The organism is Paenibacillus sp. Marseille-Q7038 (assembly GCF_965111595.1).
In genome coordinates, this window is sequence record NZ_CBCOOM010000001.1 from 1 (window position 1) to 57671 (window position 57671).

Sequence of the window (57671 nt, forward strand, 5' to 3'; positions counted from 1 at the left end):
AAGAAAGTGAAATTTTGCATCTGTTACTTCCAAATAAGATCTCTTATTTGGTCTGCATCTTTCACTTCAATACTGTATCCTTGCTCAGTGTCTGATAACGCAACAAGTAATCCAGAATACCCTTTACTTTTAGATAATGAAAGATGATATCCTTGGACCGTTTGATCTTTGTAATAAATATTCAATTCAAACTCTGCCCCATAATCCAACGAGCCCTCCATTGGTATTGAGTCTCTAATGGCAGTTCTATAAATATCTACTGATGTTTTATCTGTATAATCTCGATCTAGGAAAGGCTTATCCTCCCAATCTTCGCATAACTGAATACACTTAAGTTTGATGAATTCGATTTGTTCATTTTTAAGCACTTTATTCTGATTAATACTTCGACATGCAGTATAAGCAAGGGTTATGCCTATAAATACAATGATAATAGTAATCAATCTTTTGCTAAAGAACATGCTTGTCACACCTTCTTTTCAAAATTATCTTATCCTTTGTAAATTTCCGCACATTTAATTAGACGTTGACTGCGAATTATTGTTGCGCAAAACTACTCTTTAGCTGTCTAGTGCTTTATTTCCTCAGTCTAATACTTTATTTATACAGAAATGGTTCCGTTAAATGATGCACAGTACGAAGATATTGTGAAATAAAAGAAAGCGCGCTTGTTCAACTAACGAAAAAACGTTAGTTGAAAACAAAAGGGATCAGCTTGCCAGTTGGTAACTGCCCCTTTTTGCTAATCGGCAGGTTAACTTTCTGCTCCTTCCTCCCTTACTTTCGCAACTTATAGCAATCTTTCAGGTATAACTTATATAGATTCTAAAAAAAGGAGTCAACGACAACGTGAAAACGAAAAAGAATATATTATTTCTTCTAATCGCATTAATACTGGCTGTAATTGTCTTACTAAGTTTTTGGCTTTACTCTAGTAAAGCTTATTATCCAACGCTTCCTTTTGAAGGTGTATCAAAGAAAGAAGTTGTTGAGAAATTGGATAAGAGTAACAATGAACTAGTTGAGTTAGCAAATGTTAATGGGTTTTATTGGCTTGGTTATAGTGGAAATCAACAAGAAGGAAGAGACAAAGTCATAAGGGAAATGGAGAATCAAGGGTTAAAGTATGACTCTTATGAGGGTTCTGGGATATTTTTTGAAGGTGAAGGAAGGATTATTATAACAGGGCAGATGTGGACTAGCGACTATGTATTATACAAAGTGCCAGTAGAAAGTTATTTAGGTGCAGGGGATCATTAACTTCACAACAGGTTGATTACACTAACTGGAAAACGTTAGATGAACACAGCAGGGAGCAGCTTACCACTTGGCAACTGCTCTCTTTTATTTACAAACCAGCAGAGTAGGATAGCGGTGACGAAATGTACGAAACTTTATCTCGATGAATAATAAGTCTTGCTCAGGTAACCTTAATAAAAACATGGGTCTTTTATTAAGGAGGAACAAGAGTGTTTAACTACATAGTACTCGTATTAATGGTGATGATAAACGTATCAGGACATAACGAATGGGTGAACATTGATCAAACTGAAGAGAAAGTTATCAAGTCATATGAAAATCGGAGTGGGCTAAAAATAACTCTTCCTACGTTTCTTCCGTACAATATAAAAAAAACTGAAACAAAAGATATCAGTAAAGAACAAATAGAAGTCCGATATTATGGATTTGAGGCAGGAGATCAAATATTATTAAGCATTAGTAAAGAAAATAAAAAAATTGATCGTATTAAGCATTATGATGGAGCTTCCTATGCAAAGAAATTATTCTTAAAAGGAGAAGTTCCAGCTGTTTTGTTAACTAGAGATTATAAAAGCTTAACTTTTGTTGACTCAGGAATACAGTATATAATTACTGATTTTACAGGAAGGCCACTTGATGATCAGGAAATCCAGAAGATAGCGGACTCAATGCTATAATCTAAAAATATTGTTACGCTAACTGTAAAGAAAAAACGTTAGTTGAACACAGCAGGGAGAAGCTTACCAGTTGGCAGCTGCTCCCTTTTTGTTATGCAAACTGGGCAGGATAGCTTCAGAAGGCCCTTCTGTTTGTAACGTAACCTTTCCCTATAATAAACGTTATAATAAGAACTAAGGTGATTGGGAAGGGTCAGTGTGAACGGAGGAAGTATGAAGAAAACAGAGTGGATTAAAGTGATTTTAGCAGTATCGCTTATTGGGAATGTTGCCTTATATAAAGATCAAGAACGTGATAACAGAAAACTAGAATTAAGATATGAGTTATTGAATGCAGCCATTTACCGAGATTTAAGTCAACTTGAAGCAACTATACAGCATCAATTAGATAATAATTGGAATAATGAAACACTTGTTACCCAAAAACTAGATGAAGCCATCGATTCAGTTATCTTACACATGGGAATGGAAAGAGATGATGATAAGCAAGATATCCTTTGGGAATTACACGATTACTTGAATGAATTCAAGGTTGGTGACGGAACTTTAGATGTTAGTTTAAACGATAAGCAACGTGCCGATTACATCCACTTAGGAGAGAAGCTGCGTTCTAACGGGTGGTCGTTTAATGTAGGGTATGATACAAACTGGGATATATTTGCGTCAAAAGTAAAGGAGCTCGTAACGGAGTCATAGAAGTCATAAGTCTGCAAGTGGATGCGGATTACTAGTACGGAAAGACCAACATTGACTAATGTTTTTAAACGTAACTTATTTAAAGTAAAGAAAAAACGATAGCTGAACACAGCAGGGAGCAGCTTGCCAGTTGGCAACTGCTACCTTCAAAGTAAGCAACGATCAATAGACTGGTGCTTTTTCTCTTAGCTACTTTTGGCAGATTAATTCAACTTTTTAATCACTAAAAGCGTTATATCTAAGGGACATAGCTATTGTGTAGGAAGAACAAGCGAAAAATTAGTTTCACAAGTATTATCTGTTTATGAGAAGAAAATACCGGGATTGGTTAAAGCTAGACAAGATAATAATTAAATCATCAATTCGTATCTTCCCTAATAAAACAGTATCTATATTGGTTTATAAAGGTGAGGGGAATTCATACCAAATTTACAGACTCGGTTCTTATCTTAATCGGACGGAAATAGATGTGACTATCTATTAGCTCAGGGATCTTTCACTATAATAAAAGTGAATTTTGATTGGTAAGGAGGATTTGTATGAAAAAGAAGATTTTATTTATTTTTAGTTTAAGTGTTGTTAGTGCTTTAACTTTAGGTGCCATTTACTCTTCAGCATTAGATCCTTTTACAAATTCAATACGAAAAGTCGAATCTCAACTTGAGTCAAACAAGCAACTACAAGATAAAGTATTAGTTGAGATTGGAGATATCAAGGTGACAAATGTAGAGTTGGCAAATTTAAAAGCTAACAAATTAGTTGAAACAAATCCTGTAATAGATGAATCTACACTACTTAAAGAAATTGTAGTTGATAAGTTATTCTTAGAATTAGCTGATGATGAAGGAGTTACTGCAACATATGAGGAAGGAAAAAAAGAAGCAGAAAGAATGCGTGCTCTGTTGGCAAAACAAAGTAAAGAAGTGCAGGATACTCAGAAAAATTTCATAGAATTAAGAGGTCTAACAGAAGAAGAGTATTGGACTGAATATGCTCCTTCAGAATACCAAGAACAACTAACATTACAGAACCTTGGTCAGTTGTTAATCAAACAAGGGAAAATCGGTGTTGATAAAGATAGTAATACTAATTTAGGACAAGATTTAATTAAATTTAAGGAGCAGCTCCTTACAGATGCATTATCTAAGGGTGATGTGAAAATTGTAGATAATAGTATCAACTTCTAATGTCGAAGGGCAAGAACATATATACAACAGAAGTTTCATATTGTACCGCTTTTTTATTTATTAAAAGGTTGATGGAATCAACCTGAAGACCATTGAACTAACGAGAAAACGTTAGCTAAAGAAGAACCAGTAAGCAACCGATCTACAGAGCGGTTGCTTTTTCTTTAATATTGGGCAGATTAATGGTATTATTTGTATAATTTGATATTCGACAAATCGCATATATTTGAGATTATATTACATTTTGACGGAGATAGAGGTGGACTATTATTTTAAAAGATACTACTCATTTAGATGCTCAGCGAATAAATTCGACTGTGCGTGATATCGTTTTAAAGCATGTTAGATCCTTTTTTATTGGACTTATTGTACAAGGTTCTGCTGTAAAAGGTGGAGTTATTTCTGGCAGTAGTGACATTGATTACGTACTTTATGTAGATGACTTGGGTCTGAACGAACAGGGGGCCCTTCCTTTTGAAATTTGTATCAATATACATAAAGAACTTAGCAAAATTGATGTAAAACCCTTTCGATATATCCAATTCAGTGTGTTATCTCATAAAACGAATAAGTATCTGCCGCCGATTTCAGGTAGTTTTCAACTTTTAGCTGGACTATTACTAGAGCCTGTAGCATCCGACGAACAAATATATCGCGATGCTATAGAATCATTGGAAAGACTGAAGCCAGAGGTAGCGTTTCATTCGCACCAACTTTTGGACCATGGAGAAGATAGGATTGAACGTTGTGCAAGGTTAATGTGTACAATTGTTTGGCCCGTCGTCTTTCAGTTACTTACTGTCATACACCATGATGGCACACGTATATGGAATTTGAAGAAGCAGGAGGCAGTTTCTCTACTTTCCAACGAACCAATAATTGGAGGTAAGGCGGAGTATTTCCTTTGTTCTGTGCAGTCTTATTATCCACAAGAACAATCTCCAGAAAAGGCTTTAAAGTTAATTGAGGATGGGATTAGCTTTCTAAAGGTGGCTAAGAGAGTGTGGATGGAACATCGTTCAGAATTATGGCCTTCTGCCGAAAACAAATCCATTAGATTGAACTAACTGAAAAAACGATAGTTCAATTAGAGAAAAGTAAGCAACCGATTCAATAGACCGGTTGCTTTTTCTTTAATTTACTGGGCAGAATAGTGCAACAAATGTATCTGACATGTGTTTGTAATATTGAATGATAAACATTGAAGGTCTTACCTAGAAGGAGGGACTCAGCATATGGATATATCAAAGAAGAACAAAATGATATATGTTTTAATTTTATTTATTTTAATAACAATGGTGGGGATTTATTTTTCAAAAAGTACAAATAAACTTTATGGAAATGATAAAGAATCCATACAAGAAGTGATTGAATCTATTGAGGGTTATGAAGATGAATCAGTTGAGATTTTGGAGCTTAAAGATATTAATGATATAAGGATAGTTGCTTTCTTATCAAATAATAGTCCAGCATATATTGAATTTTCTAAAAACCAAAAAGGCAATTATGAATGGAGACATATTGAAAAACATGCAGGTAAATCATTTGCTACATTCTTAATTCGCACATCCGATCATGTATTACAAAATTCAAAATTTATGATAGTGACTAATCAGGAAAATAATATTGCGAAAATGGAATTAGAGGTAAATGAACAAGTAATTGAACAAAAGTTAAGTATAAATCAGAAATCTGTTACTTGGATTGATCTACCTAGGGATGGTCATGCATTTAAATATAAATATTATGATAAGGACGGTAATCTTCTTACTGATAATTGATTACAAAGCTGACCGATCGCATTGATCGATTGCCTTTATAATCAAGCTAAGAGAACAGGAGAGTACTAATATTGTTCAACTAACGAAAAAACTGTTAGTTGAACAAAGCAGGAGCGACTTGCCAGTTGGCAACTGCTTTAAATATTCCTCACAAGGGGTTTTATGGTACTTGGTGAATATAAACATATGCTATTTTAAAAAGCGTCTTAGGAGGATACTATGAATGAAAACTACACGAAGATAATATTAACTGGAATACTGTTAAGTTTGTTGATCATTGCCTTTAAACCTAACCAAAAGGTTGAACCTACAATTATTCCACCATCTAATGTAACTGTAAGCAGTAATAACGAATTCATCCAAATTTCCTCAAACATTATTGGTGTGAAAGATGACGGAACGCATTCTGGCATTCGTGGACAACTACTGGTGTTTGAATACAACAATACATCTAAGTTATTTGAGTTAAAGGATCACTTAATTATGAAGAGTACATCAATCATCCAGAAAAATACGGGATAGCTGTTAGAAAGTAAATAGTAATTTAGTATCTTTACTCCGAGTTCTTCATTGAACTAACTGTAAAACGATAGCTCAATAAGAACAAGTAAGCAGCCGCTCAAAAGACCGGTTGCTTTTTCTTTTAGCTAACGAACAGATTAGTTTAATTAATGCTGAGACTTCGGAATAACTTTTTAAAACTTGTAGCCAAGAAAAATGAAGATATAAATAATCTTGAACAAAAACTAAATGAAATTGAAGCTATTTAAGTTTTGTATCTGATTTTTTTCATTTCTAAAATTTATAGTTATCGCAATCTATTTCTGTTGGAAGAGGGTTATATTCCTCTATTTGAGAATTCAATATATGTATCTGGGAACTCTGTATATTTTAATGCTAGCATCATTAACCTCTCTAAAATGTATGTAGAAAGTATTACAGTGTGATACTTTCTACACTTAAAGTGCCTCTTATATTATCGACTATTAAGATGATAACTTTCTTAGTTCTATCTAGCATAGAGAATATTAATTGTTATATTTTTCCTGTATTTTCTGATAATATTAGTATATAGTTTCCAATTGAAAATAAACAATACAACTCAGGAGGACGTATGAAAAACAAAAAAAATAAACTGATTATAGGAGGTCTATTTTTTACTACTCTAATGGCAATTGGAATCGTATTTAATACACCAACTTTAAAGGCAGAGAATCCAGCTCTTAATTCAGATGAATTCACAATTAGTGATAGAATTAATACTTCAGAGAAAGAGCTGAAAATACTAGAAGAGAACACGAATCAAGAAATAGAGGCATTAATCTCCTTAGATGGACAGCATGAAGTTGAAATTGCTAAAGCGATTTCAACTGAAACGGGAATAGAAATCGAAGCAATGTATCATGCATACACGTATGAAGACGAAGTAATCAGCGGTGGATTTATTTTAGAAGAGGACCAAACAATTGAAGATGCAGTGGTTAAATATGAAGATGATCTCAAAACTATGCTTGTAAATCAAATTGAAAATTATGAGGAAGAAGTTTCTCTAAAAGAAAGATCACTTATATTAGAACAAAATCCCAATGCAGAAAAAGCACAAGAGGAACAACGTTCTGTGGAAGCAAAAAAAGAACTTATTCATGTATTTAAAGAGAGATTGAATGAACTTAACAATGACGGACTAAAAATATATGGCTTAAAAGTAAAGGGAACTGGTGAAAATCTTTTAAAATTAAAGTCACAGGAAGAAGTTAGATTAGTAGAAAAAGTAACTGGAGATAATGAAAATTGGAAACCAATTAACACGGTTACGTCGGAGGTACAAAATTAATGTTTAAAAAATTCATATCGATAGTTCTTGCGACAATGATGATTTTTATAGGTGTTTCTAATGTAAATGCTGCTCCAGCTGAAGATTGGGTTCCTTGGAAAGGAGACTCTAGTATATATGTTACTTCAAGTTATGAAAGATTTAGTCATCAACAAATTTATTTTAGGAGTGCTACAGTAGGTTTCTATGATTCTACATTTGATACTTATGAGCATTCAGCAGTTTTTTATGATTACGAAAATAAAGCCTTTGCTAGGGATGCAGCGGGATCAGCTTTTGAATCTAATTTTCCGGATCCATATTTAGATACACAAATTTTAAACAGCTGGGGTGTTGCAGGTAGTAAAAGTGAACCAGATGTTTCTGTAGGATCATACGATCCTAATGAATTTGTATCAGGTAAGTGGTATTATTCGACAGTTAAATTGGATAATACTGATAGTACAAAGAGTATGTATAAAATAACTGCACAAGAAGGAACTAACTACGGGTGTGGGAAATATTGTGTGAATGGTAATTCTAGTGCAATTCTTGTTCCTTTTGACCCGGAATTTACGGCTCCAGATAATCAAAGGTACAGATATGAATGGGAAGACAATAACTCAATGGCTGTTTCTCCAGATGACATATTAGTTAATGAATGGGGAGGAGGAACAATTACCTCAACTCAAGATCCTGACTACTGGAAATTTCAAGCTACAACAGGTGGCTATCATAAGGTAATATTAAATAATCCTAAAGGTAGTTATAACTATAATGTTACTATATTTAACAGTTCTGGAACACAAGTCGCGAGACTTGCAGATAGTGCTGATGGTTATGATGAACGGAACGATGTATATCTAAGTCCAGGAACCTATTATTTTAAAGTATCATCTGCATTAGGTTCATCTGCAGATTTACAATATCATTTACACATTAAAAAATAAGAGAAATAAGGAGTAACTAATGAAAAAGTTATGGTCTTTAGCAATATGTTTCTGTTTAACTTTGTTATTAACTGCTTGTGGAGACAAGATATCTCCTAAAAAAGTTGGAGACATGTTAAGTAATGAAGGAATCGAAGTAACATTCGGGGATAATATGGAGGAAAATTATTATCATTATTTTTTAAATAAAGATGCGAATTTTGCTATATATTTTCTTAAAGATACAGAAGAAGCAGAGGAACAAGAAAAATCTTTCAAAGATCCTAAGTATAAAACTTTTCTTGTGAATAATGGTAATTTGATAGTCTATTATTATATGAACGGTGAAGCAGATCAAGAATTAGATTCTAAGATATCAAATTTCGTTGAAAAATTTGATGAGCTAATAGAGGATAAATAAAGATCTCGATTCAGAAATTTGATCGTAACCTTCTCTTTAGATGACGTGTTGTGATTTATGAGAGACTATTAGATTCAATATTGTTAGCGAAAATATGGTTCAAGAAGAAAAAGTAAGCAACTGATCAATAAACCGGTTGCTTTTCTTTAAGCTTATAGGAATATCATCCCCAATGTATGGAGGAGCAGCTTGCCAGTTGGCAGTTGCTCCTTTTAGTTATGTAAACCGGCAGGAAAGTTGATTAAACAGACACATAAATATTCCTCACAAAGGGTTTTATGGTACTTGGTGAATATAAACATATGCTATTTAAAAAAGCGTCTTAGGAGGATATTATGAATGAAAACTACACGAAGATAATATTAACTGGAATACTGTTAAGCTTGTTGATCATTGCCTTTAAACCTAACCAAAAGGTTGAACCAACAATTATTCCACCATCCAATGTAACTGTAAGCAGTAATAACGAATTCATCCAAATTTCCTCAAACATTATTGGTGTGAAAGATGACGGAACGCATTCTGGCATTCGTGGACAACTACTGGTGTTTGAATACAACAATACATCTAAGTTATTTGAGTTTAAAGGATCACTTAATTATGAAGAGTACATCAATCATCCAGAAAAATACGGGATAGCTGTTAGAAAGTAAATAGTAATTTAGTATTTATATTCCGAGTTCTTCATTGAGCTAACAGAATAAACGTTAGATGAACACAGCAGGGCTTGACTTACCACTTGGCAACTGCTCTCTTTTATTTACAAACCAGCAGAGTAGGATAGCGTGACGAAATGTACGAAACTTTATCTCGATGAATAATAAGTTTTGCTCAGGTAACCTTAATAAAAACATGGATCTTTTATTAAGGAGGAACAAGATTGTTTAACTACATAGTACTCGTATTAATGGTGATGATAAACGTATCAGGACATAACGAATGGGTGAACATTGATCAAACTGAAGAGAAAGTTATCAAGTCATATGAAAATCGGAGTGGGTTAAAAATAACTCTTCCTACGTTTCTTCCTTACAATATAAAAAAAACTGAAACAAAAGATATCAGTAAAGAACAAATAGAAGTCCGATATTATGGATTTGAGGCAGGAGATCAAATATTATTAAGCATTAGTAAAGAGAATAAAAAATTTGATCGTATTAAGCATTATGATGGAGCTTCCTATGCAAAGAAATTATTCTTAAAAGGAGAAGTTCCAGCTATTTTGTTAACTAGAGATTATAAAAGCTTAACTTTTGTTCACTCAGGAATACAGTATATAATTACTGATTTTACAGGAAGGCCACTTGATGATCAGGAAATCCAAAAAATAGCGGATTCAATGCTATAATCTAAATTTATTGTTACGCTAACGATAAAACGTTAGGTCAATAACAGCATGGAGCAGTTTGCCGGTGGCATTTGCTCCATTTTCCGTTAAGTTAACCGGCAGGTTATTTTAAAATGAGAATAGAGTTTTAAAATGCTGAGCAAAATAAACGAAAAATCCAAAGGTGATCCGTTTGAAAATAAAACAAAGCTTATGCATTTTAGTCTTAATCGGTATAGTGTTAGCAAACTCAACTTTAACTTCAGCATCAAATGCAGGGATTAGTGAAAGAGAAAAACAGCTCGAGGAAGCTCTATTACAACAGTTGCATTCTTCTATAGTGTCAGCACTCAAGAGTATTTACAAAACAGAATATATTATGATTGGATGCAAACAAATTTCTTCAATAAATTCACTTGTCACACTTAAAAATAAAGATAAAGAAAGCAAAAGCATAAGTGCAGATGCAATGCACGGAGGAAAATACTTTGAACTGACCATTAGCTTATGTGATGTAGGACCAGAAGAGGACTATGTTGAACTGTACTTCAAGAATGATACTGCAGGGGCTAATTACTATCTGGTACACTATAAAATCACACCTAAAGACTGAACTAACGAAGAAACGTTAGTTCAATTAGAACAAGTAAGTAGCCGCTCAAAAGACCGGCTACTTTGTCTTTAGGCTAACGGGCAGATATTTGGATTACAAGACTTGTTTTCTAAAGTAAATGAAGAAACTCTTTGTATAGAAAGTTACATAAACAAATAATTTTTGTTCAACATTGTGATAAGGAATTAGTATCTGGGGAAAAACAAAGATATTTAGAGTTCATAGAAGATGATGTATTAAAATGAACGTATAATAATCATTTTATAGTGTGTTATTTAACGATCGGGAAGGCTAGTTGAACAAAAATGAAAAAGGCAACCAATCCATCGGTTGCCTTTTTGAAGTTCCTATTTTAACGCTTATTGACTATTGTTCGTCTTTATCTATAGACGCGCGTCCATTTCTCTACTGCATCAGTGTTAGGACCCGGCGGTGAGGGTGCTATTTAATAACTTTCTGAATACATGGTCTACTCAAGTGATCATCTTATTTATTTGCTTACTTGAAGTTTTCTTTTTGTTAGAACTTCATTTTCATAAACTTTTCCCCAATCCCTCATAAGGAAAATAATAGGTTTCAATGTTTCTCCAAAGTCTGTAAGAGAATATTCTACTTTTGGGGGGATCTCACGATATATTTCACGATGCACAATGCCATCTTGCTCTAATTCACGAAGTTGCAACGTTAACATACGTTGTGTAATATCAGGCATTATTCTCCGTAACTCGTTAAAACGCTTAGGACCAGAAACTAAGTGATATATGATGAGCCCTTTCCACTTTCCTCCGATCACATCTACTGTAAAAGCAACAGGACAAGCAGAAGCGTCTGGACAGATTCCTTTATTTAATTTATCCATAATATCACTCCAATAATTTAGGTATTAAAAAGTATACTACACAACAAAAAGTATTCTATACAACAAAAATGTGCGTACTTACTATTTTACAATACATAAAGTAACATGGGTTTTGCAAGTTAAGAGAAATCATTTGTAATAAAGGAGTGTTACTATGACAGCTACACTATTTTCACCATATACAATAAAAGGTGTTACATTAAAAAATCGAATTGTCATGTCACCAATGTGTATGCACAGTTCAGATGAATCAGGGGAAGTAAAGAATTTTCATTTAACACATTATACAGCCCGTGCTTTGGGTCAAGCAGGATTAATTATGCCTGAAACGCTTGTTATTAGCTCCGATGGATTAATCGGACCTGGAGACTTAGGCATTTGGGATGATCATCATATTAAGGGGTTGAGAAACCTAGTTGATCGAATACATGAATTCGGAGCAAAAGCTGGTGCTCAAATTGGACATGCAGGCAGACTTACAAATAAAGAGGGAGTTACTCCAATTGGACCTTCTCCCATTCCGTTTAGCGAGAATACTCAAACACCCATTGAAATGACAAAAGAAGATATTCAGCAAATGGTTCTTAATTTCAAACAAGCTGCACGTAGAGTACGAGAAGCAGGATTTGATATTCTCGAAGTTCACTGTGCACATGGTTATTTATTAAATGAGTTTCTTTCTCCACTTTCCAATCAGCGTACTGATGAATACGGTGGGAGCTTAGAAAATCGCTATCGTATAGTAAGAGAAGTCATTGAGGCTGTGAAAACAGAATGGGATGGTCCATTGTTCGTTCGTATTTCTAGTACTGACTATAAAGAAGGCGGGAATACAGTTACTAGTTTTGTGGAATATGCCAAGAAAATGAAAGAACAAGGTGTTGACTTAGTTGATTGTAGTTCAGGCGGAATTGCTCCTGTAAAAGTCGATTCCTATCCGAATTACCAGGTTCCTGCTGCAGATCGAATTAGAAACGAGGTAGGAATAGCAACCGGTGCAGTTGGATTAATTAAAACAGGAAGACAAGCAGAAGAAATTTTAAGAAACAAACGTGCAGATTTAGTATTCATTGGACGAGAATTTCTTAAAAATCCATTTTGGCCGCGTGCAGCTGCTGAGGAATTAGGGGCCGATATTGAAGCGCCTGTGCAATACACACGTTATGGATCTCACTGGTTAAAAAGTTAATAGATGAATTGAAAAAGGAAGATGAATAATGCAAAAAATGAAAGCTGTAGGTTTATATGCATATCTCCCGATTGATCATCTAGATAGTTTATTAGATGTTGAAGTTCCAAAACCAAAAGCAACTGGACGGGATATATTGGTAAAAGTAAAAGCGATTGCTGTTAATCCTGTTGATGCTATTGTTCGTTCTCCAAAACCTGACGTAGAAGAAGAACCGAAAATTTTAGGTTGGGATGTCGCGGGTGTTGTGGAAGAAGTTGGTCATGATTGTACATTATTTAAACCGGGTGATGAAGTATATTATGCAGGTAGTATTACTCGTCAAGGTGGAAATAGTGAATACCATTTAGTAGATGAAAGAATTGTCGGTAGAAAACCGGTAACTCTTGATTATGCGCAAGCCGCAGCTCTTCCGTTAACGACAATCACTGCATATGAAAGTTTATTCGATCGACTTCAAATAAGCCATGATATGAACGAAAATAAAAGCATTCTGATCATTGGTGCAGCGGGTGGGGTAGGGTCGATCGCTATTCAATTAGCAAAATTAGCAGGTTTAACGACTATTGGTACAGCATCACGTCTAGAAACTACAAAATGGATCAAAGACCTCGGAGCAGATCATGTTATTAACCACTATGAGGAATTCATTCCACAATTAAGAGAGCTTGGTATTGATACAGTAGATTATATTTTGTGCCTAAGCAAAACAGAAGAGTATTGGGAAGCGATGGAGAAAGTTATTGCCCCACAAGGAAAAATATGCTCGATTGTTGAAACAGACGAAAAGCTTGATCTTACCCTTATGAAAAATAAAAGTGTGACATTTGTTTGGGAGATGGTATTCACACGTTCTATGTATGGAACAAACGATATGATCGAACAACATCACATTTTAAATAAAGTAGCTCGTTTAATTGATGCAGGCAAGATTAGAACTACCTTGTCAGAACGCCTCTCCCCTATTAATGCAGAAAAACTAAAAGAGGCGCACAAGAAAGTAGAATCAAGAACTGTGATCGGTAAAATTGTATTGGAAAATTTTTAAGAAGAGAGGATTCGAATTCATGAAAGCATGGCAAAAACAAGGGCTAGGATTAGAGAACATTAAATTAGTTGAACTAGATAGACCAAAACCAGGTCCTAATCAAATTCTAATGAAAGTTAAAGCTGTATCTCTAAATTTCCGAGATAAAGCTATCGTAGATGGTGTATATTTACCTGAACTGATGAATGATAAAACATTTGTACCAGTATCGGATGCTTCTGGAGAGGTTGTAAGCATTGGTTCGGATGTTACACGTTTTAAAGTAGGAGATCGTGTGACTTCCCATTTGTTCACTAAATGGATTCAAGGTGCACCCAAGGAAAATGAAGGAGCATTCGCTGTTGGGGGTCCGAATGATGGTGGACTCGCAGAATATATGTTGTTAGATGAAGATTCAGCAGTATTTACTCCAGGTAATCTAACTGATGAAGAAGCTTCAACTCTTCCAATTGCTGCTTTAACAGTGTGGTTCTCTTTAGTAGAGTATGGAAAAATTAAGGCTGGCGATACAGTTCTTATTCTGGGAACTGGAGGAGTATCGGTTTATGCGGTTCAAATTGCTTCTGCACTCGGAGCTCGTGTAATTGTTACTACCAGCAGTGATGAAAAAGCAGAGAAAGTAAAATTACTTGGTGCGAATGAGGTTATTAATTATGTTAAAACTCCAAATTGGGAAAAAGAAGTGCTGAGACTTACGAACGGAAAAGGAGCAGAACATATTCTTGAAGTTGTTGGTGGAGAGAGTATCAATCGTTCGATTGAAGCTGTGGCTATTCAAGGCAACATATATGTCATTGGCTTCTTAGGTGGAATGATGGCGGAAGTTAATTTGTTTGCTCTACTTGCTAAACAAGTGAAGATTCAAGGGATCAATGTTGGCCACAAAAATGCATTCGATGATATGCAAAGAGCTTTTGATCAATTGAATATCAATCCAGTTATTGATACTGTGTATCCGTTCGATCAAGCTATCGAAGCATATAAGCACCTCCAACGTGGAGCATTTGGTAAAATTGTTATTCGTGTATCAGAGTAATTGAACTAACGAGAAAACGATAGTTGAACACAGCAGGGAGCAACTTGCCAGTGGGTAGTTGCAAGCGGCAGGATAGTTTAGTTGGACAAAAGGTATACCTTATCATGGCGAATAAAGACAATAAACCCCTCAGCATAATGCCAAGGGGTTTATTGTCTTTATTTTACTTTGATATTTGATCAAATAATCAAAGAGTTCAGAGGAATATAATACGGTTACATCACACAGAATGTTACTACTCTATGATTTGCTTTGCTACCTCTTTTAGATAATCAGCACTCACATCAAGGTCTACTGAAAAAATAACATAGAGATGATCGTTAGATACTAAATTTACGACTTTTCTTGGTTCGCCATCTACAATTACTGCTTTATGGCCGTTGATTTCCTCTACATAGATTTCTGAAGAAGCATAAAGGTCAGAGTTTTTGAACATTTCTACTGTAGATTCTGGAGTTCCCTGTATATCGTTTTGGAAAATTTGAATCTCAGAACCACTTTTCAATTTATAATCAACTCTTGTTTGGACTTCATTACCATAATCAGTTGCCAGAGCGTTCAAATCAACAATTGGATTTTCACTAATTTCTGAAACTACCGCCTTAGAAATAGTATTACTAGAAAGAGGTTTATTCACCAAGTCCAAAGGTATATGATTTCCAGCATGATCCGCCTCTAGTAAAGGAGTAGTTGTGTAAGAGTAGTCAGCAGAAACATCAGAAGTTTGTTTAACTTCAGATGTAGTTGTTTTAGTTATTGTTTCATCACTGGCGTATGCATTAAAAGTGTAAACTCCTCCAAGAAGTAAGGCGTGACAAGACTAGTGGAAAGTATTTTTTTCTTCATTTTCATTTTTCTCCTTTATACTTTGAATTTTTAATATGAGTATACAATGCCCGTTTTCACTACGTATTGGTTGCTCTTATAACGCAAATCATATCTCCAATCATACCCGTCTCCGTTAGGTGTTGATCTGTAAAAAGTTTCAAAAGTAGTGCTACCAGAATGTCTATAATAAAATTGATCATACCCAACATTAACAACATATTTGTTCATACTTTTCCAAGTAGCTGGACCAGCAATATCATCAGCAGTAAGTCCTGCATTTGATTGATAGGATTTCACAGCTGTACCAGTACCACTACCATATTTCCCGTCAATATCACCTACTGTTGACTTTAATCCTGAAGACCATAGATTTGCTTGTAAAGACTCTACATATCCACCAGAAGAACCTGAACTCAGCGTCGGATAGATAGTAAAGATTTCAGCGCTAGCATTTCCTGCAATCAACAAACTTCCGACCAACATTACTGAAGATAATAGTGCTGTGTACCTCGTTTTTTTTGCAATAACCATTAAATAATTCTCTCCAATTCTTGATGTCATAACACTTATTTTGTTGTGATGGAATAGATATACACTTTATTAAAATATTAATAATATGTCAAGAATATTTTGGAAAATAAAATTAATATTTATGGAAATAACGTAAGTGCTTGATCAAAGCCAATATGACAGCGCAATACTTTCATTTGCTACGATCTATTTCTATTGTTTCTTATTAGACAAATAGCTAATTATATTCTAACGTCTTTTCTTTAAGCTACTCGGCAGAATAGTGCAATAAGTTATTGCGATAATCGCCATTGTATGATACCAAATGGTATTGTTAGTCAATTAGTTTTATAATTAATTTCAAGCGAGGTGACAACAAATGTGGAAGAGCAGTTTTATATCTGGTCTGGGACTGATTGCATTAAGTGGCATATTGTTCACATTAGAAAGATTTATTGCAGTTTTTAAATGGATTGGTGAATCGGCTCCAGTAAAAATAAACGGGTCTGGATCTTATACAACTGAACCAGCTATGCCTGGTGTGTTTGATAATCTATTTGTAGGGATTTTCTTGATACTTGGACTAGTTTTATTAATTATTGGGCTAAGTAAAGGAATAAAGAAGTCTGTTTGAAGTTATCCCTTTAACAAAAGCTGTCGATATGTAATACTGTGTTTTTAGGGAAAAATCCATTCTTCTTGAACTAACGAGAAAACTTTAGTTTAACAATGGAGGTAGTCATGCGGCACCTCCTTTTCTTATTGAACAAACGGTAGAATAGTTAAATAAGGATTGAAAAGAGGTGAGTGGAGATGAGTTTAGCTAGTTATATTGGATGTAATATAGAATTACCAATTACCGATAATGAATATTCAGATGATTCTTTGTATATTGGAGGATGTTTTGCGGATGAGGAACACTTGCAAAATGTAAAGAAATATCAGTTTACTACTCCCTATGTTTACGGTATCAAGTCATTGGGGAATTAAAATTTCTGAATATACAACTCCAGAAATCTGTGCTGAATCAAAAGCAAAGTTATTAGAACTTTGTAAAAGAATGGACAGTTATCTTAAAGAGGGCGATTATTTTGAGTTGTATAGCTGTTGGGTGGGAGAAGAAACTGAAAAGCGAGAGGGTGAAATAACCTTACAAATCAATAACTTCGATATTGACCAGATTGAAACACCTGAAAAAACGTTAGTGAAAATTGAAAAGTAAAATTTTCTTCTTCAAGTAACGGGGTGCTTTTGTTTATATCTCGGCTGTCATTTCAGCAGCCTTTTCTTATTAAGCTAACGGATTATCTGAGCAAAACGAGTCTGCAGAGAATACAGCAAAGAGAGAAGTGTTTGAAGAAACTGGTCTTGAAGTTAATGTAGGGCGCTTAACTGGCGTGTATTATGAACCCAATTACATCACTTTGTTTTCACTTGTAAAGTGGTCGACAATCAACAACCACAGCCAGATGCGGAGGAAGTAACTGAATGTAATTTTTGCAATGTAGAGAATTTGCCTAGGCCGATTAGTGATTTTACTATTTCACGTATAAAGGATTCTTTGAATACAAGTAGTGATCATTTATTCCACATCATCGGACCTAGGCGGTGGGTTGAATAATGTTGTTTTACATAAATCATTCAACTAACGAGAAAACGTTAGTTGAACACAGCAGGGAGCAGCTTGCCAGTTGGCAGCTGCTCCCTTAGGGTATGTGTGAGCTGCTAATGGAAGGATAGTGAATTATCCTTCGAGAATATATGATGCTATGTAGTTAAGTAGAGATTCCCTGGAGGTAATATAATGTTGAACAAAGAAACTGTAGTAAAACAACTTGAGCAAGTAGGATTAGGCCAATATGGACATGCCATTGCAAACTGGGCTTTTCCTACAGCTCAACTTTTTCTTGAACCTGTATCTGACATTATGATTCCTATTGGAGGAAGCAAGGTAGGAGGTAATCCTGATCTTCCTGATGATATAGAATGGCCATTATGGAAAGACTATGATATGACTTTTATTGCTCAAATTAACTTGGCAGATTGTCCAGTAAATATTTCTCTTCCTAAGAGTGGGTTGCTGTCTTTTTTCTATGCTGTAAAACCTATGTATGAGGACGATGATTTTTATAATGATCCTCACACATGTCGAGTGATCTACATCGATTCAGAGCGCCTCTCGAAAATTTCACGAAGAAATATTCCTAATAATTTAAATGATTCAGAAATAATGAAGCCGAACAAGATTTTATATGAAACGGGTCTATCTGTACCAACTGCTGAGTCAGCTTATTTGGAAAGTTTGGGGTTAGGCTGGAATGGTAACAGAGATCATTTTGATAAGTATTGGAAATCATTTTTACCGCATTGGTCAAAAGAAGGGTACGTAAACAGACTTATGGGTCATCCTGATCAAATTCAAGGTGATATGCAAGTCGGTTGTGAAATAGCCGTTGGTCCGTACGGCTGGGATGATCTGAATAATTTAGATATTCATGAGAAGGTTGTTAATTCTGCATTAAAGTGGCGTTTACTACTACAAATTGATTCTGAAGAAGAAAAAACCGGAATTATGTGGGGAGATGTTGGAAGGATTTATTTTTGGGTTCATGAGGATGATCTTACTGATTTATGCTTTGAAAGAGTAGTTTGTGAAATGCAGTGTGGGTAAACTAACGAAAAAACATTAGTTGAAGAAATAGTAGGGAGCAGTTTGCCAGTTGGCAGTGCTCCCTTTTCGTTACGAAAACTTGTGATACACTCAGGAAATTGTTTGTTAATGATATGTCAGGTTAAGTAAGGCGTGGGGTGGAGTTATTAGCTTTTATAATTGGTCTGCTTATTTTGTTATTCTTGATAGATAAAATATCAAATAAAATACGTGGGATTGAAGAGAAAAAATATCGGAAACATATGGTAGAAATGTAGATAGTTGGTAATAGTGCAGGGTTATGTTTGTTTTTTTAATAGAAAATCGGAAAACAGTAGTTAAGACGTTAAACTAGATAACATTAATAACTGTGAAGAGCGGTCCAAATCGTTGAGTAATGAAGAGCGGGAGATCGAAGCGGAGGGAGTAGCATTTGTAGTTCTAACCTACTTCGGGTTTGATACAAGTGATTACAGTCTCCCTTATGTAGCAACTTGGTCGATGTCAGCGGAGCCAGAAGCCATTAAAAATGCAGGTGTGGCCATCCAGAGAACAGCGGAGAACAGCGCAAGCCCTCATAGAACAGATTAATGAACAAGTGAGCGAATCAAAAGAAGCTGTTGCATGAAATAAAATCCCTGTCTGATAAGGCCGGGTAAAAAGTCAAAATAGTAGCTACCGCTTTCAGCCGTGCCTTTGATTGAAATAATAAGCAGGCTGCATCCGCCATTAGCGACAGCTGCAGCCTAAGACCAAAGCTTCCGTTTTGGCTCATGAGGAAACATATGAGTATCAATTCAACCGAACCGAAATATCATGCCTGGTCTTATGGATCAAATACAAGGACTGGATTGCACCAACCTTTTCTACTGTCTACCATGAGGAGGGTAATACCAGTTCTTTCATTAGTTTAAATTCTTGGATTTAAAACCAAGGAATTAATTATTTATTAAGCTCTTTAATACAAGATGATTTGGTTAATGAGAAAAAATACAAGCAAGTTCTATTCGTTAATCATTGTTTCTTCAATTCTTATATCAGTAAGCTTGGCTTTCTTTTTATCACTACCCATAATGTAATCAAAATTTAAATAGTAAACAGTTTCCTGGTTCAACAAGGGTATAACAATTTCCGGAACTTCAATTTCTAACAGATAATCGCCTTTATTAACAACAATACTATTATCCATAATTTCTTCAATAGGTACGCTTAGAAAACCACTTTCTTTTGGACTTGCACAACCTGTTAGTACGACCATTATTAGCAATGCTGAAGCTAAAATTAATAATATTTTCTTCATTCTTCCTCCCTCAAGTCTTATAAAGTAATAACAGGCACTATACACCATAATCACTAAATAATAAAGGTTATAAAGGAATTTTTAAAATTACATTATTTAACTGTAAAATTGGATAATATTACACTATAATTCCTTCTGTTATTAATAGTTAATAGTGGGGGAAGAGAAATTAATGAAAAAAACCGTAATGTACTTATCTGTATCATCCTTACTTGCAGCTAGCCTATTGTTCCCGATTACAACAAGTGCTGCAGAAATTAATTCTAATACTGTAGATGTTGAAGGGTATCAGTTAACACAATATGCTGATGGCAGGGTAGAGGGGGTAAATGAACCTCGAGACTTGTCTGAAGAACAAAAGAATGAAATTCTAAAAGTTATTGGTTACTCAGATGCAGAGATTGCTAGTCTGTCACCTTCGTTAAAAAATGAGTTAGTGATTCAAGGTGGGGTTAGAGTTGATTCTAACATAACAGAAGTTAATGTTAGTTACACAGACCTTGAGGGTACTAAATATTCAGTAAACGAAAATACTGTCGATACTGTAACTGACGCGATCTCGGAGGATTTAAAAAAGTTCAATCTACCTGTAGGTGAAGAAGCAAAGGCTGCTCTTGAGGAATTCGTTGTAGATTCTATTCAGGATCCTATGATCACCCCTAGGAATATCAATTCTGATGGAACAGATGATAACAACTTTAAGATATGGGGAACTGTAACTTACCTCGGTAAAACACAAAGCGGTGTTGAATTCAAACATTCTATTCGTAATAATTTCCGTTGGAGTAAAACACCTAACTTTACATTCACAGATACAATCGGGATCAGTCATATTTCTAAAACTATACCGGTTGGGACAAACGGTATTTATGACGCATACGATAGGAACTGGGACAAATGGTTTAACTATGGATTTAAAAAGATAAATAATGGGTTGTATGGTGGATCTGGGGAAATAGATCTTAGAGCATTACATCAAGATAGTTCCCATGTCGGTTACATTGGGAATGAGACTAGGACCGCTGTGAGTCAAAAAGGCACCACTTCTAAATTTTATGGTGCGTACAGCCATGCGGTGGTACCAGAAATCGCAGTAATGGCGCTAAGCATTTATGGTATTGATGTTTCTGGGTATGGGTTCGAATATGATTATTCCCAAACATACACTCTACCAAGCTCTTAGAAACACTATTAGTATGATCAAATCATTCCATTTCTTGGGGTGATTTGTGCTTATCAAGAGAAAGACCGGTATACTCATTAGTTGAGTTGCTGGTCTTTTTTACGCTTATATATTCCCTTAACTCAGTGGCAGAGTACCCATGTAGCGTGCGTTGGTTCAACTCCAAGAGGGGAAGATAAAGTTTTGAGCGAGATACATATATTTTAAAGATGGACTGTACGCATTTTTTGGTCTATCAACCTTCTTTTTATATTAGGACAGTCTATGTGTTTCTTGTATTTTAACTGAGTTTTAGATGTAAATTTCTGTATTGTGATTGGAGGTTATTTTCTTATATAGTTAATGCTTCAAACCTGCCTAGCGAAACCAAAAATCACAACATTCAGGATTGTCGGACACATACGATCGTTTAAGTTTCTCAAAATCCATCGTATATTTCTTATGCCTGATTAGCTATATGAGGAGGTGAAATTTATGAGAGAAAAATTAAATTTATGGTCTTTCTTCCTTTCAATAATTTGTTTAGTTTCATATTTGACAGTCTATAGTTGGGCAGAACTCTATAGACTTATTGGTGAAATATCTGACCCGGACGCCGTGAATATTGTTTACGTTCTTTCGTTGATAACTTTAATCCTTGGAATAATAGGACTAACAGGTAAGAAAAATTTAAAGTCTGTTTCAAGAGGAATAGTAACTATCTTAATCACATTCAGCATAACAGGATTTCTGAGCTTCTTGATGTGGATACTACAATCTTTCTTATTTTAATGAAGTAATTGCTTCTTAAAGGTTTATAATGAAAAATCGCATAAAATCGGAGGCAACTGTTTGAAGATTAACCTTAGCGTAATTAGCTATGTAGCTTATCTATTAGTTACATCGACCACATCATTCTTTTTTTACTGGGTATTCAAGATATGGATAGCAATGGGGCGATTCACAGCAGCAGATGCCCCACCAGGTGACATTGGTGCAACAGAAAAAGTGTTTTATAGTTTCGTTATACCGATTGGGTATTTTGTTATCATGACCTTACTTTCATTTGTTTTTCGTCGTTATTTAATAAAATATTCAGTTAATCTGAAAACAATATTTATACTCGCAATAAATGTACTCATTACTGTCTACTTAATAACACAATTCACAATCTTTTCTTTTAGTTAATTTCTATAGGAGCCGAATGATTGTTTTATTAGGATAAATCATTAAGCTAACGGAAAAACGTTAGTTCAATAACAGCATGGAGCAGCTTGCCAGTTGGCAACTGCTCCCTTTTAGTTATGCAAACGGGCAGGATAGCCCCAATATATGGTATTGTTATGGATGTTGTCCAATGAGGAGGATATCCATGGAGAAGTTATATGAAAGCTTAAATCAATTTAGTGAAAAGGACCTGCGAATGTACTTTTACAATTTATTGAATACAGTTGATCGCTATTGTAAGGACGGTAACTTCGAAGAAAAAAATTTAGCAGAAGGACTTGTTAACATGCTTCAAAACAATTTAAATGAAGTTCGCAACCATCAATTACAAAAGGATGAACTCCAACAATACGTTCATCTAGTTTTCAGTCTCTCTGATGCAGGTTCGCTAAAAGTCACACTCAATAAAATCGGAAAACAAACTCAATGTAAAGTCCTAGCATTCAATGATTGGTTCTCAATCGGACCAATATCTAATTTAGATACAACAACTGGACAACAGAATAGGTGCTTTTGGTTAATGGAATACGATGAGGCTTTCAGATATGGTCAACATTTCAACCAAGAGCATCAGCTTGACAATATGGTAAAAGTAGTTAAAGACATTCCCGAAAATAAAGCCATCGTTATTTGGTGTGCTGATAATGCACATGATCAAACAGGATTACGTTTTGTGTTGCATTTGTTGAGAGAACGTAAACAGCCAGTTAATGTTGTAAATGTAACGGAGATCGTTAATGCTACTAAGCTACAAAATAAAGAAGGAGTTCCCTATGCTAGAAGTTTAATTGATCACGAGCATTTTCAGGAAATAGTGAGAAACTACTTTAAAGGTGTTCCACTTGATCCTAGTCAAAGAAGAAGGTATGAATCAGAATGGTTAATGCTGACGAAAGGAAGTCATGTACTTCGTTTGTGGGAAGATGGGACTGTTAAAAGCAACGATGAGAATTCACTAGACGAAGTGATAATAAGGTCAGTTATGGAACTAGAGCAAGAACATGATGAGGATGGATTTATCAAGGCAGGGAGAGTTGTCGAGAAGGTGTTTGATATATCGCGACAACTTGTAGGATATTCATTTATTTCTTATAGGATTTGGATTTTAGTTAATCAAGGAATTTTTATGTTTAGAGGGGTACCGGGAGCTTTACATCAGTTCTCTATTAAACTTGGAACCGTAGATTAAGCTAACGTAGAAACGATAGTTGAATAAGTAATAATATAAAAGACGGCAGCCAATCGTGGTTGCCGTCTTTTCGATTACGAGCAGAATAGCTTAATGAAGATTCAGAGCGGAGAATCATCTGAGTATGTTCGTACCAACCAACGCTCTACCCACTCTAGATGTAAATTTCTGTATTGTGATTGGAGGTTATTATCCTATATAGTTAATGCTTTAGACCTGCCTAACGAAACCAAAAATCACAACATTTGGGATTGTCGGACACATACGATCGTTTAAGTTTCTCAAAATCCATCTTGATGTGGATACAACAATCGTTCTTATTTTAATGAAGTGTTGGCTTCTTAAGGGCATTACAATGAAAAACGCATAAAATTGGAGGCAACTGTTTGAAGATTAAACTTGGTCTAATTAGTTATGTAGCTTATCTATTAGTTATATCAACCACATCATTCTTATTTTACTGGGTATTCAAGATATGGATAGCAATGGGACGATTCACAGCAGCAGATGCCCCACCAGGTGACATTAGTACAACAGAAAAAGTGTTTTATAGTTTCGTTATACCGATTGGGTACTTTGTTAGCATGACTTTACTTTCATTTGTTTTTCGTCGTTATTTGATAAAATATTCAGTAAATCTGAATACAATAACATTTATACTCGCAATAAATGTACTCATTACTGTCTACTTAATAACACAATTCAAAATCTTTTCTTTTAGTTAATTTCTATAGGAGCCGAATGATTGATTTTATTAGGATAACTCATTAAGCTAACTAGTAGAAACGATAGTTCAAGAAGGACAAGTAAGCAACCGATTAACAATACCCGGTTGCTTTTTCGCTAGGAGAAGAAAGCACCAGGATCAACATAATATCCTATTTGTTGCTCGTATAACAGTTATGCATACCTTGTGGCCACATTCATTGTGTCTATGATTACGTTTTACTCGCTTGTATCAAGCATTATCTGTTTTGTATAAGTAAACTAATACTATGCACGTATTTGACGTTGCCTTAACTAGTAGCATCTTTTATAAGATTATTATTTATTCTTTATGCTTATAAGCACCTCCAGTAATCCCCAGTTGTTCGACTTCACCATCTTCCCCTAATCTATAAGAATACATCTTATTAAGTTCATTTGAGAATTCAACATAGGTTAGATATCCAGAAGCTGTCTCATCAGTTGTTTTTTTTATCTTGACAACTTCAAAACTAGCTATATCGCTCTCCAAATACCCTTTTTCCTCAATTAAATACTCTTTAACTCTTTCCTCATTATAAGCGGCAAGCTCTGGATCACTTTTCGCTGGGGTGTTAAGAGAGTACACCGTAAAAAAAATGAAACCAATTACAAGAATTATAAGCCCTAGAACAACTCCGCCACCAATCATCATTATTTTCTTCAAGAAAAATCCTCCTTTATCTAAAATCAATTAATATATATTAACAAATCACTTCTAATAAAAGTATAATAAAACTAGCAATAAATAGAATATTATTACATAAAAAAGATAGAAAGTTATTTATATCAGAGGGATAGCCTGTTAACTGTGTTTTTTATGAATTATTGCAATACAAGTAGAAAAATGTGATTTTCCGGAAGCTGACTTTAATGGACTAAACAATAATCTTATCTTCGTTCAACTAACGGAAAAACGTTACTGTAGTGGTAAAATTAGATATAAACAGGGGGAGGGGTATGAAAAGAGATGAGAGGGAGGGAATTTTATGAAGCTAAAGCTAATTCCATATATCTTGGTCTTAATAATTATAATGACAGGATGTTCTAAGGAGTCTGGTTTGATTTACTTTGCACCAACCAACGAACAGATTGTAGAATATGTCTCAGATAATGAATTAGCTGTTCTTGATAGCATATGGATAAAGGACAGTGCTATTATATTGCTGAAAAATTCATTAATTACACTGTATTCCGATCAACATGGAAAGCTACATGATCATAAATTATCGTGGGCATCAAATAGTAAAGATGTAATAACTGTTGGCGATGGAGTGCCATATATTGCAGTTATTATACCTAATGATCTATTGGATAAAGGATCGAAGAATATTAACTTAAAGTATTCGGATGGCACAATTGAGTCAAGGGGAATCAATGACAAAAAGGGCTTGTTAGTATCAAGCATTGGTCAGGAAAGGGTACAAGATATTTCAATTAGTAATTCCTTAGGTGAAGAAATATACAATAAATCTAGATGAGAAAAATAGCAGATTTGACACAAACAAGATTTAAACTAACGAGAAAACGTTAGTTAAAAACAAAAGGGAGCAGCTTGCCAGTTGGCAACTGTTCCCTTTTTGCTAACCGGCAGGATAGTTCCATCATTTGGTGAATTACTGTGTTATTATCTTTCCGACGGAGTTGGTGATACCAATGAGAGCAAAGTTATTGGGATTTGTTTGTGCAGTAATTGTAATATTTATCTTCTGGCTCTATATTTCCCATGGTTCAGATGAGACGTGGTGGTCAATATATAGGTTTAGGTACATAGGTAATGATGTTGTTATTGCAAATATATCTTGGTTTAAGGTTTCAATATTTGCGATTTTAAGCAATATTATCGGATATACTGGTTCCAAAATTTCAGTGAAACGTATCAATAATTAGTTAACTAATCGTTAGTTAGTTGAAAACAAAAGGGAGCAGCTTGCCAGTTGGCAACTGCTCCCTTTTTGCTAATCAGCAGGATAGCTTAAGAGGCAATTCACTTCTTCGATTACAACTTTTTCCTATAATAACCGTTATATTAAAAACTAAGGTGATTGGGAAGGAAGATTAATTATGAATTTTTTTATCTATTTAGGGATAATTCTTATTCTTGTTTCTGGTCTTTGTATTAGATCATGGACGACTGGTTACCAACAAAGAGGTGATTTTTATTCAAAGCCTACGGAAGATCTTGACATGATGAAGAAAGTTGCTACATGGTCTACTTTAGCAGGAATCGTTTCGTTTGCAGTTGCTGGATTGATGTATTTATTAAGCTAACGGAAAAACGATAGTTCAAGAAAAACCAGTAAGCAACCGATCTACAGACCGGTTGCTTTTTCTTTAATATTGGGCAGAATGTATTATTTAATATATTTACAAATCGGCAAAACTTGTGATGATAATCCAATTTTACGGGGATAGAGGTGGGCTATTATTTTAAAAGATACTACTTATTTAGATGCTCAGCGAATAAATTTGACTGCGCGTCATATCGTTTTAAATCATGTTAGATCCTTTTTTATTGGACTTATTGTACAAGGTTCTGCTGTATACCAGTAGTGACATTGGTTACGTACTTTATGTAAATGACTTGGGTCTGAACGAACCAGGGAGCCCTTCCTTTTGGAATTTGTATCAATATACATAAAGAACTTAGCGAAATTGGTGTAAAACCATTTCGATATATCCAATTCAGTGTGTTATCTCAAATAACGAATAAGTATCTGCCACCGATTTTTGGTAGTTTTCAACTTTTAGCTGGACAATTACTAGAGCCTGTAGCATCTGACGAACAAAATCATAAAAATTAAGGATTGATGTAAAGAAACCAGAAGCGAAGGAATAGGCAGTTGCATAGGATAAAGTGAAGCAAAGATAAGATACCATGTGAGGAGAATGGATAAATGTATCATAAGCCATGTTGTTATTATCACTGCTGTCATCCTATGCATAACTACTGGAATCAATATGCAATTCATAATTGGAATGGTTATTATTACAATAGAAATTACGATAGTGCAAACCTGTTATTGAGGGATTATGGGAAACAACCATATGTCGTAAATATTGAACAAGCGACTAAACAAAACAGCACTTACCGAACAGCTATCTGGACAGGAGAACACTTTCAAGTGACCTTAATGAGTATTGACGTTGGAGATGATATTGGTTTAGAAATTCATCCGACAACAGATCAATTCTTACGTATAGAAGAAGGCCAGGGATTTGTGCAAATGGGTGATAGCAAAGATCAATTAGATTTTCAACAAATGGTTAGTGCTGATTATGCCATTATGGTACCTGCAGGGAATTGGCACAATATTACGAATACAGGCAATACACCACTTAAATTATATGTGATCTATGCTCCTCCTGAACATCCGTTTGGTACTGTCCATCAAACAAAAGAAGCGGCTATGTCTGCCGATTAATTGAGGACTGAAACTATACTTAACCGAACTGTAAGATATGTTGAAGTATTAATAGTAACTAGGACAATTATTTTTGCTTGTTTAATGGAACTGCTAAATTTAAAAGTTACCCGCAAGCAAATGAGAAAAGATAAATCATTTCACTGGATGTTTTGATTTCCTATAATTGAGAATTCTAGTGTAACTGACGAAAGGAGATAACTAGAAAAAGGCCTGGCTGTTCAACAGCTGACCTTTATATCACAATTTTTTGTATCGTTTTATTGTCCATAATGGAATAGATATTACCTTGTTTTCGGTTTCAAAAATCAATGTGTTTGAATCATCTAATGTCCTGCAATTACCTGTAATAAATTCCCCGCTGACGAGATGGATGTTGATTAGTGATTGAGTTTTAACTAATTGACTAATTGTATCGTGGATAATATTCAATGTTTGGTCCTTTCTTAAGGATAATTATTTATAAAAGGTATATCCAATGATCTAAACTTTGAAACAGTATACATGTTTTTAAACCATATTTTGATAAGGTTAATTATTTGATGTTTTGATAAACGTTAGGTCAATAGGTAAACATGACCTGCTATTTTAAGGAATCCTTAGTAAAATAATCAAATCGTTTTCAGTCAGTTGTTTGTAAAGGTTAGGTAACATCTTTAAGCTGCTGTCTGTATTTAACAGGCAGCAGCTTCTTTAATTGGCTGTTTTTTTGTATTATCCTTTTATAAAAATATTCCAACAATGGTAGCGGATAGAATGGAGGCCATAGTTGCTACAAGCAACATTTTTAACCCAAATGCACTCACTTCTTTTCCCTTTGCACCATCGATGGCTTGTACCGCGCCTCCTACAATACCAACAGAACCAATGGAAGCAAAAGAAATGAGGAACGTTGAGAGGATAGATACTGTTTTTTCTGAAAGTTCTCCCAACAACGGTTGGAACTGCATAATCGCAGCAAATTCATTAGCAATTAACTTTGTCCCCATTATGGAACCAGCCGTAATCATCTCATTACTCGGAATACCCATTAAGTAAGCGATTGGTGAGAAAAGATACCCGACCATAGTTGTTAGATCCATTCCGAAAATACTATCAAATATTCCATTGATCAGTGCAAGTATCCCTAGGTAAGCTATTAACATGACACTTACAATAAGAGCTACTTTTCCACCGTCCATCGCTCCGCTTCCAATAGCCTCAAAGACATTTTTTGTATGGATCATCTGATTTATATCAATTTCCTCTTCTTCTTTTGAAACCTTTACAGGTGCTACAATAGAAGCTACGATTAACGCGCTGAATACATTTAATACAACCGCAATCAAAACAAACTGTGATGGTAGCATGGTCATATAAGAAGCAATGAGAGCGGCTGAAACACTTGCCATTGCAGAAGTGGAAACAATAAACAAGCGGTTTTTATTTAAATTTTTTATATGAGTCTTAATTGCAAGAATTGCATCTGCTTGTCCAAAAAATATAGAATTAATCGCATTAAAGCTCTCAATATGAGGTAATCCTGTCACCTTCGATAATAATCCGCCAACAAATTTAATAATATGTGGGAGGATTTTCAAATGCGTTAATAATGAAAGGAATGCTGAAGTGAAAACGAGAATAAGCAAGACATTAACAAAGAAAGGCGATTGTCCCTCTGGAATCCAGCCACCTACGACGAAGTCAACACCTTCCATTCCATACTCTAACAATTTATTAAAACCTGTTGCAATAGTATCAACTACCTTCAGACCCGTCGTTGTTTTGAGAAGTAACCAACTAAGAATAAATTGAATGCTCAGCATAATAATAATGGCTCTAATGTTGATGTTTTTTTTGTCGTTAGAAAGTAAGAAAGAAATACCAAATAGTAAAACGATTGTAATGATACCAAGTAAAATCCCGAACAAAACTATCCCTCTTTCTGATAATATTCATGGGAGAAGTTTAAGAAAACGTTGCCGTCTCTTCCCGCCGTATGTAGAATACTTATTTTTTATATCGAACTCAAGGACATATGTCCTACATAAAAATAAAATATTTTCTCGCAGTTTTTAACTTTGAACCTCAGGACAGAATGATAACTAACACAAATATAAAAATGAGGAAGAAGAAAAATGCGTATAACTGATAATCATCCATTAATTTATTCATATCTCAAAAAAAACAACTTACATGAATTTTTTTCTTCAGATGATCTAAATAAAATACAATTATGTAGTTTTGCAAAAGGAGAAAATATGATCTCCGCAGGTGAACCTCTTAAGGAAATGTTATTTTTAGTTGAGGGGAAAGTTAAAATATATACAATGACTTCCGAAGACAAAAGATTAATAATACGATTTCAAAAAACTCCTGCAATCCTAGGGGATATTGAATTTGCGAATGAAGAAGCCGCAATGAATTCAGTGGCAGCCAGCACAGAATGTACCGCTTTACGCATTTCATACAAAAATTTGAAAGAAATAATCGGTGACAACCCAAGTTTTCTGCTACTATTACTCAAATCTATTGCCCAGAAATTTAGGACTAAAACGAACTTCACTACATTTCTTGTTCTTTATCCGGTAGAAGTACGGTTTGCTAGTTATTTATTGTCTATTTCTACGGATAGCTATGGAAATTTATTTCAAGAGGAAATGAAGAATTCCAGCCTTATCGAAATTGCGGATACTATTGGTACTAGTTACAGACATTTAAACCGAGTGATTCAGAAATTATGTGATCAACAGATTATTGAAAGAATTCATGGTAACCTGCATATAAAAAATATTAATAAGCTTCGAAAATTAGCGAAAGACAACATCTATGAATAAATAATTTTTTTCTTCCTCTAAAAAAGAAAATCCCCTCCAAAATGAAGGGGACCATTGCGCCGAGGAAGCCAGCCTTAAGCATTTTAGTAACCGCGATACCTTTTAATAAACTGAACGGCTTTCCGGATATCTTCTTCCGGTGAAGCGCCCACTTCACGCTCAATCGTAAGATAGCCTTTGTATCCGATCTCTTGCAGCGCAGCAAAGTACGCATCAAAATCAACTTGGCCTTCGCCTAGTGGAACCTCCAGGAAAGCGGCGCCGGAAGAAGCCATTTCTGCAATTTTCTCATGCGTCATGCCTTCATATCCAAGGTGACCATAGACCTCTTTTGGATGGGTGGGTCTTATTTGTCTGCCGTCTTTCACATGAGTGTGGACGATATAATCTTTCAGAATCTTGACACCTTCGACCGGATCATCGCCTGTTACCATGACCATGTTCGCCGGGTCAAAGTTAACGGATACGCCATTCGTACTAAGTGTATCAAGGAAGCCTTTGAGATGAGCAGAACGCTCAGGTCCCGTCTCAATTGCAAAATAGGCATTCATACTCTTTGCATAGACGCCAAGTTCCTCACAGGCAGACTGCATCGCAGCATAGATCGGACCGTTCACATCATCAGGAACAATACCAATATGTGTTGTGACGACATTCGTTCCCAGTTCTACAGCGAGGTCAAGAATGCGTTTGGACTGCTCTATTTTTTGAGCATTGGCTGCTGTATCTTGAAATCCATGTCCGCCAAGATCGCCGCAGAGGGCCGATATTTCAAGTCCGAGATCTGCAATGTAGCTTTTCAGTTCTTTACGTGCAGCAGTAGAGAGGTTCTCGGGTGACATTTCGCCAGATACAGCATAGATTTGTACTCCTTCTGCACCGACTTCTTTAGATTTCTGTAGTCCTTCTCGCAGTCCGAGTTGAAAGCTGTCGGAAATGACTCCTATTTTATTGGTAAAAGACATGCTGATGCCTCCTTATTGATTGTACATATTCTTCCGTACTTAAAAAGCTTATGCCTCGTCCCAGAATCTCTTCACATTCGCAAGACCCGCACGTGCTCCAAATTCACAGTCTTCTAATCCTTCGAACTCGAGACTAAGATATCCGTCATAACCCGAGGACTTCACCAATTGGATGACATCGCGCATGGGAATGTCACCTTGACCGGCTACCGCTCCGCGCAGGAAGTTACCTGCTGTGGATTTGAAGAATCCATCGCCTGGATGCTGCCCAGCAGGGCGAACATAGAAATCTTTAAAATGCACAATCGATGCATAAGGAAGGTTATTCTTCACACCAGCAAGCGGCGGCTCATCTGCGCATAGGAAATTGCCTATATCGAGAGTGGTTTTGAAATTGGGCAGATTCACTGCATGAATCAGGGCTTGGACCCGGTCGCTATGCTGAATGAAATAGCCGTGATTCTCTACGCTTGTTGTGATGCCGTACTTACCAGCGTATTCCGCAATCTCACGGCAAGCGGCTGCAAGACGTTCCAGATTCGCATTGAAATTGGCAATAGATACATCAGGAGAAGAAGCGACATCATGACGCATTAGCTTCACGCCGAGCCTGTTTGCAATATCGACTTCTTTTTTTACGCGTGCAATTTCTTGCTCGTATGCTTCTTCATGATCTACAAGGAAATTGGCCCCGATCGCATAGTTGGAAATTTCAAGACCGCGCTCTGCGGCTTTCGCTACGATCAGATCAATCAGTTCAGGCTGTTCTATCAGGTTAAAACCAAGCGGTACGATCTCTATATGTTCTCCGCCATGATCGGCAGTAAAATCAATGACATCTGCAATCGTCATCGTTCCTTTTTTGAGTGCTTGATACAAGCTGTAGGAACTGAGTCCAAGTTTCATAGGTATACTTCCTTTCCTGTACTTGCGGATTCATAAATACCGCGAAGAATTTTCATGACTTCTACGCCGTCTTCCACAGGGCTGATGGGCTGTTTACCCGTCTGAACACATTCTACAAAATGATCGATCTCTGCTTGGAATGCTTTTTCAAATTGGAACCCTTTGCTGTCGGTTTGCGGGCTGATGTTGATGATTGTGTCATGCTTCTCGGTAACAATGACAACTTCGGGATCAATTTCAAATCCGCCTTTTTCTCCGTACAATTTTACTGAACCTTCATTTTCCTTTGCGTGAAGAGTGAAGCTCACATCGACCATTAACGTAGCACCGTTCTCAAAACGAATGAGTGCATTTGCTAAATCTTCTACATCATTATCTTGGTTTTCCGGGTTATAATCGGCTGCTTTATAAGAAGAAAGATTTTTGATATGGGAACGATCTCCAAGTTTGCGGTAGGTATTACCTGTAACCGATTTCACTTTTGGTCTGCCCATCATGTACCAGCAGAGGTCAATCACGTGAACACCGATATCAATCAGCGGTCCGCCGCCGGAACGTCTTGAATCAGAGAACCAGCCACCTGGGTTGCCGAGTCTGCGGATGTATGAAGCTTTGGCATAATAGATTTCACCAAATTCTCCATTATCGATAAAAGAGCGAAGCATTTGTGCATTGGGATCATAGCGGCGAACAAAGCCGACTTGCAGAATCTTACCTGAATCTTGAACTGCTTGTTGAATCTTATACGCTTCTTCCACTGTACGGCAAAGCGGTTTCTCCACCAGAACATGTTTGCCAGCTTTCAGAGCCGCAATGGCGATCTCCGCATGGGTATCATTCCACGTACAGATACTGACGGCATCAATTTCTTCATTAGCAAGAAGTTCATTGTAATCACTATAGGCATGTGGTGCTTCGTATTTGTCAGCGGTTTGTTTGGCCCTATCGGCATTCATATCGCAAACGGCATGAAGAACTGTATTAGGATTGTTTTTGTAAGGTGTTAGATGATATTGCGAGATGCTCCCAGCACCGATTACACCAATTTTGAGTGTTGTCATATGTAAATTTGTGCTCCCTTCAATTTCTAGAATAGGATATACTAGACAAAAGAAATGTGAGGATTAACTCGGTGTTTTCTATCATCTAGAATTACCTTTATTGTAGTGAGACCCTGCGGGGAAAGCCATGTAGAGCGTTGCTGATTATTTGAACAAATGTGCGGTAAGTGGAGGGATGACCCATGATTAGAGACGCTGCTTTACGGGAACCGATGGATATGCCTGATCCGCAATTTCCACTGAAGCTTCATTATTGTGAGTCGACTGAAAAGGGGCAAATCTTATTTCATCCTCATTTTCATGAACATATGGAAATTTTATATTTTGCACAAGGCGAAGCCATAATCGAATGCAATTCGGAGCAAAAAAGGGTCAAAGAAGGGGATCTTATCGTCCTTAATAGTAACGACCTGCACCACGGAATTAATGTATCGGGTCACGTCCTGTATAATGCGCTGATCACGGATCTGTCTCTATTGCAGAGCCCATCACCTGATGCAGTGGGGACGAAGTTCATTACCCCGATGACCCAGAATAACGTCATATTCAAAAATCACATTCCAGATGATTCTGAACTACGCACCGCATTTGAACAAATTCTCCAAGAGTTCCAGGGGAAAGAGCTTGGATATGAAATGGCTATTAAATCAAGTATGTACCGGATGCTGACCTTGTTGTTCCGCAGACATATTGCGGAGTATATGCCGAGTGCTGAATATAACAGCCGGACCAAAAATTTAACGAGATTTGCTCCCATTTTTAAATATATCGAAGAGCATTACCTAGAAGAACTATCGGTGGAGCAGCTAGCCCAAAAGGCAGGGTTATCTCGTTTTCATTTCAGCCGCTTATTCAGTGAACTGACGAACAAGACCGTGACCGAGTATATTAATCAGTTCCGAATTAATAAGTCAGAATATCTACTTCGTAATACAGAAATGACCATATCAGAGGTGGCCCTTGCATCAGGGTACAACGACATTTCTTACTTCAGTCGGACATTTAAAAAATATAAACAAGTACCGCCTTCTTTCATCCGATCCTCCATCAAAAGCGAATAATGGAAGCATTTGGGCTTAGGAAAGTTCGGAATTAACCGTGATTTTTTTGTGAAATGGTTGACTTCTTTTGTTATATTTAATATTCTTGTTATTGTCCTTTTACACAGCGTAGATAGGATAAATGGAATAAATAATTAATACATTAATGATTTACACTTCAGTCATTCGTAACTTATATCCTACTTACGAATATAGGAGCTAATATTTTCTCATCCTATATGAAGAATTAGGATTTTTTGCTTTGATTCGAATGATAATACAAGTCATGGAGGCACAGCTTCAGATGGAAAAATGGTTTAAATTAAAAGAACGAGGCACGACCGTCCCGACGGAGATCATTGCGGGGCTTACGACCTTCTTTACAATGGTTTACATTGTCATTGTCAATCCTGGAATGCTCAGCAGTACGGGAATGGATTTTAACGGTGTATTCATTGCAACCGTGCTTGCGAGTATCATTGGTACACTCATTATGGGTCTTGGTGCGAATTATCCGATCGTCATTGCGCCAGGAATGGGACTTAATGCGTTTTTCGCTTATAGTGTCGTAGCGGGATATGGAGTTTCTTGGCAAGTAGCACTTGGTGCAGTATTCATTTCCGGTATGCTATTTGTTATTTTGTCGCTAACATCGTTTAGGTACATGCTGCTGGATGCCATACCGGGTAGCCTTAAACATGCCATAACGGCCGGGATCGGACTTTTTATAACTACGGTTGGACTTCAAAATGCAGGAATTATTGTTGCCTCCGAGTCGAATTTAATTGCACTAGGTAATTTATCAGATCCAATGACCATGCTTACGATTATTGGATTGCTCATTACTGTAGTGCTTATGTCATATAACGTAAAAGGGTACTTATTTATTGGGATGGTGGTTACCGCCATTATCGCATGGTTTATGGGACTGCTTCAGATGCCAGAATCCATCGTATCTATGCCAACAGGGCTGTCAACAACCGCCTTCCAACTTGATATTGCAGGTGTGTTCTCCAGTGGACTTTACACGGTTATCTTTACTTTCTTACTGATTACCTTGTTTGATACAACAGGCACCATGCTTGGGGTAGCAGAGAAGGCAGGTCTGATTAAAGACGGTAAATTCCCGCGTTCACGCGGTGCACTTCTAGCTGATGCGGTAGGTACAACATCAGGTGCTTTGCTGGGTACAAGCCCGACATCGGCTTATATTGAATCCAGCACAGGGGTAGCTGCAGGAGGGCGTACTGGTCTAACTGCAGTGGTGGTAAGTATTCTGCTTGCACTGACCTTGTTCTTCTCGCCGCTGATCGGAGTATTATCTGGTATTTCCGCAATTACCGCTCCGGCGCTTATTATTGTAGGTTACTTTATGATTAATGCGATCAGCCAGGTCAAATGGTCTGATGTAGAAGAGGCCTTCCCAGCATTTCTCATCATTATCCTTACTCCGCTTACACACAGTATTGCAACAGGGATCGGCGTAGGATTTATTTTCTACCCTCTGCTGAAACTGCTGCGCGGGAAAGGGAAAGACGTACATCCGATTTTCTATGTTTTTGCTGTTTTGTTCTTTATCCAGCTCGTGTTCCTGGAACACTAGAACTTTCGAATGATCTTCATAAAAAATATAGCTATTAAAACCCTTATATCACGTAATGAGAATTACGAGGATATAAGGGTTTTGTTTTTTATTTACATATACACAATTGAATACATCGCTGAATCCATTTCTTAAATCAACTAAAGGGATTAGGAAATTGATTTCACTAATTAACATATGAAATGATCATGAATTTGCAGGGTAGTGAAGGGAATATGGATATGTTATCCTTTTTAGGAAGCGCTTTCAAAAATGTGTACAAACAAAGGAGATGTATAAGGTTGAATCGAAAATGGAAATCTACGCTTACGCTTTCTCTGGCTTTTGCACTTGTTTTCTCCCTGTTTTCTTCTACCTTCAGTTCTGCCCAAGCAGAAGCAGCAAAGGGCAATAAATCTAAGCTGCAGTCCTACGTAAACGATATGCAGCCTGGATGGAACCTTGGGAACTCCCTGGATGCCGTAGGTGCAGATGAGACGGCTTGGGGCAATCCACGCATCACGAAAGAATTAATTCAGAATATTGCAGATGAGGGATATAAAAGTATTCGGATTCCAGTGACCTGGGATTCCCATATCGGAACAGCACCAGATTATACCGTTGAACCCGCTTATCTGAACCGTGTTCAGGAAGTGGTCCAGTGGGCTCTTGATGAAGGACTGTACGTCATGATTAACGTTCATCACGATTCTTGGGTCTGGATCAGCCATATGGAGAAAAAACATGATGAAGTCCTTGCCAGATACAACGCGATTTGGACGCAAATTGCCGACCACTTTAAGAATCAGTCCACCAAGGTGATGTTTGAAAGTGTGAACGAACCTCGCTTTACGGATGGTGGAACAACGGATGAAGAGAAACAGCTAGATATGCTCGAAGAGCTGAATTTATCTTTTCATAAAATAGTCCGTGGGTCCGGTGGGATCAACGCTACACGTCCACTCGTAATATCTACACTCGAAGCATCCCCGTCACAAGAACGTATGGATGAGCTTTATCATACCATTACCACATTGAACGATGACAACATCATCGCAACTGTCCATTATTATGGCTTCTGGCCATTTAGTGTGAACATTGCCGGTTACACTCGTTTCGAAGAGGATACAAAAAATGATATCAATCAAACTTTTGATAATGTGTACAATACGTTCGTTGCCAAAGGAATTCCGGTTATCGTAGGCGAGTACGGTCTCCTTGGTTTTGACCAAAGTACCAATACGATTGAACAAGGTGAAAAACTAAAGTTCTTTGAATACCTTACGCATGTTCTAAAAGAAAAAAATATTACACATATGCTATGGGATAACGGACAGCACTTTAGCAGAACGGAATTTAAATGGTCAGACCAAGACCTCTTTGACATCATGAAAGCAGGTTTGAAGACACGTTCGGCTACAGCCGAAACCGATCTGATTTTTGTCAGAAAAGGCGTAACTGGGCAAGATCAGCAGATCCAAATGAACTTGAACGGTAATCGGTTAACGAAACTGAGTGTGAATGGAAAGAACCTAAAGAAAGGCAAAGAGTATATCCTTTCTGGCGAGAAACTCACCATCAAAGCAACAAAATTAGCAGAACTGACAGCTTCAGGTGAGTATGGAGAAAATGCCGTGATTACGGCAGAATTCAACAAAGGCACAGACTGGAAGTTCCGTGTGATCACAAGCAGTAAACCTGAGCTGCAGAAAGCACAAGGAACAACGAATAATTTCGCAATTCCAGTTCAATTTAACGGCGATCTGCTTGCTACCATGGAGGCAGTTTATACAGATGGAAGCAATGCAGGTCCACAGAACTGGACTTCCTTTAAGGAATTTGAATACACATTCAGCCCTTCTTATGAGGATGGAAAAATTACATTGAAACCTAATTTCTTTAATGAAGTAAAAGACGGAGAAGTGATTCTGAAATTCCATTTCTGGAGCGGAGAAGTGATTTCTTACAAACTCCAAAAGAGTGGGACTACGATTACAGGTACGGTAATGTAACAATAAATACGCAGTGAGCGGGACAATCGAAGAGGATCACACGGCTAGGGCCGGGTGATCCTCTTTTGTTCTCTGCGTACATAAGCTTCTGGTGTCGTTCCAACAATGGATTTAAAGTCTTTAATAAAGTGAGACTGATCATGATAGCCGAGATCCATACTGAGCTTCAGGAGTTGGAAATTATCTCCTTGGTCTAATGTTTCTGCTGCATTTTGAAGCCGGTAAAGCCGAATGACCGTTTTGGGACTCAGACCGACATATTGCTGAAAAAGACGTTGAAGCTTCCGTTTATTGATTTGAAAATACATGCAAACCTCATCTACCTTTGTGATTTCGTGATGATCTTGTATATAGGTCGTTATGCGTTCTATTTCGAGACCCGTCTCATCTACAGATGGAAGCAAAGGAAGGAGCAGCTGATCCATTCGCTGGACAAGTTCATTATGGGGAATCGATCCGCTTAAGAACATAGCCTCCAGTTCCTGACTAGACTGAGGGAGCAGAGACTCAGCAGGAAGAGGGGCACATGCTAAAACCGTGATCGGTTTCTGAATCCACGGATAGAAGCCGCCGGGTTGAAACTTGATGCCAAATACGCTGCCTTTCTCTCTCAGCTGATGACCATACTTAGTGGATGAAGGACCAAAAAAGTACGTGCGTCCTTGCTCAATGACCAGGTTCACACACGGATTTGGAATGACATCTTGAGTGAACGTTTCGTTAGCAGGGAAGTTCCATTCTACAATCCAGTAATGTTTAATAAACGGGCTGAGTTCTGTGCAAGGTTGGTAGCGTTTAAGTGTGAAATGCTGCTCACCGTGTTCAAGGTGGAGCAGGCCGAGAGATCGTTCATCTATTGATTTGGACATAAGGTTCGCCTCCAGCGAAAGAGTCGCGTTTTTACAATACATTAGTTAGATCGAGGGCGTATGATAGGTACAACTTCAAAGAGTAAAGATAAAAGAGCGGATAACACTGCTGTATACAACATATGAGCTAAGGGAGTGATTTAAAGTGGAAGCTTTACAGTACGAGTTTTATATTAATGCAAGTCCAAAGCAAGTATGGGATACCCTCTTTCAACCTGAAAATAGTAAGAAAATATTCTATGGATGTACACTTGAATCCTCTTTCGAGATCGGGTCTTCCTTTCAGTATGTAGGTCCTGGAAAAGATGGAGAGAGAACAGTGCATCTCTATGGAGAGGTATTGTCATATGAACCCGGGATAAAGTTTAGCTGCTTAGAACATCCGGGACCGTCTTATCGAGAAAATCATGAGGAGCTCGCCTCTCGAATAACCTATTTTTTTGAGACGGTTGGAGACTGCACAAAGCTGACTTTAATCAATGATCAGTGGACTGACAACCATCCTTCTTACGAAAGCACGAAAAGTCATTGGTGGATGATTCTTAGTAACATCAAGACCTTGGCTGAGACAGGAAAAACACTGGATTTCGGTTTTTAGTCCAATAGGATATGTTCATATCCTGTACAAAAAGACTCCCTTGATTTCAAGAAAAGAGAGTCTTTTTGTGCAGGAATCTGAATTATTATTTACGTGACAGTTTATCGTATAAACGAGTTACCCGTGCAGCAAAATCTTCTAGATTCATGGAAGCCTTATTTCGGCGATGGTACCACTTTTTAACCGTATCGATTACCCATTGCGAGACCTTCACTTGATTAAACCGTGGATACACATGGTAATAAGCCCAGACCAGATGATCCCAGCGCTGGTCATCGCCTTCTTTTACATATTCAGAAACATCGAGCACTTTGGCGCGACCATTCTGATTGACCACATTTTTCAGATGGATGTCCCTCGGGTTAAGTCCTACACTTACCGCATACTCGCGGGCTTCCTTTACATCAAGAATAACCTGTTCAGGAACGGGGATACCTTCCATAAGACAATCTTCAAGTGTAGGTCCTTCTTCCATACTGAGCACAAGATAACGATCACCTTCTCCATAACAGACAGCGAAAAAAGGAGAGCCAGCAAGCCGGTCGTAGACTGATTTTTCAATCTTCTTCTTCTCCATCGCTTCTGGAGAATATATTTTAAAAGCAAATTGCGGAAATGATTCAATCGTAAATACAGCTGCGTCGGTTCCAACGCCGATACAATGTACACCGGCAGCTTGATTTGTGATGCTTACTAGTTCATTATCATCGCTACCTGTGATTTCAACCTTACTCAAGAGAGAATCAAATTGCTGTAAATCGGGTAATTCCAAATGGTGATTTGGATAACGGTCCATGTACGTGACAACCCCTTCATATTTCGAGCCCTGTTCTGTTTAGTAACGGTGTAAACAGGAGTAGGCCGCCGTAGGTTTCTATTTCTATTCTATGATAAAATACAATACAACAAAGCGATGACAGATTGCAAAGAAAGGCAGAAGATGCATATGATAACAACGTATCCTCCTTGGTCATACTCTGGTTCTAGAGCCGGGATATTTGATGATTGTCTTCGTAAATATTATTACCATTATTACGGTTCTCATAATGGGTGGAAATTAGAAACGGCAGAACCGGACCAAGTTCAGACCTATCGTTTAAAACAGCTCAGTAATCTCTACCTCGTATTTGGGAATCTCGCTCATCAGATGTGCGAGTCCGTGATTCGCAGCTGGGAGAAGGACCGCAAGGCCCCGGATGCTTCCTTTTTACACCAGAAGATGAGAGAACTGCTTAACCAGGCGTACAAAGAGTCGCAAGATGTGACCGGGTGGCATCTTCGTCCTAAATATCAAACCATGTTATCTGAAATCTATTATGATGAAGATGACAAGCTGAGAGAACGGATTTCTTCTATTAAAGCTCGCATGGAAACGGTCGTTGACAAGCTGTATCATACGAGAACGTGGAAAGAGGTAGAGAGCGGTGCAGCCCATATTATGGAGATCGAGAAATGGGATCATATGATTTTGCATGATACGAGGGTGTATGTGAAGATGGACGTACTGTACCGAAATGAGCAAGGACATATTGTCATTGTAGACTGGAAGACTGGCAAAGAGAATGATTTTACAGATCAGTTATATCTCTATGCGCTTTATGTTCATGAACACTATAATGTTCCGTATGAACACATCGAGTTGAGAGTCGAATATCTGCTCACTGGCGAGTGTGAAACCTATCAGGCTACGCAGCAAGATATTGATGAAGTGTCGGCATCGACCTTACGATATATTGAAGAAATGAAATCCTGTCTTGCTGATGATTATTATAATCGTCCCAAAGACATCTCCTTCTTTACGCCGATGCCGTCAAGAAGAGTATGTGGGGAATGTAACTTTCGTGAAATCTGCAGCTCTCGGGCTGTATAGTGATAAGACACTGGAGATGTCCAGTGTCTTTTTGGTCTGTCTATGTCTATGTGGTCTATGTGGTCTAATCTGCCTACAGTGAAGCAAGAGTGCTACTCTCTGGAGGGATAAGATAAGGTTTTCTTATGGTTATCGCGATACTGACGAGGCGACATGCCTACCACTTTCGTGAAAAGAATGGAAAAATAATTCGCATTCTCGTATCCTGTTAATTTGGCAATCTCCCATACTTTCATCTCTGTTTGTACAAGGAGCCTTGTTGCTTCTCCCATCCGGCGCTGAATCATGTAATGAATGGGGGAGGTGGAGTAACGATCTTTAAATAAATGAGCAAAATAATACGGACTTATATTAAAATGGTCAGCCATTTTTTTGAGAGTCAGAGGTCGCGTATAATTCATATCTATATATTCTTTTATATCAAGGGCCGTCTGTTGTCTGCCGGGGTCTGGCAAACGGGTCTGCTTGCTGAGCATGCGAGAAACAAGAACTAAGATCGATTGCAGCAAGTGTTGGCAGATCTCTTCATGCCCTTCATCCCGAATTGTTGATTCTTCAAACAGGAGTTCCATTATGGTGATCATTTCAGCGGAATAGCTATTAGCACGGATTACAGGGTCACGATCCGGCGGAATGATCCATTCCTTTTTGGTGTGAAAGCCACAATAGCAGATATATATGGGTTTGTCTTTAGAAGACTTTTCGGCATGAAGAATCCCTTTATTGTATATAATGACGTCTCCTTCGGCTGCATCATACTCTATATCTCCAATCATAAACTGGCCTTCTCCTTCTTTAATCACCAGTATCTCAAACAGATCTTCATGCTTATGGCTAGGGAACTGCCACTCGGGGTTATTGCTCACGTGTCCTGTGTACAGCAGACGATCATCCAAGTTGGCTTTATAGGTTCCCCTTCTCCCCGCATTCATGTCAGGCATTTGTAATCCGTTCCTCTCTAAAATAGCAAGATATATAACATTGTAACAAAAACCAGCAATATGTTTAATTGTAGATCGAAGACTACCGCCGTAAGCTGTATGAAGTACAGATTTAGATAGATAAAGGAGAAAACCATGCCATACCCTAAGGAAAAAGGATTGATATTTTCATTTACGTTCATGGCATTTATTCTGGGAACCACAGAATATGTCATCGTGGGACTTTTAAGTGAAATTGCAGGTGATTTTGGGGTAACCCTTGCAGCAGCAGGTATTTTGATCTCTGGTTTTGCACTTGCTTATGCGATTGGGACACCGCTTATACTGAGTATCTTGGGTCATTTGCCTAAACGCTTGCTTCTATTAACAGGAATTACGCTCATTATTGTGCTAAATATGCTGAGTGCGGTCTCTACCTCTTTTGCGTTCTTGATGGGGACGAGAGTAGTGACTGCCATTTTGTGCGGACTTTCTTTATCGCTCGCAATTTCGGTGGCTAGTGATTATGTGGAAAAAGCAAGACGTGGAAGAGCAATTTCCTATATACTTGGCGGATTTACGATTGCGAATGTATTTGGTGTACCAATCGGTACCCTGGTAGGTCAACATTTTGACTGGCCAGCCACATTTATTCTAGTTTCGATGCTTGGGGCAGGTGCGCTCTTATTGAACTGGATTTACATACCGAAAGATATACCGATTGTACATGTATCGGCGAAAGAACAGTTCGTTCTCCTTGCTAACTATCGGATTCTGCTTGCGTTCTTTATTCCTGCAATGGGTACTGCAGCGATCTTTACGGTATTCACCTATATTACACCGATGATGGGAAAGGTCATGCAGCTGCCAAGCAGCTGGTTCAGTACCGTGTTATTTGCTTATGGTCTAGTTACGATTGTAAGCAATCTGATCGGCGGAAGAATTGCTTCTGGGGATTATGTAGGGAAGCTTAGGATTGTTTTTATCCTGCAAGCCGTTATTTTTATTCTATTTGGGCTGACAGCTACACTGCCGGTCATCGGAATCATTAGTCTGATTCTCATTGCACTGACTTCTTATATTCTAAATGCATCCACGCAGCTGTATTTAATTGATCTTGCCTACATATATGTTCCAAAAGCAAAGGATTTTGCGACCTCACTCATGCCGGTAGCGAATAACCTGGGGATAGCGATCGGTTCTTTTGTAGGCGGCTTAATGATTGACATTAGCGGGCTTAGGGCATTACCTTGGGTAGCGGCTGGGTTTACGTTCATTGCTCTTGCGATTACCGTGGTATCTCATCGTCTAGATCGTAAACAGGGAATGCAGATGAAATCCAGTACAATAATGAGAGAAGAAGAACTTTCTGCTTCCGGGAAAACCATGTCATCGTGAATATAGGGACTATAACGATTCGATAACAGAAACAAATAAGAGATTGTTTACGTAGATTTCTACGATAGCAATCTCTTTTTTGTGCAAAGACCGTAGTATTAAACCGAAGATACTTTAGTGATCGCTTCGTCTGCCGGGATATAGTCATACCCTAAATCTCTTGCTACTGCTTCGTAAGTCACTTGTCCTTGGAAAACATGAAGTCCGGCACGTACCGCAGGGTCAAGCTTCAACGTTTCAAGTACTCCGCGGTCTGCGAGCTTCAGAGCATAGGGTAAAGTTGCGTTGGTAAGACCGAGGGTAGAAGTACGAGGGACCGCCCCAGGCATATTCGCAACAGCATAATGAACGATGCCGTGTTTCACATACGTCGGGTTGTCATGGGTCGTTATGTGATCAATTGTTTCCACAATGCCGCCCTGGTCGATCGCTACATCGACGATGACGGAACCTTTGCTCATACGTTTTACCATATCTTCGGTAACGAGACGAGGAGCTTTTGCACCAGGAATAAGTACCGCACAGATCAGCAGATCGGAAGAAGCAACTGCATCAGCAATATTTGCCGGCGTAGATACCAAGGTGTGAATGCTGTTACCAAATAGATCGTCCAGTTCTCGTAATCGGTTTACATTCAAATCAATGATCGTAACATCTGCTCCAAGTCCGATGGCGATTTTGGCTGCATTTGTTCCTACAATACCTCCGCCGATAATCGTTACTTTTCCACGGCTCACACCGGGGATACCAGATAGAAGAATTCCTTTTCCGCCTTTATTTTTCTCGAGCAACTGTGCGCCGATCTGTGCGGCCATACGTCCTGCTACTTCACTCATTGGTGTGAGTAGCGGAAGTGTTCCGCCAGCCATAATCGTTTCATAAGCAATGGCGGTAACGCCGCTATCGACCAGTGCTTGGGTCAGGGAGGGCTCGGCCGCTAAGTGAAGATAGGTAAACAGAACAAGTCCGGGTCTGAAATATCCATATTCACTGGACAATGGTTCTTTAACTTTCATAATCATATCCGCTTGATTCCATAGAGAGGTCACCTCTGTCAGTCTAGCACCTGCAGCTACATATTCTGCATCTGAAAAGCCACTGCCTATACCTGCACTAGATTGCACGTAAACTTGATGTCCTTTGTGAACAAATTCAGCTACTCCTTGTGGGGTGAGGGCGACACGATTTTCATTATTTTTTATTTCTTTGGGTACTCCAATGATCATGTGAATCACCTCATTTATAAGATTAGGAGTTTGCTAATGACGCATGATTTTAACAGTAAATAGGGCATGAATCATCGTTTGATTTTTCATTATGTGTGGTTAGCTATATTACAATTTATGTGAGAGAGTGTGGAAATGCATCTATATAATGTCTATTATTTAGATAACTAGAAGGGCATGTGGTTAGGAAAACTGAAAAATAAATATCACTAAAAAGTAACCAAATACGCGATTCATGACACTTACATATAGAAATCAAGAGAGGAGATTCATTTTGCAATCATGGATTATAAAAGCGCAAAAGGGTGACCCGGAAGCATTTCAGGAGCTCGTGCGACATTTCAGCGGGATGGCCCATGCGGTGAGTTATCAAAAGCTAGGAGATTACTATTTAGCACAGGATGCGGTGCAAGAAGCGTTTGCGGAAGCTTATCTGAAGCTGGGTTCGCTAGAACAGGTGGACGCCTTCCCAGGTTGGTTCCGCGTGATCGTTGAGCGTAAATGCTACCGTATTGGGCGGCAGAATAACAAAGTGCGAGAAGTGGATTTAGAAGGGGTACAGGAACAGCAGGCAATGCAGGAGACGGTGGAGGAGGAAGTCAGCAGAATTCAGCTGAATCAAATCATTCATGAAGCTGTTGCAGCCTTACCTTTGAGGAGCAGGGTGCCCGTTCAGCTCTATTATTTCTACGGTTACTCTTTACGTGAGATCAGTGAATATTTGGAGACATCTACATCTGTATTGAAGAAGAGATTACATGATGCACGTAAGAAACTGAAAGATAAACTGCCTGTAGCGGATTTCATTGCTGTATTTCAAGACTTGTATGAGGGAGGAAGAAAAATGCTGCATATTGTGAATGGAGATGTCGTTGCAGAGAAGCTGAAGCAAGGTTCGATACAAGGGGATATTCTGGTCTGGAGAGAGATCTATACGGTTGGACCTGTATTCAAGGAGATGAATACGGATGCTCATCTCACTGTACGGGCGAAGTACTTAGAGCAGAATTTAGGCATTCCTGCCGAACAATATAGGGTGACCTGTAAGCAACAGGAAGAGCAGCTTGCTAAGTTCCGGCAATATGACGAGGTAGTGTTATGGTTCGAACATGATCTATTCGATCAAACGATGCTTTGTTATTTGTTGTCCTTTTTCGCTCATCAAGATCTAGGACATACGAAGCTTAATCTGCTTACGATTGGCGAATTCCCTGGTATTGAAGTGTTCCGTGGATTAGGTCAGTTAACGTCAGAGCAGCTGTTGACATTATCCGGTACGTGGCAATTGGTAAGCAGTAAGGAGCTTCAGCTTGGTGATGCTCTGTGGAAAGCGTATGCATCAAGCGATCTAGATGAGCTGAGGCAGTTATTGAACGGTGATACCTCATCTTTACCTTTTTCAAAAGAGGCGTATCTTGCTTACCTTTCTCGCCTATCGTCAGAACCTGATGGAATAGGGAGTGTGGAGCGGGAAGTAATGAAAGAGATCGCTGCTGGTGAGCATTCTCCTGAGGGTTTGTTTCGTAACGTAGGCAATACGCTTCATCAATTGGGAATGGGCGATTTGGAATTTTGGTACGTACTCCGTAAAATGGCAGAACGACCTCAGCCTCTGATTGTGCTAGAGGGAGTAAAGGATTTCAAGGCCTACATGACTGGGGGAGCTTCTTTCAAAAATGCATCGATCTCCCTGACGAAGGCTGGATTGTCCGCAGTGTAGATCGTATACCTTACGTTGATTGCGGAAGAGTCTGAGAACGATTCCTTTCCAGATAAAGCATTTCCCCTTAGATTGAAGTATAGGGTGTTGTATCAAAAAAAAGAGGCTGCCCGAAGTCACCATATGGTGAATAGGGACAACCTCTTCTTTGTTATGAGCTTAAATTAAAACGCCCAGTTTCCTTTTTTGAATACAGGTTCTTCTGTTCCATCAGCGGTAACACCATAGATACCAAGATCGGCAGAGCCAATCATGAAATCGGTGTGCACTGTACTGGTGTTCAGACCATGCTCATTCAGCTGCTCAGGAGTCATTTCGGTTCCACCCTCGATACATGCAGAATAGGCACTTCCGATCGCGAGATGGCAGCTTGCGTTCTCATCAAACAGCGTTTTGTAGAAGAGGACTCCGCTGTCCGAGATCGGAGAATGGTGCGGCACAAGGGCAACTTCGCCGAGATAATGAGCGCCTTCGTCCATGTTAACGAGACCCTTCAGTGTTTCTTCCCCTTTTTCTGCCGTCACGTCAACGACACGTCCATTCTCAAACGTAAATGTAAAGTTGTCGATGATGTTACCACTGTAGCTGAGCGGCTTCGTGCTGGATACTTTTCCGTTCACTCCTGTACGAAGCGGTGCAGAATAGACTTCTTCGGTAGGCAGATTCGGTACGAACCAGATCCCTTTTTCATTTTCCTTATTACCTCCAAGCCAGATATGATTCTCTGGAAGCTCCATCGTTAGATCTGTACCTGGGGCAACGTAACGAAGTTTTTTATATTGTTTTTGGTTCAAGTAATTACTTTTTTCTTTAAGAGTTGCGATATGTTTCTCCCAAGCACCTACAGGATCAGGCTGATCGGCACGCACCATTTGGAAAATAACGTCCCATAGCTTCGCAATTTGCTGATCTTCCGGCAAGTCTGGGAATACTTTAGCAGCCCATCCTTTAGAAGGAGCAGCTCCAAGGGACCAGCTTACCTTAAAGGATTGAGTCAGCTGGCGAAAACGTGTCAGTGCCGTGCTGAGTGTTCTGTTCGCATTAATAATTTTCTGAGAAGATACGCCTGCGAGCAGGTCGGGATCGTCGGACTTGATTGTAATAAAAGCAGCACCATTCTCTGCTTGTTCTATGCGTTCTGCTGCTCTATGTTTCGGTACTTCCAGGAAGGATTCTTCAGATGCCATATCATACTGAATGCGTGATACCACATCGTCCGTCCAGTTTACTTTTACTTGATAAGCACCCGCTTCATATGCTTTTTTGACGATTGCACGAGCGAGTTCAGGTAATTCAATGGATATGTTCAGGACGACAGTCTGCCCTTTTTGTACATTTACCCCGACTTTCACGAGTAGTTCTGCATAATTATTTAATTTGGTTTGAAAATCCATATCGGGTCATCTCCTTATGTTTGCTATCCGCTTTACTACATTTCTCTTCTCTAGTGTACCGCTATTTTCCAGTGAATCAAAATTTCCAGCCGTTTTTCACGGTTACTTGTTTGAATAATTCACCCTATACCATTTTTCTAGGCCTTCACTATCTATGATATATATTTTATCCGTATTATTCGGGTGTAACTCAATCCTGCCAGAATTACCGAAAAATACGATTTCTACAGTGGTCTGGTCTGTGAACATAATTGAACCTGTATTGTTTGCTCCATACACATTACTTGAATCCATAGGTATGAGTGCTGCTTCCTCCATCATACGGACCACTTCCGTTGTTTCTTCGAATGACAGGGTAACGGGAGTTACCCAACCGATTGATATTTCTTGAACCTCGCCAGCAGTAATTTTCTCTTTGAATTGATCGGGCCAATTTCGATCTGCGCTCCCCGCAGAACAGCTTGACACCACCATAATAAATCCGGCAATTACGAGGACAATACCGACAATTCGCTCTACTCCTAAAGCTAAATCACTTGGTTCTGCATCTTTAAATTTCCACCCTACGGATAAATACCATGCAGAATAGGGTGAAATAGCTGCAATCAGTCCCACAATGATAAATAAACATCCAACAACACCAATCAAAAACTACACTTCCTATCTTTACCTTCTTGCTTTTAGTGTAACATAGCGACTTTCTAATTGTGCGCATTCACAATCCTGAGGAAGGATGCATACATTAGCCTAGAAATAAGCACGAGGAGGATATACATGAACCGTATAAAAGCACAGTGGGCCTATAATTTTTATCGATCAGATAAACCTATTCCTTATGAGGAAGTGGAGGACCACGGAGATGCAGTTGATCTGCTTGACCTGCCTTCTGATATTCAAAAAGAACTTCAGGCTGCGATGCCGCAATTTTTTATCACGACACCAGACCCCGAACAAGTCGATTATGAATTGGTATCTAATGAGAGTGAGTTCGTTCTTCCTGCCCTTCAGCCATTAACGGAAATAGAACAGATCAATAAGAGGTTATTTGCCATCAAAGTTCCAGAATTTAAAATTGCAGCATGTAAAAATGCATTTAAAACGCCATTTGGTAAAGTTAAATTTACTTATCCTTGTTTAAAAAGACGTGACTCTGAACTAACGATCTATGCATATATTAAGTTTCCAAATCATCTGGACCAATTTATAATAAATGAATTACAAGGTTGCTTTGACCTCGCTTCTAAAGCAGCGAATGAAGTGGCTGTGGAAGCTTTCCATTCAGGCAAAGGTTCACCGATTGAAAGAGTCATCAAGGCCGTACCTGCAACGATTGAAGTGTTTAAATCTACATTTATTCATTGTGTTGTCAATGCAGAATCTTGGAAGATCATTGAAAATGATGTGGTGTACGGTGTTGATTTTGATCAAACCCGATTAACGGACTGGTATTAACATGACAGGGCACCTCTTAATATGAGGTGCTTTTTTTATATGTACATATGTACTTAAGTGGATGTAATAAGCCTCTAGGTCTTAGGGAATTCATTCAAAAAAACATATGAATACATTTTTATATCATGATAGCATTCGAAATGTACCTAATATAGTTGAAAGAGGAGGAAAGAAACGATGAATTTTGATATTGAAACTCTACCAAATGTTCGCATTGCCTATGTACGACAAGTGGGGGAATACGGTTCTGGTAACAACGAGGGAATGCAAGGATTAAAGGAGTGGGCAAAGGAAGAAAGTCTGCTTACTGAATCTGCTGTCCTATTCGGAATTCCGCAAGATAATCCGGAAACGACACTTCCTGAACAATGTCGATATGATGCTTGCATTGTTATTCCCCAAGATTATCAAATGAACAATTCAATTTCTGAAAGTGAGCTATCTGGTGGTGACTATGCTATTTTTAAGGTTAAACATACAGCCGAAGATATTCAGAAAGCTTGGAATCAAATCTTCCCTGCGTTAAGGAGCGGAGGATATCACATGGATAATAAACCGATTATTGAAAGATATAAGGGTCAAATGATCCTGGATGATTATTGCGAAATATGTGTGCCTGTAAAAACCGATATAAACTAAATAATCCACGTTAAACAAACCGAGATCAGGAGCTAATCTTATCTCGGTTTGTTTGCATTTTAGTAAACAACTGTGCTTGGATCTTAAAATGAATAGGTAAGGATATAGAAAATATTGGCTTTGTTTTTAGCTGATAATAAGATAGCCTTAACAGGGTAAATTTACCTTGGGAGGAAGATAAGTTGTCAAAGAAATCATACATTATCGTATTTATTATACTTTTGGGTGTAATCACAATGATTTACACAAGGGTATATAGCGATGCCGAAATAAAGAACAACCAAAAGCATGAACTTCTGATGTCTTTGTACAAAGAAAAGGATGATACTGCCTTTCTATACATATTGGAACATACGGTATCATCCATTCCACTTGCCGACACATTAGAATCTATAAGCAACACGAAGAAAAATGAGAGACCTGCTAATGTTCAACAATTCATTGAAACTGCCAAAATTCAAGCGACAGAGATTGATGAGCAGCTATTTCTGCTTATAAAATTTAGCGGTTACGGTGATAAATTTATTGAGGATTATATGAATACCGGTGGAGAAACGGATACAAAATCGGATGATGCAGATCTATATTTTTTAACTCATGGATTGACCTGGAATCCCATTCGAACCATTAGTTATGGTTATTGGAAATCTGATCCCAAATTAATAGATGATAGAACTCGTAAATATTTATTATCGTTAGCAGGTGAGTCGCGATCTATGAATGAAAAACTTTTTGAATCAAAAGAAATGGCAACTTCGATGGCTTCTTCTTCAAATTATCCAAGTAACGTAAAAAGATATTTTTTAAAAGAAATACAGCCTTTTATTCTAAATATAGAAAAATTGAACCAAGATTTTTATTCGGATTTGAGGATTGCTGGATAAGGACAACGATGGTCAGGTCACAGACTTCTTTATCGTTGATCAATCTACAGATTTTACAAGATAGTCTTATCGCAGAGAGGTAAATCATACGATGTCAAAGGTTTCGAAATTTACGATTATCGGATTAATCATACTTTTGGGTGTGAATACAGTAGTTTTTACGATGGTATATAAAGATTCTGAAGAGAAGTACAATACTCTGCAGTCGAGATACCAAATGAAAAATGACTCTGGATTTTTGTACATATTGGAGAATGTAGATTCTGTTATCCCCCTAGAGCAACAAAAGGTATTGTAAAATTGATTTACCTTCCCATATTTTTTAGTACCATCATTAAATTAGCAGGCTTTTCTGCGAGTCTCCTCGTGTAATAGGGATACCACATCGTTCCGTAAGGTACATAACATCGCACTCGGTATCCTTCCTCTGCTAATTTCACTTGTTCCTGCGTACGAAGCCCATACAGCATTTGAAATTCAAAACGATCCTTCGGAATCTCATGTTCAAGAGCATATTGTTTTGTCCATCTTATGATCTTGTCATCATGAGAAGCGATGGCGGTGTAGACATGGTGATCCAGATGCATCTGGATGATTCGTTTGTACTGCCAGAGTACGTCCTTCGTATTCTGATAGGCGATAGAAGAGGATTCCTTATAAGCTCCTTTTACAAGCCGGAGGGGAATGCCTTGATCTATACAATCCTCTACATCTTGTTCCGAACGGTACAAGTAAGCTTGAATGACGGTGCCCACATTTGTTAACTGCTCCTTGTGGAGCTTCCATACGATTTCTAAAGTAGCATCTGTGTATGGCGAATCCTCCATATCAACCCGGACAAAATTCCGGTGGTATTTCGCTTCTCGAACCACTGCGCGAATATGTTCATAACAAACTTCCTTATTCAGAGCGAGACCCATTTGCGTAGGTTTCAAGGATACATTCGCATGTACCCGAGACTCCGCAATCGCTTTGATAAGCCGACTGTATTCATTACGATAGTCTGACGCTTGATCAAGCTTCGTGATTCCTTCCCCTAAATGGTCTAATGTGGCCATGATTCCCTTACTATTCAGCTTTTTTACTTCATCAATGGCTCCTTCTAAATCACTTGCGGCAATGAATTTTCTTGCCAAGGACTTGCCGTATCGTAAGGTCAACTTCTCCACCAGCGGATTACCGGAGACGGTGAGCAAGGTTTTTCGGTATAGTTCAGTTCCTATTTTCATGGGGTTGATCTCTCCCTTCTACGTTTCATATGTATGGGGGAAAGTCAAGATGAATACATATGAAATACAGAACTCTTCTCATTTCGCTTTCAATAAAGCAGAGAGCCCATACTGCAGCAGATTGAGAACAAGCCTGACCAGTAATTAGAAGGAGGCACAAATATGCCCGTTCCATTCCAAAATGAACCCTTTACTAACTTTAGTGCTGAAGGAAATCAGACATTATTTAAAAATGCGCTGAGGTTGGTTGAATCCGAACTTGGCAAGCATTATCCGCTTATCATTGGCGGTAAGGAAATTGAGACCAAAACAAAGGCCATCTCCATAAATCCTTCCCAGAAAGATCAGGTGATTGGAAGTTTATCTCAGGCAGGTGAGGAGCAGGCGGAGCAGGCGATTGTCACAGCCCAAGCGGTATTTGAACATTGGCGGTATACGGCTTTCTCTGAGAGGGCGAGATACTTATTCAAAGCAGCAACACTGCTTCGCCGGAGAAAACATGAATTCTCTGCCTGGATGGTGTATGAAGCGGGGAAAACGTGGGGGGAGGCAGATGCAGATACGGCAGAAGCCATCGATTTTATGGAATTCTACGCCAGAGAAGCGCAGCGTCTTGCGGAGCCGCAGCCACTGGTTTATATCGAAGGGGAAGATAATGAGCTATACTACGTGCCGCTGGGTGTAGGAGTGATCATTCCCCCTTGGAACTTCCCGCTTGCGATAATGGCAGGCATGACCACCGCTGCTATTGTATCAGGCAATACAGTGGTGTTGAAACCAGCCAGTACGACGTCCGTCATTGCTGCAAAATTCGTACAGCTCCTTATTGAAGCAGGAGTACCTAGCGGTGTTGTTAATTTCATACCCGGAGCGGGGAGTGAAATTGGTGACTACCTTGTCGATCATCCACTGACCCGGTTTATTAGTTTCACAGGCTCAAGAGAAGTTGGGCTACGGATCAATGAGCGGGCTGCCAAAACAGCTCCAGGACAGAGATGGATGAAGCGAGTGATTGCGGAGATGGGCGGTAAGGATGCAATTATCGTAGATGAAGGAAGTGATCTCACAGCCGCAGCGGAAGCTATCACTGCCTCAGCATTTGGTTTTGCAGGTCAGAAGTGTTCTGCCTGCTCACGAGCAATCATTCATGAGAGTGTATATGATGAAGTGCTTTCCAAAGTCATTGAGCTGACCCGGAAACTCAAAGTAGGCAGCCCGCTGCAGCCGGAGACAAACGTTGGACCGGTGATTGATCCGCATGCTTTTCGAAAAATTCAAGATTACATCAAGATCGGAAGAACAGAAGGGGAGATCGTCCTTGGAGGAAAGGCAGAAATTAATGATGGTTATTTCATTGAACCAACGATCATTGCGGGTGTAAGTCCTACTTCGCGTGTATCGCAGGAAGAGATTTTTGGTCCTGTCGTGGCATTTACGAAGGCTTCATCCTTCCAAGAAGCACTGCGGTATGCGAACAATACGGAATTTGGGCTGACCGGCGCTGTATTCTCCAGAAACCGAACTCATCTGGAACAAGCCAGATCCGTCTTTTTTGCAGGCAACTTGTACTTCAACCGAAAATGTACGGGCGCATTAGTAGGTGTTCATCCATTTGGTGGATTTAATATGTCGGGAACAGATTCCAAAGCAGGCGGACGGGATTACTTACTTTTGTTCACACAAGCCAAGCTGGTCTCTGAAAAATACTAAATCCCTTAGTTTTATCAGCATAAAAAAAAGCCATGTCCTCTGTAGAGGAAACATGGCTTCTTTACGTTCATTCTAGTGTGAATTATCCCATATGAAGGAAACGTTCTCCTGCAATACCTGGTGTCGTCATTTGCTCCGGATGCATAATTTCTTGGAGTTCTTCTAGCGTGAGCAGTCCCCGCTCTAAAATAATGGAGGTAATCGTCTGCTTTGTACGAAGTGCTTCTTTCACGATTCCAGCAGCTACATCATATCCAAGATGCGGATTCAGAGCAGTAATCATTGTGAAACTTTGATCCAGTACTGTTTTAATATGGTCACGGTTCGCATCCAGTTCTTTAATAGCAAACCGGTGGAATACATCCATTCCGTTATTCATAATCTTGAGCGATTGTAACAGGTTAAAGGCAATAACAGGGCCCATTACGTTTAGTTCAAACTGTCCTGCACCGCAGGCCAGCGCGATCGTATGATCGTTGCCGATGACCTGGAATGAAATCTGATTCATGACTTCAACCATCACGGGGTTTACTTTCCCCGGCATGATGGAGGAACCTGGTTGTCTTGCCGGAAGCAGAAGTTCCGAGAAACCTGCTCTTGGACCGGATGCCATAAGTCGAATGTCGTTACAGATCTTGGACATATTGACGGCACATACTTTGAGTGCGGCAGACATCTCCAGATACGCATCTGTATTCTGTGTAGCATCGACCAGATCTTCAGCGGTATATAAAGGTAAACCTGTAATCGCACCGAGATGTTCGGTCACTTTTTGGATATATTCAATTTTTGCATTTAGTCCCGTTCCCACAGCCGTTGCTCCCATATTAATAGAAAGAAGTCGTTTGGACGCTTCTTGAAGTCGTTCCATATCTCTAGAGAGCACTTTGGCATAGGCACCGAATTCTTGTCCTAGTTTAATTGGAACAGCATCTTGCAGATGTGTTCTTCCTACTTTGACTACATCATCGAATTCTAATTGTTTTTGTACAAACCCGCCGTGAAGCTGCTCCATCGTCTGTAAAAGCGTCGTTGCATGACGATAGGCTGCAATCCGCAGCGCTGTCGGGATTGCATCATTGGTAGATTGGGACATATTCACATGGTTGTTCGGGTTGCAGTGAAAATAATCGCCTTTGGCTTTCGATAGAAGCTCAAGTCCTCGATTGGCAAGGACTTCATTCATATTCATATTAATGGAGGTGCCTGCACCGCCCTGTATGGAATCAACGATAAACTGATCAAGTAATTTCCCTTGCATTACTTCTTCTGCTGCTTTGATAATAACTTCTCCGATTTTCGGCGGCAGCATTTTCATATCCATGTTAGCCATCGCAGCGGCTTTCTTCACAGCAGCGAGAGCAAATATGAGTTCTTTTTCAATAGGCACTCCGGTAATAGGGAAATTATCGACCGCCCGCATCGTTTGAATGCCATAGTAGGCAGACGCAGGAATACTTAGTTCACCAATAAAATCTCTTTCAATTCTTACGGTTTCAGACACAAACGTTCCCTCCAGTAGGAAGCTATTATGATGTAAAATATAGCTCGCGATAAGTTTATTGTAAAATATCATCTTTCCACCAAGCAATAATAGTATACATCAACCTGACCTAAAGTTGGAAATAAAATGAAAGCGCAGTCTTTTTATCTCTTTTTATTATTATATGCAATGAATCTAGCAGAGTGACGAGGGTAACGATTGCCTAAATCATAGATTTACATACTTCGTAAAAGATAAAAGAAGGGATCAAAGTGATTCCAATTCCCTAATGATTTGTGTAATATTTCCTTTAGCGAACAAGAACTTAGCCGTTATTCCTGTTGCCTCTCATAAACCTATTCCAATGTAAATAAAAGATCGGGGGAGCGGAGTGTATTCTACCTCACGTGATTCTTCAATATTTGATCCATTTCATGCCGGGATATTTGAGTATATGTCAGGTTCTCATGTTACCGTCCTTTTAATTATTTTATCTCTGCTTTTATTATTGTTCTTATTTAGGTCCAGGTTACGCCAATCACGTCTGTTGAAAGAGCTGTTAAGGTGGAGTCTTGCTGTCATTTTAATACTGTCGCAACTTACGCTCGAAATATGGTATCAAGCTTTTGGTCTATGGGATATAAAAAATACGTTGCCGCTTGAACTATGCAGCCTCACACTTATTTTATCGATTATAATGCTGATCACGAAAAACAGGATGCTGTATATTTTTGTGTTTTATGCGGGAATATGTGGAGCGCTGGCTGCCTTGCTCACCCCTAACTTAGCATATGCTTTTCCGCATTTTCGGTTTATTCAGTTTTTCGTCGCCCATGGAGCGATTATTTTGTCTGCTTTTTATATGACGTGGATCGAAAATAATAAGTTATCCTTTTCATCTGTACCGATCGGTTTTGTCATGCTCAACATGGTGGCTGGTTTCGTGTGGCTAATCAATCAGATGACAGGAGCAAATTATATGTTCCTCTCACGCAAGCCGGATACACCATCGATCCTGGATCTGCTGGGTCCATATCCGCTTTATATCTTAATGGAAGAAATACTAGCGCTTCTTCTTTTTCTTATGCTGTATTTACTTTTCTTCTATCTTCCTTGGGGCGCAGTGAATCGAGTAGAGGAGAGCAGGGAAACGAGTATGTAATCAAATACGCCTGATATGGCTCCTTATTTTGAAATAGGAAACATGCAATATTTGGTTTATAATGGAAACCAAAAGAAATGGAAAAGGAGGAGGAATCGTTGGCATTACCGTATTCGTATCATTTAACGGTTAATGAAGCAGCATTATTATTTCAGCTGTTGAGTATTCCGGAGGGAGAAACGCTCTCTGTTATTTTTGGTGCTAATGAAACCGAGGAAACTGTATTTACAGATCATCAGAGTTTGATCAGACAGCTAGAGGAAGCCGGCCTGCTTCAATCCGCTGAAAAAGAGATTACGCTTGAACCCGGCCTGCTGAATCTCTTACAAGCCTGCAAATACAGCAGTGCAGTTATGCTGCTCCAATCAAGCAGGTTAGAAAGCGAATCTTCGGTTTCCTATGCTTTTATATCCGGCGGACAGATTGTTCGTTTGATATGGAGTTCAGCTGCAGGGGAAATCGTACTTACTTCCTTTGAAGAGAGCCTCGAAGAGTTGTTATCCCAAATAGGGGATGAACTTCAGCTGCCTGACGTCACAGCACAGGATTACCGTATTTGCCTGCAGCCTGTGACACTGAAACAGCTCCAAGAACAATGGGATACAAAAAATACGAATGCGTATGAGTCTATTTTGAGGAGAGACCCAGCGGCGCAGACAGAAGCATCCGCGGTTGCTTCCTTAATACAATCCTGCCATTCTATTCAGCAGTGGGGCACATTTGTCACGGTTATTCGAGGGACAGATCTTCGTTCTAGGTCCGTCTATTTTATCGGGAGCACAGCTGCAAACTGGATCTTTATTCAGAATGATGAAGGGCTCATGCAAGGCTATTCTTTGACGGAACCTGAACTGATTCAAACTT

The 57671-nt window shown here is 38.4% G+C and carries 57 protein-coding genes and 2 pseudogenes (1 of these 59 running past the window's edge); 41 read left to right on the plus strand and 18 right to left on the minus strand.

The genetic code is table 11. The annotated features are described in order from the left end of the window. Nucleotides 1-23 precede the first annotated feature (23 nt). Nucleotides 24-461: a hypothetical protein gene (locus tag ACWPWY_RS00005; RefSeq protein ID WP_454189828.1), complete on the minus strand. Its 438-nt coding sequence runs from the start codon at nt 459-461 to the stop codon at nt 24-26. 388 nt (nt 462-849) lie between these two features. Between ACWPWY_RS00005 and ACWPWY_RS00010 the strand changes: the two genes are divergently transcribed. The 13 genes from ACWPWY_RS00010 to ACWPWY_RS00070 all read left to right on the plus strand — a co-directional run bounded on the left by ACWPWY_RS00010 (nt 850) and on the right by ACWPWY_RS00070 (nt 10704). Next, nucleotides 850-1260: a hypothetical protein gene (locus ACWPWY_RS00010; protein ID WP_213533918.1), complete on the plus strand. Its 411-nt coding sequence runs from the start codon at nt 850-852 to the stop codon at nt 1258-1260. Nucleotides 1261-1469: 209 nt separating this feature from the next. Beyond that, nucleotides 1470-1937 (plus strand): DUF4367 domain-containing protein, encoded by a 468-nt coding sequence (locus ACWPWY_RS00015; protein WP_454189829.1) that lies wholly within the window; start codon nt 1470-1472, stop codon nt 1935-1937. 213 nt (nt 1938-2150) lie between these two features. Then, nucleotides 2151-2633: a hypothetical protein gene (locus ACWPWY_RS00020; RefSeq protein ID WP_454189830.1), complete on the plus strand. Its 483-nt coding sequence runs from the start codon at nt 2151-2153 to the stop codon at nt 2631-2633. Nucleotides 2634-3172: 539 nt separating this feature from the next. Then, nucleotides 3173-3820, plus strand: a complete 648-nt coding sequence (locus ACWPWY_RS00025; protein ID WP_285745749.1) for a hypothetical protein — start codon at nt 3173-3175, stop codon at nt 3818-3820. Between the two features lie 317 nt (nt 3821-4137). Next, on the plus strand, nt 4138-4887 hold the full coding sequence (locus ACWPWY_RS00030) for a hypothetical protein (RefSeq protein ID WP_454189831.1): 750 nt from the start codon (nt 4138-4140) through the stop codon (nt 4885-4887). Nucleotides 4888-5055: 168 nt separating this feature from the next. Beyond that, entirely contained in the window at nt 5056-5601 is a 546-nt protein-coding gene (locus ACWPWY_RS00035; protein WP_454189832.1) for a hypothetical protein, read from the plus strand. A 219-nt stretch (nt 5602-5820) separates the two neighbouring features. Further along, nucleotides 5821-6123, plus strand: coding sequence for a hypothetical protein (locus tag ACWPWY_RS00040; RefSeq protein ID WP_454189833.1), 303 nt, complete (start codon nt 5821-5823; stop codon nt 6121-6123). Between the two features lie 592 nt (nt 6124-6715). Then, a complete protein-coding gene (locus ACWPWY_RS00045; RefSeq protein WP_160037211.1) occupies nt 6716-7435 on the plus strand; it encodes an anti sigma factor C-terminal domain-containing protein in 720 nt (239 codons plus the stop codon). Further along, the gene (locus ACWPWY_RS00050) at nt 7435-8364 is read left to right on the plus strand and encodes a hypothetical protein (protein WP_160037212.1); all 930 of its coding nucleotides are present in this window, start codon (nt 7435-7437) and stop codon (nt 8362-8364) included. Before ACWPWY_RS00045 ends, ACWPWY_RS00050 begins: the two co-directional genes overlap by 1 nt. Before the next feature lie 19 nt (nt 8365-8383). Next, nucleotides 8384-8764, plus strand: a complete 381-nt coding sequence (locus tag ACWPWY_RS00055; protein ID WP_160037213.1) for a hypothetical protein — start codon at nt 8384-8386, stop codon at nt 8762-8764. Between the two features lie 335 nt (nt 8765-9099). Beyond that, a complete protein-coding gene (locus ACWPWY_RS00060; protein WP_160037214.1) occupies nt 9100-9417 on the plus strand; it encodes a hypothetical protein in 318 nt (105 codons plus the stop codon). Between the two features lie 227 nt (nt 9418-9644). Next, on the plus strand, nt 9645-10112 hold the full coding sequence (locus ACWPWY_RS00065; protein ID WP_160037248.1) for a DUF4367 domain-containing protein: 468 nt from the start codon (nt 9645-9647) through the stop codon (nt 10110-10112). Nucleotides 10113-10284: 172 nt separating this feature from the next. After that, entirely contained in the window at nt 10285-10704 is a 420-nt protein-coding gene (locus ACWPWY_RS00070) for a hypothetical protein (RefSeq protein ID WP_285745745.1), read from the plus strand. 490 nt (nt 10705-11194) lie between these two features. On the opposite strand, the gene ACWPWY_RS00075 is transcribed toward ACWPWY_RS00070, so the two are convergent. Further along, entirely contained in the window at nt 11195-11563 is a 369-nt protein-coding gene (locus ACWPWY_RS00075; RefSeq protein ID WP_454189834.1) for a winged helix-turn-helix transcriptional regulator, read from the minus strand. Nucleotides 11564-11717: 154 nt separating this feature from the next. On the opposite strand from ACWPWY_RS00075, the gene namA reads away from it, so the two are divergent. Genes namA through ACWPWY_RS00090 form a run of 3 tightly spaced genes read left to right on the plus strand, consistent with a single transcriptional unit; the run spans nt 11718 to nt 14836 of the window. Beyond that, nucleotides 11718-12752: an NADPH dehydrogenase NamA gene (gene namA / locus ACWPWY_RS00080; protein ID WP_454189835.1), complete on the plus strand. Its 1035-nt coding sequence runs from the start codon at nt 11718-11720 to the stop codon at nt 12750-12752. Nucleotides 12753-12780: 28 nt separating this feature from the next. Next, complete coding sequence (locus ACWPWY_RS00085; protein WP_454189836.1) at nt 12781-13800, plus strand: zinc-binding alcohol dehydrogenase family protein; 1020 nt, start codon at nt 12781-12783, stop codon at nt 13798-13800. Between the two features lie 19 nt (nt 13801-13819). Next, a complete protein-coding gene (locus tag ACWPWY_RS00090) occupies nt 13820-14836 on the plus strand; it encodes a zinc-dependent alcohol dehydrogenase family protein (protein WP_454189837.1) in 1017 nt (338 codons plus the stop codon). A 235-nt stretch (nt 14837-15071) separates the two neighbouring features. Here the strand turns inward: ACWPWY_RS00090 and ACWPWY_RS00095 are convergent, their stop codons facing one another. Beyond that, nucleotides 15072-15482, minus strand: coding sequence for a hypothetical protein (locus tag ACWPWY_RS00095; RefSeq protein ID WP_454189838.1), 411 nt, complete (start codon nt 15480-15482; stop codon nt 15072-15074). 230 nt (nt 15483-15712) lie between these two features. Continuing rightward, nucleotides 15713-16195 carry a peptidoglycan-binding domain-containing protein gene (locus ACWPWY_RS00100; RefSeq protein WP_454189839.1) on the minus strand — a complete coding sequence of 161 codons (483 nt, stop codon included), beginning with the start codon at nt 16193-16195 and terminating at the stop codon, nt 15713-15715. 358 nt (nt 16196-16553) lie between these two features. Here ACWPWY_RS00100 and ACWPWY_RS00105 point away from each other — a divergent pair, with 358 nt between their 5' ends. From ACWPWY_RS00105 to ACWPWY_RS00125, 5 genes and pseudogenes are all read left to right on the plus strand, one after another. Continuing rightward, nucleotides 16554-16808 carry a hypothetical protein gene (locus tag ACWPWY_RS00105; protein WP_160034999.1) on the plus strand — a complete coding sequence of 85 codons (255 nt, stop codon included), beginning with the start codon at nt 16554-16556 and terminating at the stop codon, nt 16806-16808. Between the two features lie 179 nt (nt 16809-16987). Beyond that, nucleotides 16988-17396 (plus strand): annotated as a pseudogene (locus tag ACWPWY_RS00110) (hypothetical protein). Nucleotides 17397-17487: 91 nt separating this feature from the next. Beyond that, a pseudogene (locus tag ACWPWY_RS00115) lies at nt 17488-17658 on the plus strand (NUDIX domain-containing protein); the annotation flags it as partial. 320 nt (nt 17659-17978) lie between these two features. Further along, complete coding sequence (locus ACWPWY_RS00120; RefSeq protein WP_454189840.1) at nt 17979-18845, plus strand: YwqG family protein; 867 nt, start codon at nt 17979-17981, stop codon at nt 18843-18845. Between the two features lie 369 nt (nt 18846-19214). Then, nucleotides 19215-19415: a hypothetical protein gene (locus ACWPWY_RS00125; protein WP_454189841.1), complete on the plus strand. Its 201-nt coding sequence runs from the start codon at nt 19215-19217 to the stop codon at nt 19413-19415. 412 nt (nt 19416-19827) lie between these two features. On the opposite strand, the gene ACWPWY_RS00130 is transcribed toward ACWPWY_RS00125, so the two are convergent. Next, nucleotides 19828-20124 carry a hypothetical protein gene (locus ACWPWY_RS00130; RefSeq protein WP_454189842.1) on the minus strand — a complete coding sequence of 99 codons (297 nt, stop codon included), beginning with the start codon at nt 20122-20124 and terminating at the stop codon, nt 19828-19830. A 172-nt stretch (nt 20125-20296) separates the two neighbouring features. On the opposite strand from ACWPWY_RS00130, the gene ACWPWY_RS00135 reads away from it, so the two are divergent. Then, the gene (locus tag ACWPWY_RS00135; protein WP_454189843.1) at nt 20297-21307 is read left to right on the plus strand and encodes a hypothetical protein; all 1011 of its coding nucleotides are present in this window, start codon (nt 20297-20299) and stop codon (nt 21305-21307) included. 1351 nt (nt 21308-22658) lie between these two features. Further along, a complete protein-coding gene (locus ACWPWY_RS00140) occupies nt 22659-23702 on the plus strand; it encodes a DUF1835 domain-containing protein (RefSeq protein WP_454189844.1) in 1044 nt (347 codons plus the stop codon). 1048 nt (nt 23703-24750) lie between these two features. Here ACWPWY_RS00140 and ACWPWY_RS00145 read toward each other — a convergent pair. Next, a complete protein-coding gene (locus tag ACWPWY_RS00145; RefSeq protein ID WP_213535256.1) occupies nt 24751-25113 on the minus strand; it encodes an EGFR-like transmembrane domain-containing protein in 363 nt (120 codons plus the stop codon). Between the two features lie 322 nt (nt 25114-25435). Here ACWPWY_RS00145 and ACWPWY_RS00150 point away from each other — a divergent pair, with 322 nt between their 5' ends. From ACWPWY_RS00150 to ACWPWY_RS00160, 3 genes are all read left to right on the plus strand, one after another. Next, the gene (locus ACWPWY_RS00150; protein WP_454189845.1) at nt 25436-25927 is read left to right on the plus strand and encodes a hypothetical protein; all 492 of its coding nucleotides are present in this window, start codon (nt 25436-25438) and stop codon (nt 25925-25927) included. A 583-nt stretch (nt 25928-26510) separates the two neighbouring features. Further along, entirely contained in the window at nt 26511-26717 is a 207-nt protein-coding gene (locus tag ACWPWY_RS00155; protein WP_454189846.1) for a DUF5316 family protein, read from the plus strand. Between the two features lie 626 nt (nt 26718-27343). Next, the gene (locus tag ACWPWY_RS00160; protein ID WP_454189847.1) at nt 27344-27871 is read left to right on the plus strand and encodes a cupin domain-containing protein; all 528 of its coding nucleotides are present in this window, start codon (nt 27344-27346) and stop codon (nt 27869-27871) included. Between the two features lie 722 nt (nt 27872-28593). On the opposite strand, the gene ACWPWY_RS00165 is transcribed toward ACWPWY_RS00160, so the two are convergent. Beyond that, nucleotides 28594-29781 (minus strand): NupC/NupG family nucleoside CNT transporter, encoded by a 1188-nt coding sequence (locus ACWPWY_RS00165; protein WP_454189848.1) that lies wholly within the window; start codon nt 29779-29781, stop codon nt 28594-28596. A gap of 207 nt (nt 29782-29988) precedes the next feature. On the opposite strand from ACWPWY_RS00165, the gene ACWPWY_RS00170 reads away from it, so the two are divergent. Then, nucleotides 29989-30687 (plus strand): Crp/Fnr family transcriptional regulator, encoded by a 699-nt coding sequence (locus ACWPWY_RS00170; protein WP_454189849.1) that lies wholly within the window; start codon nt 29989-29991, stop codon nt 30685-30687. A gap of 83 nt (nt 30688-30770) precedes the next feature. Here ACWPWY_RS00170 and ACWPWY_RS00175 read toward each other — a convergent pair whose 3' ends face one another. From ACWPWY_RS00175 to ACWPWY_RS00185, 3 genes are read right to left on the minus strand one after another with little or no spacing between them, the layout of a single operon-like run. Beyond that, the gene (locus ACWPWY_RS00175; protein ID WP_454189850.1) at nt 30771-31652 is read right to left on the minus strand and encodes a sugar phosphate isomerase/epimerase family protein; all 882 of its coding nucleotides are present in this window, start codon (nt 31650-31652) and stop codon (nt 30771-30773) included. Between the two features lie 48 nt (nt 31653-31700). Beyond that, entirely contained in the window at nt 31701-32558 is an 858-nt protein-coding gene (locus ACWPWY_RS00180; protein ID WP_454189851.1) for a sugar phosphate isomerase/epimerase family protein, read from the minus strand. Further along, on the minus strand, nt 32555-33619 hold the full coding sequence (locus tag ACWPWY_RS00185) for a Gfo/Idh/MocA family protein (RefSeq protein ID WP_454189852.1): 1065 nt from the start codon (nt 33617-33619) through the stop codon (nt 32555-32557). The genes ACWPWY_RS00180 and ACWPWY_RS00185 overlap by 4 nt, the downstream gene beginning before the upstream one ends. Nucleotides 33620-33801: 182 nt before the next feature. Here ACWPWY_RS00185 and ACWPWY_RS00190 point away from each other — a divergent pair, with 182 nt between their 5' ends. The 3 genes from ACWPWY_RS00190 to ACWPWY_RS00200 all read left to right on the plus strand — a co-directional run bounded on the left by ACWPWY_RS00190 (nt 33802) and on the right by ACWPWY_RS00200 (nt 38253). Continuing rightward, nucleotides 33802-34680, plus strand: a complete 879-nt coding sequence (locus tag ACWPWY_RS00190; RefSeq protein WP_454189853.1) for an AraC family transcriptional regulator — start codon at nt 33802-33804, stop codon at nt 34678-34680. A 283-nt stretch (nt 34681-34963) separates the two neighbouring features. Beyond that, complete coding sequence (locus ACWPWY_RS00195; RefSeq protein WP_454189854.1) at nt 34964-36262, plus strand: NCS2 family permease; 1299 nt, start codon at nt 34964-34966, stop codon at nt 36260-36262. A 221-nt stretch (nt 36263-36483) separates the two neighbouring features. Then, the gene (locus tag ACWPWY_RS00200; RefSeq protein WP_454192742.1) at nt 36484-38253 is read left to right on the plus strand and encodes a cellulase family glycosylhydrolase; all 1770 of its coding nucleotides are present in this window, start codon (nt 36484-36486) and stop codon (nt 38251-38253) included. A gap of 44 nt (nt 38254-38297) precedes the next feature. Here ACWPWY_RS00200 and ACWPWY_RS00205 read toward each other — a convergent pair whose 3' ends face one another. Beyond that, complete coding sequence (locus ACWPWY_RS00205; RefSeq protein WP_454189855.1) at nt 38298-39122, minus strand: AraC family transcriptional regulator; 825 nt, start codon at nt 39120-39122, stop codon at nt 38298-38300. Nucleotides 39123-39267: 145 nt separating this feature from the next. Between ACWPWY_RS00205 and ACWPWY_RS00210 the strand changes: the two genes are divergently transcribed. Further along, nucleotides 39268-39720: an SRPBCC family protein gene (locus tag ACWPWY_RS00210; RefSeq protein WP_454189856.1), complete on the plus strand. Its 453-nt coding sequence runs from the start codon at nt 39268-39270 to the stop codon at nt 39718-39720. Nucleotides 39721-39805: 85 nt separating this feature from the next. Here ACWPWY_RS00210 and ACWPWY_RS00215 read toward each other — a convergent pair whose 3' ends face one another. Beyond that, nucleotides 39806-40516 (minus strand): serine/threonine protein kinase, encoded by a 711-nt coding sequence (locus tag ACWPWY_RS00215; protein ID WP_454189857.1) that lies wholly within the window; start codon nt 40514-40516, stop codon nt 39806-39808. Nucleotides 40517-40669: 153 nt separating this feature from the next. Between ACWPWY_RS00215 and ACWPWY_RS00220 the strand changes: the two genes are divergently transcribed. Then, nucleotides 40670-41590: a PD-(D/E)XK nuclease family protein gene (locus ACWPWY_RS00220; RefSeq protein ID WP_454192743.1), complete on the plus strand. Its 921-nt coding sequence runs from the start codon at nt 40670-40672 to the stop codon at nt 41588-41590. A gap of 92 nt (nt 41591-41682) precedes the next feature. Here ACWPWY_RS00220 and ACWPWY_RS00225 read toward each other — a convergent pair whose 3' ends face one another. After that, entirely contained in the window at nt 41683-42531 is an 849-nt protein-coding gene (locus ACWPWY_RS00225; RefSeq protein WP_454189858.1) for a helix-turn-helix domain-containing protein, read from the minus strand. A gap of 135 nt (nt 42532-42666) precedes the next feature. Here ACWPWY_RS00225 and ACWPWY_RS00230 point away from each other — a divergent pair, with 135 nt between their 5' ends. Further along, nucleotides 42667-43908 carry an MFS transporter gene (locus ACWPWY_RS00230; RefSeq protein WP_454189859.1) on the plus strand — a complete coding sequence of 414 codons (1242 nt, stop codon included), beginning with the start codon at nt 42667-42669 and terminating at the stop codon, nt 43906-43908. 98 nt (nt 43909-44006) lie between these two features. Here the strand turns inward: ACWPWY_RS00230 and ald are convergent, their stop codons facing one another. Continuing rightward, nucleotides 44007-45134: an alanine dehydrogenase gene (ald, locus tag ACWPWY_RS00235; RefSeq protein WP_454189860.1), complete on the minus strand. Its 1128-nt coding sequence runs from the start codon at nt 45132-45134 to the stop codon at nt 44007-44009. A 274-nt stretch (nt 45135-45408) separates the two neighbouring features. On the opposite strand from ald, the gene ACWPWY_RS00240 reads away from it, so the two are divergent. Continuing rightward, entirely contained in the window at nt 45409-46854 is a 1446-nt protein-coding gene (locus ACWPWY_RS00240; protein ID WP_454189861.1) for a sigma-70 family RNA polymerase sigma factor, read from the plus strand. 164 nt (nt 46855-47018) lie between these two features. On the opposite strand, the gene ACWPWY_RS00245 is transcribed toward ACWPWY_RS00240, so the two are convergent. Next, entirely contained in the window at nt 47019-48248 is a 1230-nt protein-coding gene (locus tag ACWPWY_RS00245; RefSeq protein WP_454189862.1) for an aminopeptidase, read from the minus strand. Nucleotides 48249-48350: 102 nt separating this feature from the next. After that, a complete protein-coding gene (locus tag ACWPWY_RS00250; RefSeq protein ID WP_454189863.1) occupies nt 48351-48896 on the minus strand; it encodes a DUF6199 family natural product biosynthesis protein in 546 nt (181 codons plus the stop codon). A gap of 126 nt (nt 48897-49022) precedes the next feature. On the opposite strand from ACWPWY_RS00250, the gene ACWPWY_RS00255 reads away from it, so the two are divergent. The 4 genes from ACWPWY_RS00255 to ACWPWY_RS00270 all read left to right on the plus strand — a co-directional run bounded on the left by ACWPWY_RS00255 (nt 49023) and on the right by ACWPWY_RS00270 (nt 51521). Further along, on the plus strand, nt 49023-49700 hold the full coding sequence (locus ACWPWY_RS00255) for a hypothetical protein (RefSeq protein WP_454189864.1): 678 nt from the start codon (nt 49023-49025) through the stop codon (nt 49698-49700). A gap of 177 nt (nt 49701-49877) precedes the next feature. Next, nucleotides 49878-50339 carry an AraC family transcriptional regulator gene (locus tag ACWPWY_RS00260; RefSeq protein ID WP_454189865.1) on the plus strand — a complete coding sequence of 154 codons (462 nt, stop codon included), beginning with the start codon at nt 49878-49880 and terminating at the stop codon, nt 50337-50339. A 182-nt stretch (nt 50340-50521) separates the two neighbouring features. Next, nucleotides 50522-51223 carry a hypothetical protein gene (locus ACWPWY_RS00265; RefSeq protein ID WP_454189866.1) on the plus strand — a complete coding sequence of 234 codons (702 nt, stop codon included), beginning with the start codon at nt 50522-50524 and terminating at the stop codon, nt 51221-51223. A gap of 91 nt (nt 51224-51314) precedes the next feature. Next, nucleotides 51315-51521: a hypothetical protein gene (locus ACWPWY_RS00270; RefSeq protein WP_454189867.1), complete on the plus strand. Its 207-nt coding sequence runs from the start codon at nt 51315-51317 to the stop codon at nt 51519-51521. A 7-nt stretch (nt 51522-51528) separates the two neighbouring features. Here the strand turns inward: ACWPWY_RS00270 and ACWPWY_RS00275 are convergent, their stop codons facing one another. After that, on the minus strand, nt 51529-52452 hold the full coding sequence (locus ACWPWY_RS00275; protein WP_454189868.1) for a proline dehydrogenase family protein: 924 nt from the start codon (nt 52450-52452) through the stop codon (nt 51529-51531). A gap of 162 nt (nt 52453-52614) precedes the next feature. On the opposite strand from ACWPWY_RS00275, the gene pruA reads away from it, so the two are divergent. Further along, the gene (gene pruA, locus ACWPWY_RS00280; protein WP_454189869.1) at nt 52615-54162 is read left to right on the plus strand and encodes an L-glutamate gamma-semialdehyde dehydrogenase; all 1548 of its coding nucleotides are present in this window, start codon (nt 52615-52617) and stop codon (nt 54160-54162) included. Between the two features lie 82 nt (nt 54163-54244). Here the strand turns inward: pruA and ACWPWY_RS00285 are convergent, their stop codons facing one another. After that, nucleotides 54245-55666: an aspartate ammonia-lyase gene (locus ACWPWY_RS00285; RefSeq protein WP_454189870.1), complete on the minus strand. Its 1422-nt coding sequence runs from the start codon at nt 55664-55666 to the stop codon at nt 54245-54247. A 433-nt stretch (nt 55667-56099) separates the two neighbouring features. Between ACWPWY_RS00285 and ACWPWY_RS00290 the strand changes: the two genes are divergently transcribed. Further along, complete coding sequence (locus ACWPWY_RS00290; protein ID WP_454189871.1) at nt 56100-56807, plus strand: YwaF family protein; 708 nt, start codon at nt 56100-56102, stop codon at nt 56805-56807. A gap of 98 nt (nt 56808-56905) precedes the next feature. Next, nucleotides 56906-57671 carry the 5' portion of a hypothetical protein gene (locus ACWPWY_RS00295; protein ID WP_454189872.1) on the plus strand. It continues 47 nt past the right edge of the window, so 766 of the gene's 813 nt are visible here — the first part of the coding sequence; the start codon lies at nt 56906-56908; its stop codon lies off the right edge, out of view.

What these genes read in the sequence shown, in the direction of transcription:
- ACWPWY_RS00005 (WP_454189828.1), bottom strand. Translation starts at nt 461, where the DNA reads ATGTTCTTTAGCAAAAGATTGATTACTATTATCATTGTATTTATAGGC.
- ACWPWY_RS00020 (WP_454189830.1), top strand. Translation starts at nt 2,151, where the DNA reads ATGAAGAAAACAGAGTGGATTAAAGTGATTTTAGCAGTATCGCTTATT.
- ACWPWY_RS00025 (WP_285745749.1), top strand. Translation starts at nt 3,173, where the DNA reads ATGAAAAAGAAGATTTTATTTATTTTTAGTTTAAGTGTTGTTAGTGCT.
- ACWPWY_RS00035 (WP_454189832.1), top strand. Translation starts at nt 5,056, where the DNA reads ATGGATATATCAAAGAAGAACAAAATGATATATGTTTTAATTTTATTT.
- ACWPWY_RS00040 (WP_454189833.1), top strand. Translation starts at nt 5,821, where the DNA reads ATGAATGAAAACTACACGAAGATAATATTAACTGGAATACTGTTAAGT.
- ACWPWY_RS00045 (WP_160037211.1), top strand. Translation starts at nt 6,716, where the DNA reads ATGAAAAACAAAAAAAATAAACTGATTATAGGAGGTCTATTTTTTACT.
- ACWPWY_RS00050 (WP_160037212.1), top strand. Translation starts at nt 7,435, where the DNA reads ATGTTTAAAAAATTCATATCGATAGTTCTTGCGACAATGATGATTTTT.
- ACWPWY_RS00055 (WP_160037213.1), top strand. Translation starts at nt 8,384, where the DNA reads ATGAAAAAGTTATGGTCTTTAGCAATATGTTTCTGTTTAACTTTGTTA.
- ACWPWY_RS00060 (WP_160037214.1), top strand. Translation starts at nt 9,100, where the DNA reads ATGAATGAAAACTACACGAAGATAATATTAACTGGAATACTGTTAAGC.
- ACWPWY_RS00075 (WP_454189834.1), bottom strand. Translation starts at nt 11,563, where the DNA reads ATGGATAAATTAAATAAAGGAATCTGTCCAGACGCTTCTGCTTGTCCT.
- namA (WP_454189835.1), top strand. Translation starts at nt 11,718, where the DNA reads ATGACAGCTACACTATTTTCACCATATACAATAAAAGGTGTTACATTA.
- ACWPWY_RS00085 (WP_454189836.1), top strand. Translation starts at nt 12,781, where the DNA reads ATGCAAAAAATGAAAGCTGTAGGTTTATATGCATATCTCCCGATTGAT.
- ACWPWY_RS00090 (WP_454189837.1), top strand. Translation starts at nt 13,820, where the DNA reads ATGAAAGCATGGCAAAAACAAGGGCTAGGATTAGAGAACATTAAATTA.
- ACWPWY_RS00100 (WP_454189839.1), bottom strand. Translation starts at nt 16,195, where the DNA reads ATGGTTATTGCAAAAAAAACGAGGTACACAGCACTATTATCTTCAGTA.
- ACWPWY_RS00105 (WP_160034999.1), top strand. Translation starts at nt 16,554, where the DNA reads ATGTGGAAGAGCAGTTTTATATCTGGTCTGGGACTGATTGCATTAAGT.
- ACWPWY_RS00120 (WP_454189840.1), top strand. Translation starts at nt 17,979, where the DNA reads ATGTTGAACAAAGAAACTGTAGTAAAACAACTTGAGCAAGTAGGATTA.
- ACWPWY_RS00130 (WP_454189842.1), bottom strand. Translation starts at nt 20,124, where the DNA reads ATGAAGAAAATATTATTAATTTTAGCTTCAGCATTGCTAATAATGGTC.
- ACWPWY_RS00135 (WP_454189843.1), top strand. Translation starts at nt 20,297, where the DNA reads ATGAAAAAAACCGTAATGTACTTATCTGTATCATCCTTACTTGCAGCT.
- ACWPWY_RS00140 (WP_454189844.1), top strand. Translation starts at nt 22,659, where the DNA reads ATGGAGAAGTTATATGAAAGCTTAAATCAATTTAGTGAAAAGGACCTG.
- ACWPWY_RS00150 (WP_454189845.1), top strand. Translation starts at nt 25,436, where the DNA reads ATGAAGCTAAAGCTAATTCCATATATCTTGGTCTTAATAATTATAATG.
- ACWPWY_RS00155 (WP_454189846.1), top strand. Translation starts at nt 26,511, where the DNA reads ATGAATTTTTTTATCTATTTAGGGATAATTCTTATTCTTGTTTCTGGT.
- ACWPWY_RS00160 (WP_454189847.1), top strand. Translation starts at nt 27,344, where the DNA reads ATGTATCATAAGCCATGTTGTTATTATCACTGCTGTCATCCTATGCAT.
- ACWPWY_RS00170 (WP_454189849.1), top strand. Translation starts at nt 29,989, where the DNA reads ATGCGTATAACTGATAATCATCCATTAATTTATTCATATCTCAAAAAA.
- ACWPWY_RS00175 (WP_454189850.1), bottom strand. Translation starts at nt 31,652, where the DNA reads ATGTCTTTTACCAATAAAATAGGAGTCATTTCCGACAGCTTTCAACTC.
- ACWPWY_RS00180 (WP_454189851.1), bottom strand. Translation starts at nt 32,558, where the DNA reads ATGAAACTTGGACTCAGTTCCTACAGCTTGTATCAAGCACTCAAAAAA.
- ACWPWY_RS00185 (WP_454189852.1), bottom strand. Translation starts at nt 33,619, where the DNA reads ATGACAACACTCAAAATTGGTGTAATCGGTGCTGGGAGCATCTCGCAA.
- ACWPWY_RS00190 (WP_454189853.1), top strand. Translation starts at nt 33,802, where the DNA reads ATGATTAGAGACGCTGCTTTACGGGAACCGATGGATATGCCTGATCCG.
- ACWPWY_RS00195 (WP_454189854.1), top strand. Translation starts at nt 34,964, where the DNA reads ATGGAAAAATGGTTTAAATTAAAAGAACGAGGCACGACCGTCCCGACG.
- ACWPWY_RS00200 (WP_454192742.1), top strand. Translation starts at nt 36,484, where the DNA reads ATGTTATCCTTTTTAGGAAGCGCTTTCAAAAATGTGTACAAACAAAGG.
- ACWPWY_RS00205 (WP_454189855.1), bottom strand. Translation starts at nt 39,122, where the DNA reads ATGTCCAAATCAATAGATGAACGATCTCTCGGCCTGCTCCACCTTGAA.
- ACWPWY_RS00215 (WP_454189857.1), bottom strand. Translation starts at nt 40,516, where the DNA reads ATGGACCGTTATCCAAATCACCATTTGGAATTACCCGATTTACAGCAA.
- ACWPWY_RS00225 (WP_454189858.1), bottom strand. Translation starts at nt 42,531, where the DNA reads ATGCCTGACATGAATGCGGGGAGAAGGGGAACCTATAAAGCCAACTTG.
- ACWPWY_RS00230 (WP_454189859.1), top strand. Translation starts at nt 42,667, where the DNA reads ATGCCATACCCTAAGGAAAAAGGATTGATATTTTCATTTACGTTCATG.
- ald (WP_454189860.1), bottom strand. Translation starts at nt 45,134, where the DNA reads ATGATCATTGGAGTACCCAAAGAAATAAAAAATAATGAAAATCGTGTC.
- ACWPWY_RS00245 (WP_454189862.1), bottom strand. Translation starts at nt 48,248, where the DNA reads ATGGATTTTCAAACCAAATTAAATAATTATGCAGAACTACTCGTGAAA.
- ACWPWY_RS00255 (WP_454189864.1), top strand. Translation starts at nt 49,023, where the DNA reads ATGAACCGTATAAAAGCACAGTGGGCCTATAATTTTTATCGATCAGAT.
- ACWPWY_RS00260 (WP_454189865.1), top strand. Translation starts at nt 49,878, where the DNA reads ATGAATTTTGATATTGAAACTCTACCAAATGTTCGCATTGCCTATGTA.
- ACWPWY_RS00270 (WP_454189867.1), top strand. Translation starts at nt 51,315, where the DNA reads ATGTCAAAGGTTTCGAAATTTACGATTATCGGATTAATCATACTTTTG.
- ACWPWY_RS00275 (WP_454189868.1), bottom strand. Translation starts at nt 52,452, where the DNA reads ATGAAAATAGGAACTGAACTATACCGAAAAACCTTGCTCACCGTCTCC.
- pruA (WP_454189869.1), top strand. Translation starts at nt 52,615, where the DNA reads ATGCCCGTTCCATTCCAAAATGAACCCTTTACTAACTTTAGTGCTGAA.
- ACWPWY_RS00290 (WP_454189871.1), top strand. Translation starts at nt 56,100, where the DNA reads ATGTCAGGTTCTCATGTTACCGTCCTTTTAATTATTTTATCTCTGCTT.